Origin of the sequence: Microbacterium sp. SCN 69-37 (assembly GCF_001724435.1) — a bacterium.
GTDB classification, from domain to species: domain Bacteria; phylum Actinomycetota; class Actinomycetes; order Actinomycetales; family Microbacteriaceae; genus Microbacterium; species Microbacterium laevaniformans.
The window spans coordinates 1-56,691 of record NZ_MEEL01000031.1 but is presented as its reverse complement, the minus strand read 5'-3'; the positions used below and the strand labels follow the sequence as shown (position 1 = coordinate 56,691).

Here is a 56,691-nt window from a genome sequence, read left to right as displayed (position 1 = left end):
CGGCGGCCGACCTGGTCGGGCGCGCGGCGGCATCCGCGAAGCATGCGTGGGACAGTGCCTTCAAGCGCTTCCCCGGTCGTTGAACACACGAGTCACACCGATCACACGGGTTTACACGCGGCGCACAGAGACCCTAATGTTGGTTCACAGCAATGCGGAGGCACCGCATCGGGTATCGGTGGGGGAATGGGATGCCGGACCTTTCTGACGTGCGTTTTCTGACGGTCGCGGAAGTGGCCGAGATCATGCGCGTGTCGAAGATGACCGTGTACCGCCTGGTGCACGCCGGCGAGCTCCCGGCCGTGCGATTCGGTCGCAGTTACCGCGTGCCCGAGACGGCCGTCACCGAGGCCGTGCAACGTCCTATCGCCGACGTCGGCTAGACTGATCCGAGGGCATTTTTGTGGGTTCTGTCATCAAGAAGCGCCGCAAGCGCATGGCGAAGAAGAAGCACCGCAAGCTGCTTCGCAAGACTCGCCACCAGCGCCGCAACAAGAAGTAATTCGTCGCGGCACGCTGCAAACGACACCGAGCGCCTGTCTCCGAGATCATCGATCCGGGACGGGCGCTTCGTGTTCTCCGGCAGAATGGATGCCGTGACCACCCTCACGATCATCTCCAAACCGGACTGTCACCTGTGCGATGTCGCACGGGAGATCGTGGAGGGCGTGGTCGCTGACCTGCCCGAAGACGCCGTCGACGTTCAGGAGCTGTCGATCACGGATGACCCCGCGCTGTACGCGCAGTGGTGGGAGAAGATCCCCGTCGTCCTGATCGACGATCGCCTGCACGCCCATTGGCGTCTCTCGCCCGAGCGCCTTCGTGCCGCGCTCGCCGCCCCCGACCGAGAGGACACCCCTCGATGACCCTTCGCCACGTCGTCGCCTTCCGCATGGCCGCCGCCGATGCGGACGACCGTGCCGCGCACGCCGCGGAAGCGGCCCGCAGGCTCAACGCCCTCGCGGGCGTGGTGCCGACGCTGCGGGCGATGAGCGCGGGCGCCAACATCCTCTTCCCCGGCCAGAACTGGGATCTCGTGCTCGTCGCCGACTTCGACGACGTCGCGGGTCTGGACGCGTATCAGGTGCACCCCGCCCACGAGCACGTCGCGGCGTTCATCGGCACGATCCGCGCCGAGCGGGTCGCCGTCGACGTGGAGATCTGAGCCGGCGCCTCAGCGGAAGTCGCGGTCGCTGAACTCGCCGGCGGGCCGTTCGACCGATGCGGCTTCGGCCGCGCGCAACTCGACGCGGCGGATCTTGCCCGAGATCGTCTTCGGGAGCTCCTCCACGAACTCCAGCCGACGCACGCGCTGGTAGGCCGACAGGCGGGCGCGCGCATGCGCGAAGATCTCGCCGGCAGCGGCGCGCGGGTCGCCGGTGGCCGCTGCGCTCAAGCGCACGAAGGCCTTCGGCACCGCGAGGCGAAGCGGATCGGGGCTCGGGACGACGGCGGCCTCGACGACCGCCGGATGCTCCAGCAGCACCGACTCGAGCTCGAACGGCGAGATCTTGTAGTCGGAGGCCTTGAATACGTCATCGCTGCGCCCGACATACGAGAGGTAGCCGTCCTCGTCGCGGGACGCGATGTCGCCGGTGTGGTACAGCCCGTCGTGCAGGGCACGAGCGGTGCGCTCCGGGGCATCGTGATACCCGTCCATGAGCCCCAGGATGGGCGTGGACACGTCGAGGCAGATCTCGCCCTCGTCCACGCCGCGTTGGCCGGTCTCGGGATCGACGAGCACAACGGGGTAGCCGGGCAGAGGCCGTCCCATCGACCCGTCCTTGACCACCTGGCCCGGTGAGTTTCCGATCGCGCACGTCATCTCGGTCTGACCGTATCCGTCGCGGATCGTCGGGCCCCAGGCGGCGCGCACCCGCGAGATCACCTCGGGGTTCAGCGGCTCCCCGGCCCCCAGCAGCTCGCGGGGCGGCTTCGTGAGCAGGCCGAGGTCGGCCTGGATCAGCATCCGCCACACCGTCGGCGGGGCGCAGAAGGTCGTCACCTGGTGGGTGTCCATCACCTGCATGAGGGTGGCGGCGTCGAAGCGTTCGTACGTGTAGACGAACACCGTCGCCTCGGCGAGGAAAGGCGCGAAGAAGTTGCTCCAGGCGTGCTTTCCCCAGCCGGGCGAGGAGATGTTCATGTGGACGTCGCCGGGGCGCAGCCCCAGCCACCAGAGTGTCGAGAGGTGGCCTACCGGGTAGGAGACGTGCGTGTGGCGCACGAGCTTCGGGGTGGCGGAGGTGGTGCCGGAGGTGAAGTACAGCAGATTGAGGTCGTCGGCCGGCGTCGGCCCCGACGGGACGAACACCGCCGTGACCGTGTGCGAGCCGTCGAACGAGACCCAGTCCGCCGGCGCACCGGCGCCGACGGCGATGCGCAGGATGCCGGCGGTCGCGGCATCCACCGCGCTCGCCGTTTCGCTCGGGGCGATGACCGCGCGGGCGCCGCTGTGCGCGATGCGGTAGGCGAGATCGTCGGACGAGAGGAGAGTCGTGGTGGGGATGGCGACGGCGCCGAGCTTGGTGAGGCCGAGCATGACCTCCCACAGTTCGATCGTGTTGCCGAGCATCACGATGACGTGATCGCCGCGCTGGAGTCCCTGCTGTGCGAGCCAGACGGCGACGGCGTCGGAGCGGCGGGAGAGCTCGCCGTAGCTCCACGAGCGCGCCGTGAGGTCGGCGTCGACGATCGTGACGGCGGCGCGGTCGGGGTGCTCGCCGGCTACCACGTCGAACCACTCCAGTGCGAAGTTGAAGGCGGACAGCTCCGGCCAGGCGAAGCCGGACACGGCGCCGTCGTAGTCGTCGCGGTGCGCGAGCAGGTGATCGCGTGCGGCGCGCACCTTCTCGGTGGCGTCGGTGGCGGGTCGGATGGGGGAAGTCGTCATGTCATCCGCGTGAGGCACTCGGTCAGGCTACGCCCTGAGCGATCCGTACGGCGGTATGCGACGCCGGCGACGCGCTGTCGGAACTCGTCAGGCGGGGCGCTCGGCGCCGTCGTCGGCGGCGCCGGGGACGATCGGGATCGCCTGCGTGAACGCGCGGGCGCGCTGTTCCGCCTCGGGGGATCCGGTGAACAGTCCGGTCGAGCCGGTGTCGGGGGCGGTCTCTCCCTGTGCCGATGCGGCCGGCGGGGTCTCGGCATCCTCGATCAGCACACGCTGCACAGGGAGAGCCCCGGGCGTCTCACGGTGCACCCAGTCGACCAGGTGCTCGCGCACGTAGCAGCGCAGGTCGAACAGCGTCGGCGCATCGATCGCCGTGACCAGCACCCGCACGCGGACGAATCCGTTCGTCGCATCGGTGACCTGCAGAACTGACGCGCGCCGGTCCCACAGCGGGGTCTGCTCGAGAACCCGCGCGAGCTCCTCGCGCATGCGCGCCGGCGACACGCGCCAGTCCAGGTCGAGCTCGACGGAGCCCAGCAGCTCGCTGCCGGTGCGCGTCCAGTTCTGGAACGGCTTGGTGGTGAAGTACGTGCAGGGAAGCACGAGCCGGCGGTCGTCCCAGATGTCGACGACGACGTAGCTGAGCGTGATCTCCCCGATCCGGCCCCACTCTCCCTCCACCACGACGACGTCGTCCACGCGCAGCGCGTCGCTGAAGACGAGCTGCACGCCGGCGAAGATGTTGGCCAGCACTGACTGCGCGGCCAGTCCCGCGACGACGGAGGCGATGCCGGCCGAGGCGAGCACGCTCGCGCCGACGGCGCGGACGGCGGGGAAGGTCAGGAGCATCGCACCGATCGCGATGATGACGATCAACGCGATGGCCAGCCGGCGCAGGATGAGGACCTGGGTCCTGATCCGCCGGGCGACCCGGTTGTTCGGCACGTCGATGCGGTAGCGTCCGAGCGCGAGGTCGCCGGCGAAGGCGACCAGCTCGGCGAGCAGCCAGGCGCTGGCGAGGATCGAGGCGATCGTGAAGAGCTGGCTGACCAGCGGCATCCACGTGGCGTCGCCGGGAGCGACCACCGCGACCGCGATCCACAGTGCGAACACCAGGATGAGTACGCGGAACGGCCGTCGGCCGTGGCGGATGAGGCGCGTCGGCCAGTCGGCGCGCCGTGCCATGAGGCGAACGATCAGCGTGATCGCGACGGTGAACAGCAGCGCCGCAACCACCGCGATGGCCACGCCGATGGCGAGTTCGAGCCAGTTGTCCCACATGGAGGTCTCCTTCGGTGGGGGAGCATCCAGGCTAGGCGCGGCGCCGGGGTGCGACGCAAATCCGGTGCGGACTGTCAGTCGGTCGGTGGATGTCGAGGTCCGCGGGCGTCCGGCACTCAGACCCGCCGCACGGTGACGGGCGCGGGAACCAGTCTCACCCGCACGCGCTGGCCGTACTCCAGCCGCTCCTCGGCGCTATGCTGGGCGTGCACCATGATGCCGTCGGTGGTACGCAGCACCGTCCGCCGGAAGCTGCCCAGGAAAGTGCTCTCCTCCACCTGTGCGCTGACGCCGGCATCGGATGCGGACGACGTGTCGGGTGCCACGCGGACGTTCTCCGGGCGTACGAGCGCCTCGACCGGACCCTCGGCCGGGTCGCCTTGTATGGGTAGGCGCGTGCCCCACACCGTGACGCTGCTACCGGTGGCGAGCCCTGGAAGGGCGCTGGAGAGCCCCACGAAGGCGGCGACGGCGGGCGTCTGCGGGCGCAGATACAGATCTTCCGGCGTTCCGATCTGCTCGATGCGTCCGCTGTCCATGACGGCGATGCGGTCGGATACGGCCAGCGCCTCCTCCTGGTCGTGCGTGACGAAGACCGTCGTGATGCCCAGGCGCAGCTGCAGACGGCGGATCTCATCGCGCAGCTGGACGCGCACCTTGGCATCGAGCGCCGACAGCGGCTCGTCCAGCAGCAGCACGCGCGGCTCGGTGACGAGAGCGCGGGCGAGCGCGACACGCTGTTGCTGGCCGCCGGACAGCTGATGCGGGAAGCGGTCGGCCAGGTTCGCGAGGCCGACGAGCTCGAGCGCTGCGGCGGCCCGCGCCGCCGCAGCGGCGCGGGCGACTCCTCGCCGGCGCAGCCCGAAAGCGGTGTTCTCGAGCACCCGCAGGTGCGGGAACAGCGAGTACGACTGGAACACCATGCCGATGTCACGCTTGTTCGTGGGCACACGCGAGACGTCGCCGCCGCCCAGCATCACCGATCCGCTGTCGGCGGTTTCGAGACCGGCGAGCACACGGAGGGCCGTCGTCTTACCGCATCCCGACGGTCCGAGCAGCGAGACGAACTCTCCGGGAGCGACGTCGAGGTCGACCCCGTGCAGTACGCGTGTCCCGCCGAAGCTCTTCACGATGCTCTGCAGCTGCACGCGCGTGCCGGTGCCGGCCCCGGTGAGCAGCAGGTTGTCGGCGGTGCGGGGGAGAGCTCGGTCGATGGTCATGGACGGGCCTTTCGCGTGCCGCGCGCGGCACGGCCGATGAGGAGCAGGAGGGTGAAGGCCAGCACGAGCGCCAGCAGAGTGAAGATCGCGGGCGTATAGGGATCTTGTTTCTGCACGACCACCATGGCGGTCTGGAAGACCTGACGGTTGAGCAGGGAGGCGATGGTGAACTCGCCGAGCACGACGGCGATCGAGATGAGCGACGCCGCCAGGAGCCCCTGTCGCAGGTTGGGCGCGAGCACCCGCACGATCACGGCTGTCCAGCCGGCGCCGAGCGACCGTGCCGCCTCGGCGAGCGTGCGGAGATCGACGGCGTCGATCGACGCCTGGATCGCGCGATAGGCGAAGGGAAGCACGGTGATGCCGTAGGCGAACGCCAGCGTCCACACGCCGGTACCGAACAGCCGGCCGATCTGCTGATAGATCGGCGCCAGACCCACGACCAGCACGATCGCCGGGATCGAGATGGGCAGCAGGACGGCGAATTCGAACGCCCGCCGCAACCGGGCAAAGCGCAGCGCGACCAGCACCATCGTCGGCGCCAGCAGCAGCAGCACGATGGCCACCGTCACCACGCAGAGCACGAGGGAGTTACCCAGGCCCGTCCACAGCGGCTTGAGGGCGGCGACGGTGTGCGGATCGAACAGGCCCGTCCATCGGCTCCACGAGAGGCTGCCATCCGGCATCCGCAACGTGTAGATCAGGGTCGAGACGAGTGGGATCGCGAAGAACGCTCCGACGACGATGCCGACGATCGCGCGGGTGAGCGGCGAAGGAGTGAGCCGATTCATGCCTGGTACCACCGAGCTGCGCGCCGCTGGACAGCGGAGTAGACGAACATGACGATGCCGACCACGACGATCATCCCGAGGGCCAGCGCGCCGGCGAGGTTCTCGCGCCCGAGCACCGTCTCGCTCGTCAGCGCGCTGCGGATGCGTAGCGGCACGATCTCGGCTCCTTGGCTGGCAAGGGCGGCCGCGGTGGCGTACGACGAGAACGCATTGGCGAACAGCAGCAGCAGGCTCGCGAAGAAGGAGGGCGCCAGCACGGGGATGCCGACATAGCTCCAGAACGCGCGGCGCGAGCCCCCGAGCGTGAGCGTCGCTTCGGCCCACTGCGGACGCAGCGCCGAGAGGGCCGGCATGAACGTGATGACCATGAGCGGGATCTGGAAGTAGATGTACGGCAGGACCAATCCCGGCAGGTCGTACAGCCAGGTGCCGTTGGCGAAGATGTCGATGCCGAACGCGTCGAGCAGAAACAACCTGACGACGCCTTGCAGGCCGATCGTCGCGATGAACGCGAAGGCCAGCATGACGCCGCCGAACTGCGCGAGCACACCGGCCGCGGCATCCACTGCCGAGCGCACGAGGCCTTCGGGATGAAGGCCGAGCATCGCGTAGCAGACCAGTGCGCCCGCGAGTGCGCCGATGACCGCGGTCAGCAGGGACAGGCCCGCAGAGTTGGCGAAGGTCTCGACGATCAATGGATCGCCGAGCGCCGTGATGTTGTCCCAGGTGAACGCGCCGCGGCGATCGAAGAACCCCGAAGCGACCGCGAGTACCGAGGGCAATGCGAGAAACAGCAGCACGTAGGCGGCGAACGGAACCAGGCCCAGCCACGACCACGAACCGCGACGGGCGGGGGTGGATGCGGATGCCGCGGCATCCACCCCCGCCGTGGTGACGACGGTCACTGGACCGCCGTCGCCCACTTCTGACCGAGCAGCGTGCCGGCGGCCTTGGACTGCGCCTCGGTGGGAACCACCGTGTCGGCCGGAGCCTTCGGCAGCGCCGCGGCGAGGGTCGCATCGATGGTGCCGGCCGTGGTCATCGCGGCCATGCGGGCCGGGCGGGCGCCACCCTTGAGCCAGAGGTTCTGCACCTCGTCGCTGTAGAGGAACTCCTGCCACAGGCGGGCTGCCGCTGGGTGGGGAGCCGTCTTGTTGATGGCTTGGTTGTAGTAGCCGGCGTAGCCGGTGCCGTCGAAGACGACGACCTTCCAGTTCGGGTTGTCCTTGCGGTGTGCCGCGTTGAGGTAGTCCCAGTCGAAGACTACGGGTGTTTCGCCGCTGGCCACCGTGGAGGTCGTCACGTCGACCTTCAGCAGGTTGCCGGCCTTCTGCAGCGAGCTGAAGAAGTCGATGCCGGGCTGGAAGTCGTCGAGCGTTCCGCCGGACTGCACGGTGGCCATTCCGACCGCCGCGAAGGCCGCTCCGGCCTGGGTGGGGTCGCCGTTGAGCGCGACCGCGCCCTTGTAGGTCGGGCTGAGCAGATCGGTGAGCTTGGTCGGGGCCGGGAACTTAGAGGAGTCGTAGCCGATCGACATGTACCCGCCGTAGTCGCCGACGAACAGGCCGGACGGATCCTTCAGGGTGTCGGGCACGTCGGCCCACGTCTGAACCTTGTAGGGAGCGAAGCGGTCGGTGTTCTGGAGGGTGACCGACAGGCCCAGATCGAACACGTCCGGCGCGGTGTCGAGGCCCTCATTCGTCTTGGCCGCCTGGATCTCTTCGGCGCTCGAGGCGTCGGGCGACTGTTCGTTGACGGTGATATCGGGATAGCGCTTCGAGAACAGCGAGATGATCTCGCCGTAGTTTGCCCAGTCGTGCGGCAGTGCGATCACGTTGAGCTGGCCCTCTGCCTTGGCGGCCTTCTCCAGGTCGGCGAAGGTGCCGAAATCGGCGACGCTCGTCGCGGCGGATGCCGAGGCGCCTCCGCTGGTGGCGGCCTCCGACGTGCCGGCGCACGCACTGAGGGCGAGGGCTGCGACGGCTGCGACGGCCGTGACCGCGATCGTGCGGCGCGCAAGGGTTCGGGACATGCTGTTCCTCTCGGGTCATCCCCGCGGGCACGACGATGCGTGCGGCGCGAGGGGGATGCGAGGAACGTACGGCTGCGCCGTGTCGAGCATTCGAAGCGGCGGTGAACCGCCGGTGACGGAGCGGTGACGTCTTGCGGGTCGCGGGGAGACATCACCGCGGGCTGTCGGTCAGGGGGCGAGGCGCGTCGGCCCGCGGAAGAGGAACGTCACCTCGCGGATCGAGTCCTGGCCGAGCATGAGCATCAGCACGCGCGCGAGGCCCATGCCGAAGCCGCCGTGGGGCGGGATGCCGTAGCGGAAGAAGTCGAGGTAGTGCTCGAGTCCCTCCAGTGACAGGCCCTTCTCGAGCGCCTGGGCCTCCAGCACCTCGATGCGGTGCTCACGCTGTGCGCCCGTGGTGATCTCGGTGCCCTGGAACAGCAGGTCGTAGCTGTTCGTGAGCCCGGTCTCGGGGTTGCGCATGTGGTAGAACGGGCGGATCTCGGGGTGGTAGTCGGTGATGAACACGAACTGGTGCCCGTAGGTCTCACGCACGTGGGCCGAGATCTGACGCTCGCCCTCGGGGTCGAGGTCGCCGTCGGTGCGGGGGATGTCGTAGCCGCGGGCCTTGACGATCTCGCGCGCCTCGGCGAGCGGAATCCGCGGGAAGGGGAGCGTCGGCACGACGACGTCGATGTCGAACAGCTCCGCGATCTCGTCGCCGTGCTTGTCCTTGACGGCCTGGAAGGCGGCGGCGAGCAGCTCCTCCTGCATCGCGGCCACGTCTTCGTAGGAGTCGATCCAGCTGATCTCGGCGTCGATCGAGGTGAACTCGGTGGCGTGGCGGCTCGTGAAGCTCGGGTCGGCGCGGAAGACGTCGCCGATCTCGAACACCTTGCCGAAGCCGGCGGCCTGGGCCATCTGCTTGAAGTGCTGCGGGCTCTGCGCGAGGTAGGCCGTCTGGTCGCCGAAATACTCCAGAGCGAACAGCTCGGCGTTGCCCTCGGCGGGAGTCGACATGAGCTTGGGGGAGTGGATCTCGACGTAGTCGCGCTCCACCCAGTAGGTGCGCATCGCGTGCTCGAGCGTCGTCTGGATGCGGAAGACGAGGTTGTTGCGGCGCTGACGCAGGTCGATGAAGCGCCAGTCCATGCGCTTGTCGAGGCCGCTGTCGGCGGCGATCGGCGTCTCGGGCAACGCCGCGGCGGCGATCTCCAGCGTCGCGATCTTGATCTCGACGCCGCCGAGCTTGACGCGCTCGTCGTGCTTGAGTTCGCCGGTGACCGTCAGGAAGGTGCCGGTGGACAGTTCCGAGATCAGCGCGGTGAGCGCGAGAGCCGCGGCATCCTGCTCCGCCCCGTCCGGGTCGGGACGGGTCGCGGGGTTCACGAGCTGGACGGCGCCGGTCTCGTCGCGGAGGATGACGAACTGCACCTTCTTCTGATCGCGGACGGTCTCCACCCATCCGGACACCGAGACGGTGCCGTCTTCGCGGGACTGCAGCTGGCTGACGAGGGTGCGTTCACTCACGAGGGACCAGTCTACGTGGGTGGGGTGTCCCGGCATCCGCCCAGGTTCTCATCGCCCGCCCTCGCTACCGTCGCTGTATGGCGATGGCATCGGACGGCTCCTGGCTCACCACCCTCGTCGACGCCGTCGTCGGCCTCATGAACCTCATCGGCGCTCCCGGCGCGGGGCTGGCGATCGCCCTCGAGAACCTGTTCCCACCGCTTCCCAGCGAGGTCATCCTCCCGATGGCGGGCCTGGCCGCCGCCCGCGGGTCGTTCACGCTGTTCGAGGCGCTGGCGTGCACCACCGCCGGCTCGGTCGTCGGCGCCTTCGCGCTCTACGCCCTGGGCGCGGGGCTCGGCATCGATCGCCTCCGCGCGCTCGTGCGACGGATGCCGCTGCTGAAGGTCGATGACGTCGACCGGACCGTCGCGTGGTTCCAGCGCCACGGCGGCAAGGCCGTCTTCTTCGGGCGCATGCTGCCGATCTTCCGGAGCCTCATCTCCATCCCCGCGGGCGTCACGCGCATGCCGCTGTGGCGCTTCGGCCTGCTGACCTTGGCGGGATCGTTCATCTGGAACGCCGTCTTCGTCCTCTCCGGCTATCTGCTGGGCGATCAGTGGCACATCGTCGAGGACTACGCGGGCGTGCTGCAGTACGCGGTGATCGCGGTCGCGGCGACGGCCCTCGTCTGGTTCGCCGTGAACCGCGCGCGCCGGCTGCGCGGTGCGTCGGCCGACAGCGACCCGGCCTGAACGTCCGCCGCCCGGGACCGTCGTCCGCTCTCAGCCCGGCCACAGATCTGCCCCGCGTAGACTGACGGGGTGCCCGCTGACCGCCTCCACCTCGTGCGCCATGGCGAGGTCCACAACCCGGGGCGGGTGCTGTACGGGCGACTTCCGAACTTCCGGTTGAGTGGCGCGGGGCGCGAGATGGCTCGCAGCGCCGCCGTCTACCTGCAGGGCTCGGCCAGGCCCGTCAGCGCCCTCTACGCCTCGCCGTTGCAGCGCACCCAGGAATCGGCGGAGCCCGTCGCCGAGGCCTTCGCGCTCGACCCGATCATCGATGAGCGCGTGATCGAGCCCACCAACGTCTTCGAGGGCAAGCGCATGACACGTGCCGTGCTCAATCCCCTCAACTGGCGACACCTCGCGCGCCCCGAGATCCCCAGCTGGGGCGAGCCGTACGCCGAGGTCGTCGCCCGCATGGATGCCGCGATGAACGAAGCCTGGAACGATGCCGACGGGGGCGACGTCGTCATCGTCTCCCACCAGCTGCCGATCTGGGTCACGCATCTGTCGGTGGCCGGTCAGCCGCTGCGCCACGACCCGCGCAAGCGCCGCTGTGCCCTCTCGAGCATCACCAGTTTCGAGCGCGCCGGCAGCGGCTGGCGCGAAGTCGACTACGCCGAGCCGGCCTCGACGGCTCACGCGGTGGATGTGGGAGCGGTATGAAGCATCGGACGATCGCTCGCGTCGCGGCATCCCTTCTCGCCCTCGCGCTCGGCGCGGGCCTGGCGGGATGCAGCAGCGCGAATGACGACCTCGCCAACCAGTACAAGCAGGGCGACGGCAAGGGTTACATCTCCGGCGACGGCAGCGTGCAGGAGATCGCGCCCGCCGACCGCGGCGGTGCGGTCTCGTTCAGCGGCACCGCGGTCGACGGGGCCACCGTCACCAACGCCGACTACGTCGACAAGGTGCTGGTCCTCAACTTCTGGTACGCCAACTGCGGCCCCTGCCGCGCGGAGGCGCCGACGCTCGAGAGCACCTACCAGGCGGTGCAGCCGGCCGGTGCCGAGTTCCTCGGTGTGAACATCTACGACGGGCCCGAGGGCGCGAAGGCGTTCGACGAGAAGTACGGCATCACCTACCCGTCGCTGCTCGCCAAGGACGACGCCGACCTCAAGCTCGCGTTCGCCTCCTGGACGCCGCTGCAGTCGGTGCCGATCACCCTCGTGCTCGACCGGCAGGGCCGCGTCGCGGCGCGATTCATCGGCCGCGTCGAGAGCGAGTCGATCCTCAAGACGATCATCAACGACGTCGTCGCGGAGACCACGTGAGCGACGTCGTCTTCAGCGGCGCGCTCTGGCTCGCGATCCCCATCGCGATGCTCGCGGGTCTCGTGTCGTTCCTGTCGCCGTGCGTGCTGCCGCTCGTGCCCGGCTACCTCGGGTTCCTCGGCGGTGCCTCCGGGGGAGCCGGCAGCCGCAGCGGTCGTCCGACGCGCACCGGCCGCGGCCGGTTGCTGCTGGGGGTGGTGCTGTTCATCGCCGGGTTCACGGTCGTCTTCGTCGCGATGGGGGTGCTCGCCGGAACCCTCGGCCGCTTCTTCCTCCAGTACGGCGAGGTGCTCACCCGCGTGCTAGGCGTCGTCGTGATCATCATGGGCCTCGTCTTCCTCGGGCTGTTCGGCTTCGCGCAGCGCACGATGAAGCCGCAGGTGCGCAGCGGTCTGGGACTGGTCGGCGCGCCGCTGCTGGGCGTGGCGATGGGCATCGGCTGGGCGCCGTGCATCGGCCCGACCTACGCGGCGATCCTCTCGATCTCCCTCACCCAGGCCGACCCGACCCGCGCGGTGCTGCTCGCCGTCGCGTACTCGCTGGGTCTCGGCATCCCGTTCCTGCTGCTCGCGGTGGGCTTCGGGTGGGCGACCCGCTCGGTGGCGTTCCTGCGTCGCCACATCCGCGTCGTCAACATCATCGGCGGCGTGCTTCTGATCGTGCTCGGGCTGCTCATGGTCACCGGGCTCTGGACCGCGGCGATGTCGCAGCTCACGGGGGTGATCGGCGGTGTCGAACTCCCGCTCTGACGGCACGGGCACCAGCGATCCGCTGCGTCCGGCCGACCACGCGGATGCCGCGACGCCCGCCGCCGCCATCGCCCAGCCGCAGCTGGGCGTGATCGGCTGGCTACGGTGGGGCTGGCGGCAGCTGACGAGCATGCGCACGGCGCTCGTGCTGCTGCTGCTGCTCGCGATCGCGGCGATTCCGGGTTCGATCGTGCCCCAGCGCACCGCCGACCCCAACGGCGTGCTGCAGTACAAGACCGACAACCCGGGCCTGTTCCCGATCCTCGACGGTCTGCAGCTGTTCGACGTGTACTCGTCGGTGTGGTTCTCGGCGATCTACATCCTGCTGTTCATCTCGCTGATCGGCTGCGTGATCCCGCGCACCAAGCACCACTTCAATGCCCTGCGTGCCCGTCCGCCGCGCACGCCCGCGCGCATGTCGCGCTTGGACGACCACGCCGAGGCGGAGCGCATCGTCGCCCCGGGGCAGGATGCCGAGGCGGCCGCCGTCGCCGCGGTCGAGCTCGCTCAGGCCCAGCTGCGCAAGGCCGGCTACCGCGTCGAGCGCTATGACACCGCCGCGACGGCGAAGCGGCCCGCGACGGCATCCGTGTCGGCCGAACGCGGCTACGCCCGTGAGACCGGCAACCTCGTCTTCCACGCTGCGCTCGTCGGCGTGCTCATCTCGGTCGGCGTCGGGGGCGGCCTCACCTATACGGGCCAGACCGTCATCGTCGAGGGCGACAGCTTCGTCAACTCCCTCGGCCTCGGCTACACCTCGTTCAACCCCGGGCGCTTCGTCGACACGAACGCGCTGCCGCCGTATTCGCTGACCCTCGACAGCTTCGACGTGAACTATGTGCCGGTCGGGGAGGCGGGCCAGGGACAGGCCGGCGACTTCGCCGCGAACCTCACCACCCGCGAGCCGGGCCACGACCCGCAGCAGCGGACCGTGCGGGTCAACCACCCCATCGACATGGCCGGCGACCGCGTCTACCTCATGGGCAACGGCTACGCGCCGACCATCACGGTGCGAAACCCCGCGGGCGACGTCGTGCTGCACGAGGACGTCGAGTTCCTGCCGCAGGGCGCGACGATGACCTCGCTCGGCGTCATCAAAATTCCCGACGGGCTGTCGCAGCAGGTCGGTCTCGTCGGGTTCTTCTATCCGACGGCGGCAAAACTGCACTCGGGCGCGTTGACGTCGGCGTACCCGTCGCTGGCGAACCCGCTGCTCACCCTCGACGTGTACACGGGCGACCTCGGCATCGACGACGGCACGCCCCGCAACGTCTACGCGCTGGATGTCAGCGGCATGACGCAGCTGACGGGCCGCAAGATCGACGTCCCCTCGCTCGAGCTGGCGCCGGGGCAGACCGTCGATCTGCCGAACGGTCTCGGCACGATCACGTTCGACGACGCGACCGCCAGCGGGGCCCGCGAGCAGGTCAAGCGCTACGTGTCCCTGTCGATCCACCGCGACGTCGGCGCGCCGTGGGTGCTCGGCTTCGCGATCGTCGCCCTGACGGGGCTGCTCGCGGCGCTGTTCATCCCGCGCCGGCGCATGTGGGTCAAGGCGACGCCCGGCGACGGCGTCGTGCACCTGGAGTACGCGGGCCTCGCGCGCGGGGAGGACCCCGCGATCGCGGTGGCCGTCGCCGACCTCGTCCGCGACCACGGCGCCGCGATGGATGCCGCGGGCACGGCCGGGTCGGCGGGCGAAGCGGTCGCGGCATCCGAGGGTCGGGCTGGCGGCCCCGGCCGGCCGTGACCGGTCCAGCGTGCAGCACGCCGACGTAGACTGATCGTCATGCCCGACGGCCTCCCTCTCGACGAAATCTCCCGGCTCCTCGTGTGGACCGCAGTGGCAATCTACGCGCTCGCGTTCATCGCCTACGCGATCGACCTCGGGCGCCGCTCCGACATCGCGATCCAGCAGAAGGATGCCGCGAAGCAGCGCGAGCTCGTCGGCGCGGGCGTCTCGGCATCCGCATCCACTGCTCTCGGCGGGTCTCTCGACGAGATGCGGGCCGAGCAGCAGGCGGCCAAGGCGGAGCTGGAAGCGCCGCTCGCCCGCCGCGCGCGCTACCTGTGGGCGCGCATCGGAACCTCGTTGACGGTGCTCGGCTTCCTCTTCCACGTCGCCGGCGACGTGCTGCGCGGCGTCGCCTCGGGGCGTGTGCCGTGGTCGAACATGTACGAGTTCGCCCTCACGGGAACGATGCTGATCGTCGCCGTCTACCTGGTGGTGCTGTTCAAGTACGACCTGCGCTTCCTCGGCACCTTCATCACCGGGCTCGTCGTCGTGCTGCTGGGCGGCACCGTGATCTGGTTCTACACCGCCGTCGTCCCGCTGTCCGACCCGCTGAAGAGCGTGTGGCTGGTGATCCACGTGTTCGTCGCGTCGCTGGCCACCGCGCTGTTCGCCCTCGCCTTCGCGCTGTCGGTGCTGCAGCTGATGCAGACCCGCCGCGAGCGGCTGGCGATCGCCGCCCTGTCGGCGCCGGAGGAGGGCGGAGCCGCTGCGGCCACCTCCACGCCGCGCCGCCGTGGCCTGCGCTTCCTGCGGACGCTGCCGGCCGGCGATGTCCTGGAGGCTCTCGCCTACCGGTTCACGATCATCGGCTTCATCTTCTGGACCTTCACCCTCATCGCCGGCTCGATCTGGGCCAACGACGCGTGGGGACGCTACTGGGGCTTCGACACGAAGGAAGTGTGGACCTTCGTCATCTGGGTGCTCTACGCCGGTTACATCCACGCGCGGGCGACGCGCGGCTGGCGAGGCACGCGTTCGGCGTGGCTGTCCATCGTCGGCTTCGCCGCGGTGATGTTCAACTTCACGATCGTGAACCTCTTCTTCAAAGGCCTGCACGTCTACAGCGGCCTGAACTGAGCCCGCGCCGCCGGCGGCGCGCGCGTTCAGTTGGCGCGCGCGCCGGCATCCGGGGAGTTCTTTCCGGCGCCCGCGCCAACTCAGCCCTTCGCGGGTCCGCTGGGCGGGCTGTCAGGCCAGGGCGGGGGGTGCGGCGAGCAATGCCCGCGTGTTCGCCGTCCGGCGGCGGGTCACCGCGATCGTCGTCGCGACGAACGCCAGTGCCGCCCACGCGATCATGCCGGCGAGCCCCGCACCGAGCCCACCGGCGGAGGTGATCGCCGCCAGCAGCGCGGTGTAGGCGGGGGCGGTGGGCATGACTGCGGCGACCGAGGCGAGGATGCCGGGGATGGTCGAGACGATGCCGGTCGCCACCGCGAGCACCCCCACGAGCGTCGAGATCCAGCGACCCGCGCCCCCGAAGATCGCGACGAGCGCCTGGTTGACCGCCGCGAAGGAGACGCCCGCGACGACGGCGAGACCGGCGAAGGCGAACCAGGTGCCGGCGTCGTAGTTCGCCGCGATCTGGGCGACCCCCGCGACCAGCAGGCCCTGGGCGGCCCCGATGCCGGCGGCCGGTGCGAGACTGCGCAGGGCCAGGAGCACCGACGGACGCCGCGAGCTCAGCGCGTGCCGCGGCACGGCCTGAAGTGCGATGAACGAGCCGAGACCCCCGAACCACAGCGCGAGCATCGCCAGGAGCGGGATCGCCGACGCGCCGAAGAGGTTGGTGCCGATGCCGTCCGCGCTCACCGGGTTCGCGACGACCTTGGCGGTCGCGTCGGCCTGCTGCTGCGAGTAGGTGGGGATCTGCGAGACCGCCGAGTCCAGGCCCTGCGCCAGCGAGCTGGACCCGGTGGCGAGCTGATTCACACCGGTGCTGAGCTGGGTCGCGCCGTCGGCGAGCTGCGAAGCTCCGTCGGCGAGCTGCGAGGCGCCCGTCGACAGTCCTGTGGCGCCGGTGGCGGCCTGGCCGATGCCGCCGGCGAGCTGGCCGAGGCCGGACTGCAGCGACTGCGCCCCTCCGGCGAGCTGGTTCACGCCCTTCACCGCCTCGGGGACGGCCTCGTTCTTCAGGCCGTTCGCGTACCCCGCCGCGTAGCCGGCGTTGGTCGCGGAGCTCTGGACGTCCGTCGCCAACGTCAGCAGCGCGGCGCAGGTGGGCGTCTGGACCGGCGACGCCGGGTTGCAGGCGTTCTCCACGAGCTGCTTCTGGTACTTCGCCGCGAGCTCTTGCGTCGCCGCCGCTGCCGCCGACGCGTACTGCGCCGTGGTCGACACCGTGCCGCCGAGAGTGTTCGGAGTCGTGGCGGTGAACTGCGCCGACAGCTGGTTCAGCCCGTCGGCGAGCTGACCTGCTCCCGCCGCGGAGCCGGTGGCCCCGGTCGCCAGCTTGTCGAGACCCGACGACAGGTCGCTCGCCCCCGTGCCGAGCTGACCTGCGCCCGAGGCGAGAGCGGTCGCGCCGCTGGGCAGCTGAGCGGCTCCGTTGGCCGCCTGCTGCGCGCCGCTGGCGAGCTGGTCGGCACCGCCGGCGGCCTGACCGAGCTGGTCGTGCAGGTTCGTGAAGCCCATGAGCACGTTGGTGAGGTACTGCTGTGACACGGCGCTGCCGAACACGGATGCCGCGGTCTGCGTGATCGTCGCGGTGATCGCGCCGTCGACGACGCGGCCGTCCGGAGCGGTCTGGACCTGGATCGTGGCCTTCTCGGGCGTCTTCCCCGGTGCGGTCGAGGTCGCGGCGGCGGAGAAGTTCTCCGGAATCGTGATCACCGCGTCGTAGCTGCCGTCGGCGAGGCCGGCGGCCGCGTCGTCGGTGTTGGAGATCACCCAGTCGAGGTTGCTGGGCACATCGGGAGAGCCCTCCACCAGACCCGCGGTGAGCTGGCGGCCCAGCGGAGCCGTCTGCCCGTTGATCGTGACCGGCTTGTCGTTGTTGACGATCGCGGCGCGCACGTTGTCGAGGCGCTCGGTGGGGTTGTAGAGCGCCGCGAGCAGGATGCCGCCGATCAGCACGGGCAGCAGGAGCACGCCGAGCAGCGTGAGCCAGGTGACGGGGCGACGGGAGCGGGCGCGTTCGAGGGAGAGAGTCATGCGGAGATCACCTGCGTGGGAGAGTCGGCGGTGCCGGTGGTGAGGGCCAGCGCGGTCACGCTCTGGCGGTGGGCGTCGGCGAGCACGTCGAGGGCGGGGCCCTCGCGACGGGCGGAGGCGACGATGGTGAGCGGATGGGCGGGAGCACCGCTGCGGGTGGTGCGGGCGGCGGCGCGCTCCTGCGCGTCGCGCAGCAGCGCGGCAGCCTGATCGCGATCGGCGCCGGTCAAGGTGTCGAGACCGTCGATGACGACCATCGTGGTTCCGCCGGCGAGCGCCCGGCGCAGCTCGGTGAGGGGCGCGGCGGCGCCCTCGAGCAGGGCGACACCGACGTGCGCGCGCACCCAGGCGCCGCGTCCGGGCAGCAGGTGACCCGCGACGCGCAGGCGTCCCTCGCTCGGGTCGACCCGGCCCGCGACGGTGAGGACGAAGGCGCGACCGGCGCGCGGATCGGCCGCGGTCGCCAGGAGCGTGCCGCCCTGCTCGAGGCGGATGGAGGAGGAGCGGAAGAGCGTGATGTCGCCGACCCCCTTGCCGCCCTCGACGCGGACCGACAGGTCGTCTGCGGCCAGCGCGCCGGTGTAGTCGGGCTCCGGCCAGGCGGTCAGCGCGAGCTCGCGTTCGACGGCCTCGCCCTCGATATCGAAGTGCGGCAGTGCGCGGTCGAGCCACCTCGGCATCCACCAGGCCTTCTCGCCCAGCAGTGCCATGATCGCCGGTCCGAGCGTCATTCGCACGAGGAACGCATCGACGGCGATGCCGACGGCGAGTCCGAGCGCGATCGGTTTGATCGACGTATCGCCTTCGGGGATGAAGGCCGCGAAGACGGCGAACATGATGACCGCGGCGGCGGTCACCACGCGCGCCGACGCCGTGAAGCCGCTGCGCACCGCCCCGACGGCCGTCTGCCGATCGGCCCGTCCGCCGCGAGCGCGCCGGGTGTGCACGTAGTCCTCGCGCATGCGGGAGACGAGGAAGACCTCGTAGTCCATCGCGAGCCCGAACAGCACGCCCATGAGGATGATCGGCATGAAGCTGATCACCGGTCCGGTGCGCGTCACGTGCAGCGCGTCGGCCAGCCAGCCCCACTCGAACACCGCCGCGACGGCGCCGAACGCGGCGAGGATCGACAGCAGGTAGCCCAGGGTCGCCTTCAGCGGCACCCAGATCGAGCGGAACACGATCATCAGCAGGATGAACGACAGGCCGACGACGAAAAGGCCGAACGGCAGCAGGGCGGCCCCCAGGCGGTCGGAGATGTCGATCGCGATCGCCGTGAAGCCGGTGACCTTGAGGTCGATGCCGTACTTCTGCAGCCATTCGTCGTGGTGGGCGCGCAGCTCCCGCACGAGGTCGGCCGTCTGCGGGGCATCCGGTGCCGTGGTCGGCACGATCTGGACGAGACCCGTGTCGGCGGTCTGGTTCGGGGTGGACAGGGCGACCGTCTTCACGCCGGGGATCTTCTCGACGTCGGCCTTCAGGTCCGCCATGAGCGTCAGTGGGTCGGTCGAGGTGACGATCGTACCGGTGAGAATGAGCGGCCCGTTCGCGCCCGGCCCGAAGTGCTCGGCGGTCAGGTCGTAGGCCTGCCGCGCTTCGCTGGAGGCGGGCTGCATTCCCGCGTTCGGCAGGGCGAGCTGCAGGCTCGACGCGGGAATCGCCGCGATGCCGAGCACCAGGATCACCGACAGGGCGCTGACGACCGGATGCCGGGTCACGAGCGCCACCCACGGGTTCGTCTTCTTCGAAGCTGCCGACGCCGCCGGTGCGGCGCTGTCCTCGGCATCCCCCCGCGTGCGCGCCGCGCGGCGGCGGCGCCCGAACGGGATGCCGCGCCCCAGACCCCGCGGCCAGCCGGCGACGCGGCCCTTGGCGAAGCCGAGGAGCGCCGGGGTGAGGGTGACGGCGACGGCGACCGCGACGGCGACGGCGCCCGCGGCGGCCAGACCCATCGTGGTGAGGAAGGGGATGCCGGCAAAACCCAGACCGACGAGCGCGATCAGCACCGTGACGCCGGCGAACATGACGGCGGAGCCGGCCGTGCCGGTCGCGCGCGCGGCGGACTCCTCGGGATCGATACCGGCGCGCACCTGGTCTTGATGTCGCGCGACGATGAACAGCGCGTAGTCGATGCCGACGGCCAACCCGAGCATGATCGCGAGCATCGGCGTCGTGGAGGACACCGTCGCGAAGGCCGTCGAGGCGAAGATCAGTACGACCGAGAGCACCACCCCGATGATCGCGCTGACGAGGGGGAACCACGCGACGGCGAGGGAGCGGAACGTGATGATGAGCACGAACAGCGCCACGAGCACGCCGATGACCTCCGTCACCGACAGGCTGGGCAGCGAGATCGAGAACAGATCACCACCGACCACGACCGTGGATCCGGCCGGCAGGGCTGCGCCGAGACTCGTCGCCATGTCTTGAAGGGCGGTCTTCGTGGCGGCGGGGACGTTGGTGACACTGCCCTCGAACTGCAGGCGGATGAGCGCGGCCTGGCCGTCGTCGCTGACCATGCCGGTCACGTTCTTGTTGAACGGATCGGTGACCGCCAGCACGCCGTCGAGCTTTCCGAGATCGGTGACGGTCGTCGCGATCTGGTCGTTGTAGGGCGCGTCGTCGACGTGTTGACCGGGCGCCGCCACGATCACGTACTGCGCACTGGTGCCGGCGGCCTGAGGGAAGGTGCGGTTGAGAAGCTCCAGGCCCTCCTGCCCTTCGGTCCCTGGGATGGAGAAGGAGTTGTCGAACCCCTTCACGGCGCCGGTGGCGACACCCACCCCGACGGCGCCGCCGATCACGCCCAGCAGCAGCAGCCACGACATGAGGACCCGCCAGGAGTGGCGGTACGACCAGCGGCCGAGCGAAAACAGAAGTGTGGACACGGGGTGCTCCGGTTCAGACGTTCGGGACAGTGACGGACAGGGAATGTTCGATACACCGCTGTATCCGATACACAGATGTATCCTAAGAGCAGGGATTCGCGCAATCCTGAGCACTCGATGTGAACTGAGACGCGACAGCGACGGCGGCGCCGCCGTCGTCAACGGAGGGAGGGACAGTGACCGACGTCGCCGACCGCACGGATGCCGGCCGCCCGCCCAGCCAACGCCGGGAGCAGACCCGCGCTCGCCTGCTGGATGCCGCCCACGAGGTCTTCTCGGAGGTCGGCATGGACGCCGCCTCCGTGGAGGCGATCTGCGAACGGGCCGGCTTCACGCGCGGTGCGTTCTACTCCAACTTCGAGACGAAGGACGAGCTGTTCCTGGCGCTCGTCACGCGACTGTCGGACGCCAAGCTGGACGCGGTGGAGAGTCGAGTGCAGCGCCTCTCACCCGACGGCCAGATCGACATCTCCGATCTCGTCGGACATCTCGGAGCCCCGTTCGGCGAGGAGATGGACCCGCACCTGCTGACCGAGATCCGCGCGCAGGCTCTGCGTGACCAGCGTCTGGCCGAGGCCTTCCTCACCCTGCAGCGCCGCGTGCTCGAACGGATCGAGGGCTTTCTGCAGCACATCGTCGCGACCTACGACCTCACCCTGCGGATGCCGGTGCGCGACGCGGCGCGCGTGCTCCTGGACGTCTCGAACGAGACCTGCACGACGGCCACCCTGGAGGGCAAGTCCTCCGATCGCGTCACGGACGACCTTCGTCGCCGTATCGAAGCCCTGGTGCCGGCGATCGTCGCCGACGGCGGCGCCGCGGTGTTCCGCTCCTAGACGCTCCTAGATCAGCGCGGAGCAGCGCTCGAGGCGTTCGAGCCACCAGGTGCGACGATCGGGGGATGCCGCGTGGCGGGCCAGGAGCGCGGCATCCGGTGTCACACGCCCGACCGGCAGGCTGCCGTCGACGGGCCGCAGCGGTGCGCGCGTGACGTCGGCGGCGAGCAGCGATGCCGTACCGAGGCCGCAGTCGTAGGGCAGTTCAGGGAGCGCGGCCGCCAAGGTCACACCCATCGCTAGGCCGATGCTCGTGTCGAGGGCGCTGGAGACGACCGCGGGAAGGCCCGCGTCGGCGACGATCGACAGGGCCCGCGCGACCCCGCCGAGCGGCTGCGCCTTGACGACGAGCAGGTCGGCGGCGCCCCGGCGCGCGACGTCGAGGGGGTCCGCCGCCTTGCGCACCGATTCATCGGCGGCGATGGGCAGGTCCCAGTCGGCGAGGCGTTGGCGCAGCTCGGCGAGCTCGTCGACCGACGCGCAGGGCTGCTCGAGATACTCCAGGTCGAACCCGGCCAGGGCGTGGGCGGCATGTTCGGCCTCATCGACGTTCCAGCCGCCGTTCGCGTCGAGTCGCACGCGACCTTCGGGACCCATCGCCGCCCGCACCGCGCGCACCCGCGCGACATCGTCGGCGAGCGTCTGCCCACGCTCGGCGACCTTGACCTTCGCGGTGCGGCAGCCGTCGAAGCGGGCGAGCACCGTCGCCACCTGGTCTGCGGCCACGGCGGGAACGGTCGCGTTCACCGGAACGCGATCGCGCACCGGCGACGGCTGGTGCCGCCAGCCGTAGTCGATCGCGGCCGCCAGCCAGACGGCGGCCTCCGCGTCGTCATACTCGAGGAACGGTGAGAACTCCGTCCAGCCTTCGGGACCTTCGAACAGCACCGCCTCGCGGTGCTCGACGCCGCGGAAGCGCGTGACGAGGGGCAGCGAGACGACGTGCGCCGTGGCGAGGAGATCGGCGACGCGGGGCAGACTCATGCCCCTATCCTGCCGCGCTGCGCCGGTGCCGGACAGCCGTGGGACAATCGGGCGGTGACCGCCTCCCTCGCGCCCACCGGCCGCTTCGCGCTCGACATCGACGGAGTGCCACGCACCGCCCGCGCGCAGGCGCTGCTGGACGCCCTGTCGGAGCGGGTCGTCATCGCCGACGGTGCGATGGGAACCATGCTGCAGCGCCACGATCTGCAGATCGACACGGACTTTCAGGGCCTCGAGGGCTGCAATGAGATCCTCAACGTCACACGTCCCGATGTGGTCGGTGCGATCCACGACGCCTACTTCGCCGTCGGCGTGGATGCCGTGGAGACCAACACGTTCGGCGCGAACTGGTCGAACCTGTCCGACTACGGCATCGACGACCGCATCACGGAGCTCGCTGCCGCCGGGGCACGGATCGCCCGCGAGCGTGCGGAGGCGGCGGAAGCGGCCGACGGGAGGATGCGCTGGGTGCTCGGGTCGATCGGGCCCGGGACGAAGCTGCCGAGCCTCGGCCACACCACCTACGCCCATCTGAAGGAGACGTTCGCGCTGCAGGCCGAGGGCCTCATCGACGGCGGCGCCGACGCGTTCCTGGTCGAGACGAGCCAGGACCTGCTGCAGACCAAAGCCGCGATCAACGGCTGCAAGCAGGCGATCGTGGCCCGCGGCATCCGGCTGCCGATCTTCGTCGAGGTGACCGTCGAGACCACGGGCACCATGCTCATGGGCTCGGAGATCGGGGCGGCGCTCACGGCGCTGGAGCCACTGGGCGTCGACGCGATCGGCCTGAACTGTGCGACGGGACCGGCCGAGATGAGCGAGCACCTGCGCCACCTCTCGAAGCACTCGTCCGTGACGATCGCGTGCATGCCCAACGCGGGGCTCCCGGTGCTGACCGCCGACGGCGCCCACTATCCCTTGACACCGGCGGAGCTCGCGACCGCGCACGAGCAGTTCGTCCGCGAGTTCGGCATCGGCCTCATCGGCGGATGCTGCGGCACGACGCCCGAGCACCTGGCCGCCGTCGTGGAGCGGGTCGGCCATCTCCCCGTGGCGACCCGCACCCCTGACCGCGAGACACCGCCGGGGCACCGAGACACCGAGAGTGCACCGGTGTCTCGGCGCGAGAACGGTGTCTCGCTGACACCGGCGATCGAGACGGAGCCCGGCGTCGCGTCGCTGTATCAGCACGTGCCGTTCCGGCAGGATGCCAGCTACCTCGCGATCGGGGAGCGGACCAACGCGAACGGGTCGAAGGCTTTCCGCGAAGCGATGCTCGAGGCTCGGTGGGACGACTGCGTCGAGATCGCACGCCGGCAGATCCGCGTCGGTGCGCACCTGCTCGACGTGTGCGTCGACTACGTCGGCCGCGACGGCGTTGCGGACATCCGCGAGGTCGTGTCGCGGTTCGCCTCGGCATCCACTCTTCCTCTTGTGATCGACTCGACCGAGCCGGCCGTCATCCAGGCGGGCCTCGAGCTGATCGGCGGCCGGCCCGTTGTCAACTCGGTGAACTACGAGGACGGCGACGGCGCGGCATCCCGCTTCGGGCGCATCATGCCGCTCGTCAAGGAGCACGGCACCGCGGTCATCGCCCTGACGATCGACGAACAGGGGCAGGCGCGAACGGCCGAAGACAAGCTGCGCATCGCGTCGCGCCTCGTCGACGAGCTGGTCGGCGCGTGGGGGATGCGCGTCGAGGACATCATCGTCGACTGCCTCACCTTCCCGATCGCGACCGGCCAGGAGGAGACCCGTCGCGACGCGATCGAGACGATCGAGGCGATCCGCGGGCTGGTCGCGAAATACCCGGGCATCAACACGACGCTCGGCGTCTCGAACGTCTCGTTCGGGCTCAACCCCGCCGCCCGCTCGGTGCTCAACTCGGTGTTCCTGCACGAGGCGACGCAGGCGGGGCTGACCAGCGGCATCATCGACGCCGCGAAGATCGTGCCGCTGGCCTCCCTTCCCGACGAGCAGCGGAAGGTCGCGCTCGACCTCGTCTGGGATCGGCGCGAATGGGATGCCGACGGCACCCTCACCTACGACCCGCTCGCGACGATGCTCGACCTGTTCGCCGGGGTCGACACGGCGGCCCTCCGCGACCAGCGCGCCGCAGAGCTCGCGGCGCTCCCGGTCGGCGAGCGACTCGAGCGCCGGATCATCGACGGGGAGCTCAAGGGTCTCGAGGCCGATCTCGACCTGGCGCGCGCCGGCGATGCGGATGCCGCGCCGCTCAGCCCGCTGCAGATCATCAACGACCACCTGCTGGAGGGCATGAAGGTCGTCGGCGAACGGTTCGGATCGGGCCAGATGCAGCTGCCGTTCGTGCTGCAGTCCGCCGAAGTGATGAAGACCGCGGTCGCCCTGCTCGAGCCGCACATGGAGAAGACCGACGAGGCCGGCAAGGGCACGATCGTGCTGGCGACCGTCCGCGGCGACGTGCACGACATCGGCAAGAACCTCGTCGACATCATCCTCACCAACAACGGCTACACGGTGATCAACCTGGGCATCAAGCAGCCGATCGCCGACATCATCGCCGCCGCCGAGGAACACGACGCCGATGTGATCGGGCTCTCGGGGCTGCTCGTCAAGTCGACCGTCGTGATGAAGGAGAACCTCGAGGAGCTCATGGCCCGAGGCCTCGGCACGAGGTGGCCGGTCATCCTCGGCGGCGCGGCTCTCACCCGCGCATACGTCGAACAGGATCTCGCGGAGCTCTTCGAGGGCGAGGTCCGCTACGCGAAGGACGCGTTCGAGGGGCTCGCCCTCATGGAGCCGCTCGTGCGGATCGCGCGCGGCGAAGCACCGGATGCCGTCGGCCTGCCGCCGCTGAAGAAGCGCATCCATGCGGCGGGGTCGCGTCTGACCCTCACCGAGCCCGAGGCGATGCCGGCGCGGTCGGACGTGGCATCCGACAATCCCGTGCCCGCCCCGCCGTTCTGGGGGACGCGCATCGTCCGCGGCATCGCGCTCGCCGACTACGCCGCGTTCCTCGACGAGCGGGCGACCTTCATGGGGCAGTGGGGGCTGAAGCCCGGCCGCGGCGAGGGCGGACGGTCGTATGAGCAGCTCGTCGAGACCGAGGGCCGGCCGCGCCTGCGGTACTGGCTCGACCGCATCCTCGCCGAGCGCATGCTCGACGCCTCGGTCGCCTACGGGTACTTCCCGGTCGTGTCGGAGGGCGATGACATCGTCGTGCTGCACCACGGCGACGACCCGACCGGCCTGCTCGGGCGGGCGGGACTGCTGGCGCCGGACGGCGGGTCGGGCGGCGCGCTCGGAGCCGACCGGCTGCGCTTCCACTTCCCGCGCCAGCGCCGCGACCGGCACCTGAACCTCGCCGACTTCGTACGCTCACGCGCGTCGGGACAGATCGACGTCCTGCCGGTGCAGCTCGTGACCGCCGGAGCGGCGATCGACGCCGTGACCGCGAAGATGTTCGCGGAGGACCGCTACCGCGACTACTACGAGCTGAACGGGCTGGTCATGCAGCTGACCGAGGCGCTCGCCGAGTTCTGGCACGCCCGCATCCGCGCCGAGCTCGGTTTCGCCGCGGAAGACCCGGCCGACACCGCGGGATTGTTCACGCTCGACTACCGCGGCGCGCGGTTCTCGCTCGGCTACCCGGCCTGTCCCGACATGGAGGACCGCCGCAAGGTCGTCGAGCTGCTGCGTCCGGAGCGGATGGGCGTCGAGCTCAGCGAAGAGCTGCAGCTGCACCCCGAGCAGTCCACCGACGCGTTCGTCTTCCACCACCCCGAAGCGAAGTACTTCTCGGTCTGAGGCAGCCGCGGCATCCGTCGGTGCTCAGATCGGCGGTAGGGCGGCGACGTGGGCCGAGATGCGGCGGAAAACCGCCTGATGAGCGGCGTACGAGGCGCGCCAATCGCCCGGGATCAGCAGGCCGTGGTCGGCGTCGGCGATCTCGGTGACGGCAGCTCGTGTGCCGGCGATGAGGTCTCGGCGCCACGCGGCATCCGCGGTTCCCGCCACGACGAGATGATCCTCGGATGCCGCACCCAGCGCATCCGCGACGACGTCGTGACGCACCGACGGGGTGAGCCAGACACCCGGGATGCCGGCGGCGATCGCGAGCGGTGCGGCGAAGGTGCCCAGCGACTTGGCGACGACGAGATCGGGGACGCCGTCGAGCACTGCCGTCACCTCTGCCCAGGCTCCGTGGAGGAACACCGCCGGATCTTCGGCCGCGGCATCCGTCCACTCGACGGCGTAGACGTCCCACCCCTCCTCGGCGAGCAGCAATCCGCTCCAGGAGAGCAGGGGCGCCTGCGCCGTGTATCCGCGCCCGGGCAGCAGGGCGGCTCTGCGCGCGCCATCCATGGCCGGGGTGAGGCGGTGCAGGACGACCATGCCGCGATGCTAGCGGCTGGCGCCGGCGACGCGTTGCCGGCGCCGACGGCGAAGCCGGGGATGAGGGCCAGGCGTCAGCCGACGCGAGCGCCGCACATGCCGCACACGCCCGTGGCGGGAACCTGTACGAAGCAGTCGGGGCAGAGCACGGTCTCGCGCTCGGGGATGATCGGGGCGGGTGCCTTGCGCGGCGCATCAGAACCGGCGGCAGCCCGCGTGCGGCGAGCGCGTTCGGGCGCCGCCGCGGCGGCCGGAGCCATTTTCGCGGCCGGCTTGTGATCGGCGCAGTAGAAGCGCACGAAACCGGCGGGGTTGGTCGGATGCCGGTGCTTCACCACCCACAATGCCTCGCGCGGCCACGGCTCACTCGTGGGACCGCAGCCGGAGCATCGCGTGGCATCGCCGGGCACGGCCTCGGCTGCGGCGACGGGCAGCTCGAAGGGGAGGGCATCGCGCCAGTCCGAGGAGTTCCTGATCTGCACGATTCGTCCTTCCGGCGGCATCCTCGGGTGGATCACGCCGTGCCCCATTCTCCCACGCCGCGTGGACGCCCGTCCCCGCCTCACCGGCCGCGACGACGCAGAAGCGGTTGCCTTCGGGGTCCTCCATGATGACGTAGTCGGCATCCGGCGGTTGCGTGTCCCCGTGCACCCGACGGGCCCCGAGCGCTTCGAGTCGGCGCACCTCGGCATCCTGATCATCCGCGTAGAGATCGAGATGAATGCGCGGCGGCAGCACGCGCGGAGTCGCGACGGCGTCGAGCGACACGTTGACGCCGACGCCGTCGCGCGGATGCAGCAGTGCGAAGTCGTCGCCGACGGGCTCGCGCGCCGCATAGTCGAGTGCCGCCGTCCAGAAGGCGATCTCTCGCGCCAGATCATCGACGCGGATCACCACCGACCCGACGGTGAGCATCAGTCGCGGCCTCCGTTGCGCGCCGTGGTCGTCAAAGCCTCGGCCGGGTCGCCCAGGGGTTCCAGGAGGCAGTCGTAGCGCTGCCGCGTCGGCCAGCGCGGGTCGCCGGGCGCGTCGGAGACGACGAAGCCGAGGCGACGGTAGAAGTCCACGGCGTCGTCATCGGTGCTCGCATAGAGGGGTCGCGTCGGGTCGACGCGGCGCGCGGCATCCACGAGACGAGAGCCGAGCCCCGTTCCGCGTGCCTCGTGTGCGACGGCGATGTAGTGCAGATCGGTGCGGTCTTCGCCGTGCGTGTCGGCGCCGAACGCGGCGAAGCCGAGCACGCTGCCGTCGACCGTCCCGACGACGGTCATGGTGGGCAGCTCGACGTCGCGGATGCGGATGAGGGCGTCGGTGTCGAGACCCGCAGCCTCCCCGAACAGGGCGAGGAATCCGTCGGTGTCGATCTCCTCGGCCGTCAAACGCCGCACCGTTGCCGTCACGATTCGACTGTAGCGAGAGCACTCCGAGGGCGTGCGCCGGGGCCCTGTGGTGGCGCGGCTGCCACCGGCTTCGCCCGGCGCAGGCAGCGCAGCACGGCGCGACCGACGAGACAGATCCCGACGGTCGTGGTGAGCGCGCGCACCGTGTCCCAGCTGACGGTCGATGTCACGAACGAGTAGACGAGGAAGGTGCCCAGGTTCTGAGGCAGTGGCGCTCCGGGAACGTACGAGATCGACGTTCCGGCGCCCACGGCGAACGGCCAGAACCACATGTTCATGATGAGTCCGAACGCGTACGCGGCGGCGACGCCGTATCCCACGAGCATCGCGATCTCCGCCCCGCCGCGCACCCGTCGCGGCAGGAGCCCCGCGCCGGCCGCGACCCACGCGCAGGCGAACATCTGGAACGGCAGCCACGGCCCGACGCCTCCCCACAGCAACGCCGACAGCCCCACGGATGCCGCGCCCAGCAGCAGCCCGAAACGAGCGCCGTAGGCGCGGCCGGCGAGGATGAGGAGCACGAACAGCGCCTCCACGCCGCCGACGCCGGTGCTCGCGATGCGGACGGCTGCGCCGATGGCGGCGAGCACCGCCAGCAGCGCCAGCGTCTGCGCCGAGCGGACTGTCGTGTCGAGCGCCGCGAGGGTGGCGAGTGCTGCCAGGGGAGCGAGGGCCAGCGCGATCGGACCGATGGCGGCCTGCGCCTGTGCGGGGAGGGCGGTCGCGGCGAGCGGCCAGACAAACGCGGCAGCGGCGACGACGTTCGCGGCGACCAGCGCGACGGTCAGCGCGGGGCGTGGCCGCGGTGCCCGGGCGGTGGTCCGCGCTCGTGTGTTCCGAACTCCTCCGATCTCGTCCGGTTCGGAGGTTCTCGCCGCCTCCGAGGGATGCGCGCGCGCGGAGTGGAGGAGTTCGGCACGCGGTCGATGCCTGGCGCCGCGGTCTTCGCCCGGCGCGGCGGCAGGCGCGGTCGCGGGGGCGGAGGCGGTGCCCATGGCGGACAGACGACCGGCGTCCATGCCGAGCACCACGTCGGCGCGGGAGATGACCGCGGCGTCGTGGGTCGCGACGAGCACGGCGGTCCCGGCATCCGCGATACAGGTGAGGGCGGTGTCGACCATCCGCCGCGCGTCGGGGTCGAGTCCGCGCGTCGGTTCGTCGACCAGCAGCACCGCGGGGCGCGTCGCCGTCTGGATCGCCAGCGCCAGACACCGTCGTTGTCCGGCGGACAGGTCGCGCGGATGCCGTCGCCTCAGCTCTCCATCCTCGTCGCCGCGTCCGAGCAGTGCGGCGAAGCGTGCGACGGTCGTTCCGGTCGCCGCGTGCGCCCGCCGGTCAGCGCGGCGACATTCCGCGGCGACCGTGTCGCGCACGAAGAGCGCGTCGGCATCGTCGGGCACCAGCCGCACGTCACGGGCGTGCTCGCCGGTCGCGAGGGTGAGCAGAAGGCTCGACTTGCCGGCTCCGTTGGGCCCGACCAGCGCCACCACCTCGCCCGGGTGCAGCGTCACGGCGACATCGTCGACGGCCAGGCGCTGCCCGTAGCGGACGGTCACCCGCGTCGAGAGCGCCGGTTCACAACTCCGGAGATCCGCTGCGGTCGCTGCCCGCGACGGCCCTTCAGTGGGCAGGGGCGGCGGAAACTCCGGAGTTGCGAACGGCGAGGGTCGGGTGGTGACGGTCGCGGGCGTCGCTGCGGATGCCGCGGTGAGATGCAGCCACACGTCGGCAACGCCGGCGAGCTCGGCGCCGCGGTGTTCGGCGACGACGACGCACATGCCGGCCTCGTGTGCCAGCGCGCCCAGCAGCGTCACGATCCGGGAGCGCGCGGTGCGGTCGAGGTCGGCGAGGGGTTCATCCACGAGCAGCAGCACCGGCTGCTCGATGATGGCGGCGGCGATGGCGACGAGCGTCGCCTGGCCGGCCGAGAGCTCCCGCAGCGGCCGGTCGAGCAGTCCGGCGACACCCGCCCGCCCGGCGACGTCGCGAACACGCTCGTCGACGAGCACGCGGGCGAGCCCGCGCAGCTCCAGCGCCAGCCCGATCTCATCGCGTACGTTCGTCGTCACGAACCCGACGCGGGGGTTCTGCAGCACCACGCCGACGAGCCGCGACAGGTCGCGCGGCGGCGTGTCGGCGCGATCGTGCCCCGCGATCGACAGGCCGCCGTCGAGCCACCCGCCGTCGAGATGGGTGTGCAGCCCGCTCAGAGCACGCAGCAGGGTGGTCTTGCCCGAGCCGGTGGCGCCGGTGAGCACCGTCAGCGAGCCGCTGCGGATGCCGTCGCTCACCGCACCCGCCCCGACGCTCGACCCGTCGATCGTCACGACGGTGTCGTCACCGAACCCGAGCGCGAGAGGTCCGTGCGCGATCGGAGAGCGGCAGTCGCCCTCGATCCTGCGACCTGCGTAGCCGCGCAGCTCCAGAGACGCGCCGACGGCGGTGGCACGCTCGATGGTCGCCTCCAGCACCGGCGCGAGGATGCGCACCCCCGCGCCGAACCCGCGCTCGCCGCGCAGGCGTTGCGCGCGCCGGGCCGTGCGTGCCGCATCGGCGAGCGCCGGAAGCGTGGCCCACGCGATCGACAGCGCCCGCGCGAGCCCCTGGAAGGGACCGCGCCGCGCCCCGCGCGCGAGCAGTCGCGGCAGATCGAGCAGTGCGCTGAGCACCCCGAAGACGATGATCGTCAGCGCGATCGGCAGTGCGCCGACCACGGCCGTCGCCAGCCCGTCGGCCGTGACCGGGCCGAACATCCGAACGTGGGCGAGCGGCGGAGCGAGTCGCCACACCGGCAGCGGCAGCAGCACCGCGCCGGTGCCGTCCACGCCGTGGAAGAGCACCCGGTACACGACCCGGACCGCCACGAAGCCGACCGCCAGAGCGAGGGCGGCGCGCAGGGGACCGGGGCGGAAGCTCACGCGCCGAGATTACGCGCGTCGGCAGCGATCAGCGGCAGTGGTGCTCACGCCGCCGGTGCAGCGGGGGCGCCGTCGAGGGTGAACAGCAACTCCACGCTCTCGCCGGGCTGTGCCGTCAGCGTCGACAGGCCCTCCTGCGCATAGTCCCAGGCTCCGTCGGCCGGCTTGGTCCACAGGGCCCAGTAGGCGAACGCCGCGGGCATGGCGTCGCACTTCTCGATGTACGCGGGGTCCTGCGCCGAGCCGACCGGAGCGGATGCCGAGGGCAGCCCGTTGACGCGGCAGACGACCTGGTCGCCGTACTGCTTCGTGCCCTCGATGCTCAGACCCGCGGCGGCGACGACGTCGGCCACCGCGACCTTGTCCATCGTGGGGAAGCACCAGGACTGAGACGAGCCGCCCGTCAGCGCCGACGAGTCGACGGCCAGAGTGACGCCCTTCCCCGTCGGGCAGGCGTCGGCCACGATGGTCTGCGCCGGCGTCGGCGATTCGGTCTCGGCGCGCTGCGCACTGCCGGTCGACGCACAGGCGGACAGGCCGAGCGCGAGGGTGCCGGCGGCGAGCAGGGTCAGGATGCGGGGAGTCGACGTCACCGCTCCAGCGTAGGGGAGCGGCAGGTGCGTCCCGGCCGGATCACGGCCCCCGCGCGTAGGCTGGGCGGGTGACCGACTCCTTCGTCTCCGAGCTGTTCGATCCCGCGGAGTGGATGCTCGCTGCGGGTGCGGACGCGTACACCGACATCACGGCGCACGTCTCGCGCGACGGTCGCATCGCGCGCATCGCGTTCGACCGTCCCGAGGTGCGAAACGCCTTCCGCCCGAACACCGTCGACGAGCTCTACCGCGCCCTCGACATCGCCCGCCAGGACCCGCGCATCGGGGTCGTGCTGCTGACGGGCAACGGTCCGAGCCCGAAGGACGGCGGCTGGGCGTTCTGCTCGGGTGGCGACCAGCGCATCCGCGGTCGCGATGGCTACACGTACGCCGCCGACGACGCGACCGCTCCCGACCCGGCACGCGCCGGTCGCCTCCACATCCTCGAGGTGCAGCGCCTCATCCGTTTCATGCCGAAGGTCGTCATCGCGGTGATCCCGGGGTGGGCCGCGGGCGGAGGGCACTCGCTGCACATCGTGTGCGACCTGTCGATCGCGAGCGCCGAGCACGGCCGTTTCAAGCAGACGGATGCCGATGTCGGATCGTTCGACGCGGGTTACGGCTCGGCGTACATGGCCCGCCAGGTCGGCCAGAAGATCGCCCGTGAGGTGTTCTTCCTCGCCGAGGAGTACTCGGCCGCCCGTGCCTACGAGATGGGTGCGGTCAATCGCGTCGTGCCGCATGCGGAACTCGAGCGCGAGGCGGTCGCGATGGCGCGGACGATCCTCGGCAAGTCGCCGACGGCGATCCGCATGCTGAAGTTCGCGTTCAACGCGATCGATGACGGGATGGTGGGTCAGCAGGTGTTCGCGGGGGAGGCGACCCGACTCGCGTACGGCACCGACGAAGCCGTCGAAGGCCGCGATGCCTTTCTACAGAAGCGCGATCCCGACTGGTCGCCGTACCCGTACCACTACTGACCTCCCCGGAGACGAACGTGCGCCTGGAGAGGGTCGACGCGACGGATGCCCGCGCGGTGCTGCGCGGTCTGCGCTCGGCGGTGCTCGGCGCCGGGCCCGCGATCGCGCTCGGCGGAGAGGACGACCTGCCTCGGGAGGTGCCGGCCGGGACGGCGGTGGTGGTCACCACGTCCGGTTCCAGCGGCTACCCGAAGGCCGTCGCGCTCAGCCGGTCGGCGCTGACGGCGTCGGCGATGGCGACGGCCGCGCGCATCGGCAGCGGATCGTGGCTGCTCGCGCTGGCTCCCGGCTACGTCGCCGGTGTGCAGGTGCTGGTGCGCGCGCTCGTCGCGGGCAACGAGCCCGCGGTCGTCGCGGGACCGTTTCGTACCGCGTCGTTCGTGGCGGCGGCATCCTCGATGGCGTCCAGTCGTGGGGGCGAGCGGGTGCCGACGTTCACCTCGCTCGTCCCCGCACAGCTGCAGACGCTTCTCGACGACCCGGCCGGATGCCGCGCGCTCGCCGGCTTCGCGGCGGTGCTCGTGGGTGGGCAGGCCCTGCCGCCGGCGCTCGCTGCCCGCGCGGACGAGGCCGGCATCCGTGTCGTGCGCACCTACGGATCGAGCGAGACGGCCGGCGGCTGCGTGTACGACGGCATCCCGCTCGACGGCGTGGGCGTGCGGATCGTCGACGGAGAGGTGCAGGTGTCGGGGCCGACTCTCGCGGACGGCTACCTCGGCGACCCGGCGCGCACCGCCGCCGCGTTCGTGCGCGACGAGGCGGGTGTGCGCTGGTATCGCACCGGCGACGCCGGTCGCTTCGACGGTCGGCTGACGGTCACCGGCCGCCGCGACAACGTCATCGTGTCGGGTGGAGTCAACGTCTCGCTCGACCGTGTCGAGCGGATCGTCCGCACCCTGCCCGGATTCGTCGATGCGGTCGTGGTGCCGGTCGCCGACGAGCGCTGGGGTGAGGCATCGATCGTCGTCGCGGTCGGCGCCTCGTCGTCGGATGCGCCGGCCGATCCCGACCTTCCGACCCTCCGCGACCTCGTCGGCGATGAGCTCGGCGCCCCGGCGCGGCCGCGTGCCATCCTTCGGGTGCCGCGACTGCCGACGCTCTCCAGCGGTAAGCCCGACCGGGCCGCCCTCACGGCGCTCGCGCGCACGTGGGCGGAGAGCCCCGGCGACAGCCGCTGATGCGGGCCGTCGGCGTCACAGCGGATCCATGCCCATCCGGGCATAGGATTCTGGCGTGGCAGGCAGCACCCGGAAGAAGAAGTCGCGCGCGGCGCATCACGCGAAGCAGAAGCCGCGCGGCAATCCGCAGCGCGCGCGTGTGTCGGGCGATCCCGCGCACGTGACACGGGCCACCGCGCGCGACTGGATCGGCGCCGCGCGCCTGCGGACGCTCCCGCTCGCCGTCGCGCCCGTGGTCATCGGCACGGGGGCGGCTCGTCTCGACGGGACGCCGCTGCGCTGGGTGCTGGCCCTGTGCTGCCTGGTCGTGGCGGTGGCGATCCAGATCGGCGTCAACTACGCGAACGACTACAGCGACGGCATCCGCGGTACCGACGACCACCGCGTCGGCCCCGCCCGCCTCACCGCCTCGCGTCGGGCGAAGCCGCGCACCGTTCTCACGGTCGCCTTGGTCTTCTTCGCCATCGCGGCCGTGGCGGGCATGGCCATCATCATCCGTACCGGTTACTGGTGGATGGCCCTCATCGGGGCGGCCTGCCTCGTCGCCGCGTGGTTCTACACCGGCGGAAAGCGACCCTACGGCTACGCGGGACTGGGCGAGCTGTTCGTCTTCGTGTTCTTCGGCCTCGTCGCCACGGTGGGCACCACGTTCGTGCAGATCGGGACGGTCCCGCAAGAGAGCTGGTTCGGCGGCGTGATCGCCGGCCTGCTGGCCTGCGCCGTGCTGCTGGCGAACAACCTCCGGGACATCGATCAGGACCGTCTCGCCGGCAAGCGCACCCTCACCGTGCGCATCGGTCGGCGCGCCACGCAGGTGCTGTTCACGGTGCTCGTCGTCATCGCCTTCGCCCTCGTCGCCATCCTCGCGGTGTTCTACCCGCTGGCATGGCTGGCGATGCTCGCGCTGATCCCCGCGGCGTGCGCCGTGCTGATCGTCTGGACGTACCGCGCACCGCGCGAGCTGGTCGTCGCGCTGGGGCTGACCTCGCTGACCTCGCTGGCCCTGTCGCTGCTGCTCTACTGGGCCTTCACCGGCTGAGCACACGCCCTCGCGGGGCGGCCGAGGAGCTCACTCCGAGGGCGTCGAGGTGACCTGGTCGGCCGCGGCATCCTCGGCGTCCTCGTCGCGGTCGCGGCGGGTGCGGCGCCGCGCGGCGAGACCTGCGGTCAGATCGTCGAGCGGGCGGCGCAGGAAGAGCACCGAGAGGCTGAGCCCGATGAGCGCGGCGAAGATCGCCGACAGCCAGTAATACTCGCGCATGATCGGGAAGAGCATCATGATCGCGAACGGCACGACGAACACCAGCAAACGAAGGACGGTGTAGACGAGGGCCGAACGGACACGCATGCGTCCAGCCTACGCGCGCGGCGTCGCGCCGCCGACCTCGGATCTCGCAGTGTTCGCGCCGCCTAAGATGGAAGGGTGGTGCGCATTCTGCTGCCTCTGGCGCTGTTGCTGATCGCCTTCTGGGTGTACAGCATCGTCGACTGCGCCCTGCAGCCGCCCACGCGTCACCGCGGCGTCAGCAAGCCGCTGTGGATCGTCATCGTCGTGCTGCTTCCGGTCATCGGCGGCCTGATGTGGTTCGTGGTCGGTCGCGGCCGAGCGCGGCCCCAGAACGCTTTCCGCGCACCCGACGACAACCCCGACTTCCTCGGGAGCCTGCGCAGCGTCTCGATCGCCGATCAGGACGAGCGCATCCGTCGCCTCGAAGAGGAGCTCGCCGCCCTCGACGCCGAGGGGCCCGATCCCGACCGCGGCCCGCAACCGCATCCGCCGGTGAGCGGCGACGACGACCCGGACGAGCACCGTCGCGGCAGCGTCGCCTGACATGGACGACAGCGCTCTCGCCGGTCGTGCACCGGCGACGGATGCCGCGGCCGCCCTGCTCGGACGCCTGGCGGAACTCGGGGTCGCCCACATCGTCGTCAGCCCCGGCTCGCGCTCTCAGGCGCTTGCCCTGGTCGCCGCCGAGCTGGAGAGTCGCGGCGACGTACGCGTGCACGTGCGCATCGACGAACGCGTCGCCGGTTTCACCGCGCTCGGCATCGGCCGCGAGTCCGGCATGCCCGCCGCCGTCGTGTGCACCTCCGGCACCGCGGTCGCGAATCTGCTGCCCGCGGCTCTCGAAGCGCATCACGCCGGCGTGCCCCTGCTGCTGCTCACGGCCGACCGTCCTCCCGAGCTACGCGGCGTCGGCGCCAACCAGACGACGCGCCAGCCCGGAATGTTCGCGCCGAACATGCGTCTGGAAGAAGACCTGCCCGTGCCCGACGCGCTCGATGCGGACGGCACCGGCGAGCAGTCGATGATGCTCCGCCGGGTCGCGGAGGACGCGGTCGCGGCCGCCCTCGGCGCGGGCACGAGGCAGGCCGGACCGGTGCACCTCAACCTGCCGCTGCGTGAGCCCCTCGCCGGTGTGCTGCCGTCGTGGCTGGGCACGACCGAGCTCGACCTTCCCGCGCCCGCGCTCGGCCCCGACGTCGCCGGCGACGAGCTGAGCGCGACCGAGCCGTCGGGAGCGCTCTACCAGGGCGGCGGCGGCATCGGCGAGGCGAACCATCCCGCCGACCCGGAGGTCGATCCGCACGTGCTGGTGCGTGGCCCCCGCACCGTGGTGATCGCCGGGGCCGATGCCGGCCCCGCTGCCGAGGCGCTCGCGCACGCGGGCGGCTGGCCGCTGATCGCCGAGATCGTCAGCGGCGCCCGCTTCGGCCGTAACGTCGTCCACGGCTACCGCGGGCTGCTGCGCGACCCGGAGCTCGGCGGCCGCATCGAGCGCGCCGTCGTCTTCGGTCATCCGACGCTCACGCGCGAGGTCACGGCGCTGCTGTCGCGTGCCGAGGTCGAGGTGCTCGCCGTGCGCGGGCCGGGAGAGCCCCTGAACCTCAACGGCGTCTCGGTCTCCGTCGACGCCGTCGTGGCCGCCGTCGGCGACATGGACCGCGACTGGTTCGGCGCCTGGATGCGGGCCTCGCGCGCGGCGGCCGTCGATCTCGCCCCGCCGGCTCCGGATGCCGCCGCGCTGTCGTCTGCGGTGCCGGCCGAACGCCTCGGCGCCATCGCGTCCGAGCTCGCCGTCGCGCGCGCCCGGATCGACCGCGCGGGACTCGTCGATGCCGTGTGGCGGGCGACCTGGCCGCACGACCGCCTGTTCTTCGCTTCGTCGCGCCTCGTGCGTGTGGCTGACGGCGTGCTCGCCGGCAAGAAGGTGCCGGTCCACGCCAACCGCGGTCTCGCCGGCATCGACGGCACCATCGCAACCTGCATGGGGATCGCGATCGCGAGCCAGGCCGGCGGCGACGTCGGCGTGACCCGCGTGCTGACCGGAGATCTCGCGTTCCTCTACGACGTGGGGGCGCTCTTGCTGCCGGTCGGCGAGACGGCGCCGCGGCTGCAGGTCGTCGTCGGCAACGACGGCGGGGGCACGATCTTCGACGGCCTCGAGGTCGCCGAGATCGCCGGGCCCGACGCCATGCAACGCGTGCTCTACACGCCGCAGGACGTGGATCTGGCCCCGCTGGCCGCCGCATACGGCTGGGAGTACGTGCGCGTCGCCACGCGCGCCGAGCTCGACCAGGCCCTCACCGCCCGCGTCGTCGGGCGACAGATCATCGAAGTCGCCCTCGCTCGCTGAACGTCCTGGCCCTATCCGCCTGCCCGCGCCATGATGTGGGGATGACCGCGAAAAGCCAGAAGAACTGGAACGCCGATCCCGCCGACCTCCTGCGCGCCGGCCCGGGTTTCCGTCTCGCCGACCTCGATCCGGCATCCACTCCGGGCTACGACGGCGACAAAGACCAGGGACAGAGCGACCTCGAGGCGGGTGCGGACGAGCTCGATGAGCTGCAGGAGCGCCTCTACGCGCAGAGCCGTGTCGAAGAGGGCGCTCCGGCAGTGCTGCTGGTGCTGCAGGCGATGGACTCCGCGGGCAAGGGCGGCATCGTCCGCCACGTGGTCGGATCGGTCGATCCGCAGGGCGTCGCGCTCGCCGCGTTCAAGAAGCCGACGCCCGAGGAACTCGCGCACGACTTCCTGTGGCGCATCGAGAAGCGTGTGCCCGCACCCGGCTTCATCGGGGTGTTCGACCGGTCGCACTACGAGGACGTCCTCATCGGCCGGGTGCGGGCGCTCGCGCCTGCCGACGAGATCGAGCGCCGCTACGACGCCATCGTCGCCTTCGAGAAGGGGCTCGTCGATCGCGGCATCCGCATCGTCAAAGTGATGCTGCACATCTCCGCCGACGAGCAGAAGAGCCGGCTGGGGGAGCGGCTGGAGCGGCCCGACAAGCACTGGAAGTACAACCCCGGTGACGTCGATGAGCGCCGCCTGTGGGACGAGTACATGGCGGCCTACCAGACGGTGTTCGAGCGCACCTCGACGCCCGAAGCCCCGTGGTTCGTCGTGCCCGCGAACCGCAAGTGGTACGCGCGTCTGGCCGTCCAGGCGCTCCTGCTGGATGCCCTCGAAGACATCGATCCGCACTGGCCCGCCGCCGACTTCGACGTCGCGGCCGAGAAGAAACGCCTCGCCGATAGCTGACCCCGGGCGCGCCCTACGCCAGGGCGTCGACGATCGGGCGGAACTTCACGCGGGTCTCGAGCATCTCGGCCTCGGGGTCGCTGCCGGCGACGATCCCGGCGCCGGCGTGCGCGCGGAACGGGATGCCGTCGGCATCCGCCGCCGCGAGATCGAACTGGGCCCCGCGCAGCGCGATCGCCCACTCGCCATCGCCGTTCACGTCGACCCACCCGACGGGTCCGGCGTAGCGGCCACGGTCGAACGGCTCGATGCGACGGATCGCGGCCAGGGCGGCGGCCGTCGGCGTTCCCGCGACGGCCGCCGTCGGGTGCAGCACCCCCAGCAGGTCGAGGGCGGAGGTCTCGGGGGCGGTCGTGGCCTCCACATCGGTCGCGAGGTGCCAGACGTTCGGCAGCGCGAGAGTGAACGGCTGCTCCGCGGCCGCCAGCGCGCTCGCGTGCGGCGAGAGGGCGTCGACGAGACTGCGCACGGCGTACTGGTGCTCGGCGAGGTCCTTGGCGCTCGTCGCCAGGCGCAGCGCCGCCTCGCGATCGGCATCCGGTCCCGACCCCCGCGCGACGGTGCCGGCCAGCACGCGCGCGGTCACCTGGCCGCCCGAGACGGTGACGAGCGTTTCGGGGCTCGCGCCGATGAGCCCGTGCACGGCGTAGACCCACGTGTCGGGGTACGCGGAGGCGAGCGAGCGTGCGAGTCGGCGCAGGTCGGCGCCGGCGGGAACCGTGCCGGCCAGCTCCCGAGCGAGCACGACCTTGCTGACCTCTCCGGCGGCGATGGCGGCGAGCCCGGCACGGACCGCATCCTGATAGCCCTCCGGAGTCAGCGCGCCGGGTCCCACCGCGGCCGACCAGTGCGGGCCGTAGCCGATCGCGCGGGGCTCGTCGGGCTCGGGGGCGCCGTCGTCGGGCAGCACCCAGCTCACCCAGGTGCGGCCGTCGCGCGTGCCGATCGTCATCCGCGGCACCGTCAGCACCGCGGTCGCGGCCGACTGCACGTCGAACGGCAACGCGCCGAAGGCGATCAGGCCGCTGCCGGAAACGCCGACGTGGTCGTCCACCGTCGCCGCCGCCGCAACCGCGCGCCAGCGGTCGGCGAGGGTCGCGGCATCCGCCGCCGGCACCTCCATGCGCAGCGCCGAGCCGACGCCCACGAGCCACGATCCCCGTCGCGCCCACACCAGGGGGTTGGCCGGGTCGGCGTATTCGAGCAGGTCGTCGATCGCGGCGATCTCCCGGCTCACGATGCGCAGGCGGGGTGGCAAGAGCGGCGCGGAACTCACCCGATCAGCCTAATCCGCCGGGCGCACGCCGCAGCCGGGCGCCGAAGGTGAGGGCGGGTTAGGCTCCCGCCATGACCGATCGACCCGCGCCCGGCACCCCGCTCGTCTTCCGCTGGCGCAAGTGGGACGGCGCGCCGCACTGGGAGCACGAGTGCGTGTATCTCGGCAGCGACGTCCACGGCGACTGGGTCGGTCAGCGCGACGGCTGGCGCAGTGCCCGACCGGGCGTCGACACGGTCAGCGACGGCGACAACGTCACCCTGATCCCGCCGAGCGGCGAATACGCCGCCACCCTCAACGCGACCCACCCGCGCATCGCGATCTACATCGATGTGGCGTGGGATCTGCGATGGGATGCCGCGGCGGACCCCGCCGGCATCCCGAGCCCCACGGGCATCGACATGGATCTCGACGTCGTGCGTGCCCGCGACGGCCGCGGCACCTGGATCGACGACCGCGACGAGTGGGACGAGCATCGCGTGCAGTACGGGTATCCCTTGGACATCGTCGAGCGCCTCGAACGCGTCGCCCTCGAGCTCGAGGTCGAGGTCCGTGCCGAGCGGGCGCCGTACGACCAGGCGACGGCGGCGCGCTGGCTCGCCGTTCTCGCGGCGCTGCCTCATCGCTGAGAGCCGCCGCGCTGCCGCGCCGCCGCGCTGCCGCGCTGCCGCGAGCGCGCCTAGGATCGAAGGGTGAGTGAACACCGCGCCGACCTGGGCAAGGATCCGTCCCGCGTGAGCGGCATGTTCGACGAGGTCGCCGCCGGTTACGACCGCACGAACACCGTGCTGAGCCTCGGCAACGACCGGCTGTGGCGCATCGCCACGACGCGTGCCATTGCCCCGCGGCCCGGCCAGCGCATCCTCGACCTCGCCGCCGGAACCGGCGCGAGCTCGGTCGCCCTGGCGCGCAGCGGCGCAGAGGTGGTGGCCGGCGACTTCTCGCCGGGCATGATCGCCGAGGGCCGCCGTCGTCACGGACACGTGCCCAACGTCACCTTCGTCGAAGCCGATGCGATGGCGCTGCCGTTCGCCGACGGCGAGTTCGACGTCGTCACCATCTCGTTCGGCCTGCGCAACGTCAACGACCCGAAGAAGGCGCTCGCCGAGATGCTGCGGGTGACCGCCCCCGGCGGCATGCTGCTGGTGTGCGAGTTCTCGCACCCGCAGAACCCCGCGTTCGCGAGCCTCTACCGGTTCTACAACGACCGGATCCTGCCGACGGTGGCGCGCAGCGTGAGCTCGAACGCCGACGCGTACGACTACCTCAACGAGTCGATCAAGGACTGGCCCGACCAGGTGACGCTCTCGTCGTGGATCCGCGACGCCGGCTGGACCCGCGTCGCCCACCGCGACCTCACCTTCGGCATCGTCGCGCTGCACCGCGCGGTCAAGCCGCTCGTCTGAGCCCCGTTTCGACTCGCTGCCCTCGCTCACCGAGCGGGCGAGACAGCGACTCCCGGTCGTTGAGCGAGGGCGCGCAGCACCCGAGTCGAAACGGCCTCCGCGACCGCGGGTGCGACGGCCGCGGGTAGGCTGGGAGGGTGACTGCGAGCTCCTCCGCTGCCGGTGCGCGATTGACGGCCAACCTCGGTCTGGCCGAGCGTGTGCTCGCCGGTCCCCGGATGCGCAAACTGCTCGCCGTCGTCGAGGACGGCCTCGACCGCGTCGAGGACACCCTCGCCCGTGAGCTGCGCGTCAGCGACGCCCTCGCCGATGCCACGACCCGCTATCTCTACGAGGCAGGCGGCAAGCGGGTGCGGCCCATGCTCACCCTGCTCACCGCGCAGCTGGGCGAAGGCACCACAGAGAACGTCATCACGGGTGCCACGGCCCTGGAGATGACCCACCTGGGCTCGCTCTATCACGACGACGTCATGGACGGCGCGGACGTGCGTCGCGGGGTGCCCAGCGCCCACGCCGTCTGGGGCAACAACGTCGCCATCCTCACCGGCGACCTCATGTTCTCGCGCGCCAGCCAGCTCATGGCGCAGATCGGCGAACGCGCGATCCGTCTGCAGGCCGACACGTTCGAGCGTCTCGTCCTCGGACAGATGCACGAGACGGTCGGCGCTCAGGCCGGTGAGGACCCCGTCGAGTTCTACCTCCAGGTGCTGGCCGACAAGACCGGATCGCTGATCGCGGCATCCGCTCAGGCCGGCATCCTGTTCTCGGACGCGCCGTCGGAGTACCGCCGTCCCGCGCTGGAGTACGGCGAGAAGGTCGGCGTGGCCTTCCAGTTGCTCGACGACGTCATCGACCTCTCCGACGATCCCACCGAGACCGGCAAGGTCCCCGGTACCGACCTGCGCGCCGGCGTGCCGACCATGCCCTACCTGCTTCTCGCCCGGGCCGCCGACCCGGCCTCGCGCGCGCTGAAGGCCACGATCGACGACGGCGTGGCGCGCATCGCCGACGGGGCAGACCCCGCGATCCTCGATGAGGCGATGCAGCAGCTGCGTACGCACGCCGTGACGGCCGAGACCCGTGCGAAGGCGTACGAGTGGGCGGATGCCGCGATCGCGGCGATCGATCCGCTTCCGGCCGGTCCCGTGCGCGATGCGCTGGTCAAACTCGCCCACGTCATCGTCGACCGCTCCAGCTGATCGCGTCTCGACCCGGGCCTGCCGGCCCTCGCCCCACGACCGGATGAACACGAAGGACACACCCATGACCAAGCTGAGGCTGGCCATCGTCGGCGCGGGCCCCGCCGGCATCTACGCGGCGGACATCCTGTTGAAGGCCGAGCGCAAGTTCGACGTCTCGATCGATCTGTTCGACCACCTTCCCGCTCCCTACGGACTCGTGCGCTACGGCGTCGCCCCCGACCACCCCCGCATCAAGGGGATCATCACCGCCCTTCGCGACGTGCTCGATCGCGGTGACATCCGCATCTTCGGCAACGTCCGCTTCGGTCAGGACCTCACCCTCGACGACCTGAAGCAGCACTACAACGCCGTCATCTTCGCCACCGGTGCGATCAAGGATGCCGACCTCGACATCCCCGGCATCGATGCGGCCGGCTCGTTCGGCGCGGCCGACTTCGTCAGCTGGTACGACGGCCACCCGGACTTCCCGCGCGAGTGGCCGCTGGATGCGGCATCCGTCGCCGTGATCGGAAACGGCAACGTCGCGCTCGACGTCGCGCGTGTGCTCGCCAAGCACGCCGAAGACCTCCTCGTCACCGAGATCCCCGCGAATGTGCAGGCCGGGCTGGAGGCTTCGCAGGTGACCGACGTGCACGTGTTCGGTCGACGCGGCCCCGCCCAGGTGAAGTTCACGCCGCTGGAGCTGCGCGAGCTCGGCGAGCTGCGCGACGTCGACATGGTCGTCTACGACGAGGACTTCGACTACGACGAGGCGTCGCGCACCGCGGTCGCCAGCAACAAGCAGGTCATGGTCATCGACCGGGTGCTGCAGTCGTGGCGTCAGCGGCCGGGCGTCAACAACGCCGGAGGCGCGGCGTCGCGCCGGCTGCACCTGCACTTCTGGGCCAAGCCCGTCGAGGTGAAGACCGACGACAGCGGCCGCGTCGCCGCTCTCGTGTACGAGCGCACCCGTCCGGACGGTCAGGGCGGCGTCATCGGCACCGGCGAGCTGCGCGAGGTGCCGATCCAGCAGCTGTACCGCGCCGTCGGCTACTTCGGATCGCCCCTGCCGGGCGTGCCGTTCGACAAGAAGCACGGCGTGATCCCCAATCACGAGGGTCAGGTGCTGCACAAGGACTCCAACGAGCGCGTGCCCGGCGTCTATGCGACCGGCTGGATCAAGCGCGGCCCGGTCGGACTCATCGGGCACACGAAGTCGGACGCGATGGAGACGATCAGCCACCTCATCAATGACCAGGCGTCGTGGTGGCAGCCCGCCGACCCGTCGCCGGAGGCGATCCCCGCCCTGCTGGCCGAGCGCGGCGTCGCCTGGACGGATCTGGACGGGTGGCACCGCCTCGACGAGCACGAGGTCGCTCTCGGCGCCCCGCACGAGCGTGCGCGCATCAAGGTCGTCGACCGGGACGAGATGGTCCGGGTCTCGCGCGGCGAGTAAGCCGTCGGTTCGGGCGGAGATGTCGCGTCGGGAGGTCGTTTTCGCGGCATCCGTCCTCCCGAACGGAAATCTCCTCCGCTGGCGCGCACGGGTGGGCCTGCTTCGACTCCTCCCCAGCGGGGCGAGGCGACAGGTTGTGCACGGATGCCGCGGCGCGCGGGGTCGCCGGCTGTGGCTCGGGTCACGATGTCGCACATGGATGCCGCGACGTGGGCCCGTGCACGCGGAGGCGTGGTCCGCAGCGATCGGATCGCTCGAGCCGGATACGGGCGCGGTGCGCTCGACCGCGCGGTGGCGCGGCGGGAGCTGGTGCGCGTGGCTCGCGGCTGGCTGGCCGTACCGGATGCCGACCCGCACCTGACCGCGGCGGCACGGTCGGGCGTGGTGATCTCGTGCGTGACGCAGGCGCGCCGGCGCGGCTGGTGGGTGCACGACGACGACGCGCGCGTTCACGTCGCCGCTCACGCTCACGCCGGGAGGGCGCCGACGGCCACCGCGGTCGTGCACTGGGCGCGGCCGGTGGTGCCGCGGCATCCGGATGCACTGGTCGATGCTCCCGAGAACGTGCTCGCTGCGGTCGCCGCGTGCCAACCGTTCGAGGTCGCGTTGGCGGTGTGGGAGTCGGCTCTGCGGAAGGAAGAGGTCAGCGCCCCGGCGCTGGCACGGCTTCGCCTTCCGGCCTGTGCGCGCCGTGTGCTCGCGGCGGCGGAGGTCTGGTCCGACTCGGGATTGGAGACGATCGTCGTGCCCCGGTTGCGGTGGATGCGTCTGTCGCTGCGGCGCCAGATCTGGATCGCCGGCCACCGCGTCGACCTGCTCATCGGCGAGCGGCTCGTCCTGCAGATCGACGGCGGCCACCATGTCGGAGCGCAGCGCGATGCCGACAACGCGCACGATGCCGCCCTCATGCTGCTCGGGTATCACGTGATCCGCGTCGGCTATCGACAGGTGATCCATCAGTGGGAGCAGGTGCAGGACGTGCTCATGCGTGCGGTCGCCCAGGGACTCCACCTCGCGCGCTGAACCGCCCGGGAGGAGATGCCGCGTCGGGAGGTCGCTGCCGCGGCATCCGTCCTCCCGAACGGAAATCTCCTCCGCTATCCCCGTCGCCCCGCACAGAGGGGCCGCGGATAGGCTGGCGACATGGTGGGCGAGTGGGTCGCAGACATCCTCGGGCCGGGCTTCGAGCAGCTCACGCTCGAGCTCGGCGTGGACGCCGCTCCCGCCACCCTCGTGCGATCCCTCCCGCGGATGCCGTGGCTGCGACCGTTGAACGGTGTGGACGTGCTGTACGTGCACGGGTGGTCGGACTACTTCTTCCAGACGGAGCTGGCGCACTTCTGGACGGGCCTCGGTGCCCGGTTCTACGCCCTGGACCTGCACGGATACGGCCGGAGCCTGCGCCCGGGGCAGATCCCCGGATACGTCACGACGCTCGACGACTACGATCCCGACATCGCCGCCGCCCTCGCCGCGATGGGCACGCACGATCGCGGCCGGCGGCTCGTGCTGCTGGGGCACTCGACGGGAGGACTCACCCTGAGCCTCTGGGCGGCACGGCATCGCGGCGCGGCCTCCGCCGTCGTGCTCAACAGTCCGTGGCTGGAGCTGCAGACGGGTGCGATCGGGCGTCAGGCCATCGCCCCGATCATCGCGATGCGGGCACGCTTCGACCCTCTCGGCGCGCACCCAGTCGTCGATCTCGGCTTCTACACGCGCGCGCAGCGCGAACTGGGGACCCTGCCCGACAGTCCCGAAGGCTGGCGTCCCGAGCGGGGCTTTCCCACCCATCCGGGGTGGCTCGCCGCCGTGATGCGGGGTCACGCCACGGTCGCCGGCGGCCTGACGATCGACGCCCCGGTGCTCACCCTGCTCTCGGCCGCGTCGACCACGCCGCTGCAGTGGACGCCGGAGATGACCTCCACCGACAGCGTGCTGGTGGTCGCCGACATCGCCCGGGCGGCGACGCGGGTCGGCTCTCTCGTGACGGTCGCGCACATCGACGGCGCGATCCACGACGTGTTCCTGTCGGCGCCGAAGCCGAGGGATGCCGCGTACGGCGTGCTGCGCCGGTGGCTCGTCTCGGGCGCGCTGGGCTGATCCGCGCCGCTCAGCCGCCGGCGGTGGGAGTCGGGGACGGGCTCACGCTCGGCGACGGCGACGGCGCCGGGCCGCCGAGCAGCGAGGGGTGGGTCAGCTTCCACCAGTCGTCGGGAGGGGCGATCGTTCCGCGCACGGCCACCGCGACGCTGGCACTGCGGCCGCCGGAGGTCCACGTGGCGATGCCGATCTGCTGGCCGTCCTGGCCGGTCGGCGCAATCGTCAGCGTGATCGATGCGGTGATCGGCGTATCGGACCACGTGAGCAGGCTCTCGTCGCGTGACAGCACCAACTGCGCCTCCCCGCCCCAGGGGCTCGTCACCGTGCCGACCGGTGTTCCCGCTTTCGCGACCGGCACCAGGTGCACGCCGGCGGCGACGCTGCGCAGCGCGGTGGTGACATCGGCATCCACCTGCTCCCGCGACTGCCCATCGAGCGAGACGCCGACGATCTTCAGCGGTTCGCCCAGTCCGGGGTTGCTCGTCGCGGTGTAGAGCAGTGCGAACGTCCCGGCGCCGAGGTTGCCCGTCTTCAGGCCGGTCACACCGTCGCTGCCGAGCAGATCGTTGGTGTTGTCCACCTCTCCGACCGTCGGGACGGTGGCTGACGGCATCGACGTGATCCGGGCGAGCGCGGGATTGGCCGCGGCGAGCTGTCCGATGGCGAGCAGATCACTCGGTGTGCTCGTGTTGCGCTCATCGATGCCGGTGGGCTCGACGATCGTCGTTCCGTTCAGCTGGTGAGCCTGGAGCCACGTGCGCGTCGCGGAGACGTAGCCCGAACGGGAGCCGAAGGCCCACATCGCCACCGCGTCGGCATAGTTGCTCGCCGACGGCAGCAGCATGGTGGTCAGGGCGTCGCGCAGCGACATGGAGCTGCCGGTCGGCATGGCGGCCACCGTCGCGCCGAGCACGTAGTACTGGTCGTACAGGTCGTGGTCGGCCTTGTCGAACGTGATCGTCGGACCGGGGTCGTCGGCGCTCTGCAGCGGATGAGCGTCGAGCACGACGAGCGCGGTGATCAGCTTGCTGATGCTCGCGATCGGTCGGGGCTGGTCGTCACCGCTCACCGCGTGCAGTCCCGCCGCCCCCAGATCGCCTGCGGCGCCGACCACCGAGATCGCGGCGGCCCGTCCGGAGGGCATCGCCAGCGCTGCCGGGGCGCCCGGCGCCACGGTCGGAACGCGTGTCGTCGTCTCGAGCGCGGGCAACGGCGCCGAGAGGGCCCACGCCGTGTAGCCGCCGGCGCCGGCGACGATCGCGAGCACGACACCTGCGGCGATCAGCCAGCCACGGCGGCGGCGGCGCCGACGCCGGCGCAGGCGCTCGGCATCCTCGGCGGACAGCGACACGTGCGACGCACCGCTGGGGGCCGAGGCCATCAGGTCGGCGAAGTCCTCGAGCCCGTCGTCGTGCGGCATGGTCATCGGCCTCCCCGTGCGGTGACGGCGCACGCCGGGAGCCGCGGCATGACAGCGGAGGAGCTCACTCTGCGAGCGTATCCGGTCGCGCACGCGGCGAGAGCCTCCATACCGTGTCGGCGGGCGCTTCGGCAACCCATCCGGGCGTCGGGCGCGAGCATGGCAGGATTTCGGAGCGGACACCCGATCCGATCGGGCCACGGCTCCGAACAAGAGGCAGCTACGCCCATCCCGAAGGAGAGCTCCGTCCGTGAGAGAAGTCTCGACTGCGCCGCTTGCCGACCTGTCGGCGTACCGCAATGTCACCGACCTGCTGACGCGTCGGGTCGACGAGGCTCCCGACCACGTCGCCTTCGACGTGCGCGACGGAGAACGGTGGCGGCCGGTGACGACAGCCGCCTTTGCCGCCGAAGTGCGCGCGGTCGCCAAGGGGCTGCTGGCCGACGGCCTGCAAACCGGCGACGCCGTGGCGATCATGGCCCCGACGCGCTACGAGTGGGCCGTCGCCGACCTGGCCGTCTGGTTCGCGGGAGGCGTCGTCGTGCCCGTGTACGACTCCTCCGCGCCGAGCCAGGTCGCGGCGATCGTCGCCGACGCCGGCGTGCGCGTCGCCTTCTTCGGTGACGAGCGCTCCCGGTCCGCGTTGACGGCGGCCGGAGTGCCGACCGTCCTGTCCCTGACGCGTGGCCTGGCCGACCTCGCCGCTCGCGGCGGCCTCGTCGACGACGCCGTGCTCGAGCGTGCCCGCACGGATGCCGGCCCCACCTCGCCCGCGACGATCGTCTACACCTCGGGCACGAGCGGCACGCCCAAGGGCGTCGTCCTCAGCCACGAGAACTTCCTCGGGCAGGTGCTCAACATCGCCGCCGCGTACTCCGACATCGTGCGCGCGGACGGCAGCACGATGATCTTCCTTCCCCTGGCGCACGTGCTGGCCCGGGGGCTGCAGCTGATCTGTCTCGCCAGCGGCATGCGCATCGCTCACCTCTCAGAACCGTCGGAAGTCGTCGCCTCGCTCGCGGAGCTGCGCCCGACGTTCCTCGTGGTCGTGCCCCGCATTCTCGAGAAGATCGCCGCGGCGGCCCGGGCCAAGGCCGCCGACAAGCACCTCGGGCGGGTCTGGGATGCCGCGGTTCGCACCGCCACAGAGCTTGCACGACGTGAGGAGCAGATCGACGACGGCCAGACGCCGGCGTCGTCGTGGAGCCTACGGGTGCGTCGCCGCGTGTTCGACGCCCTCTTCTACCGTCGCATTCGCGCCCTCATGGGCGGGCGCATCGGCTACGTGCTCTCGGGCGGCGCGACGTTGCCGTCGCGGCTGTCTTTGCTTTTTCGCGGCATGGGTGTTCCGGTGATCGAGGGGTACGGGCTGACCGAGACGACCGCGCCTCTCACCGGCAACCTTCCCGGTCGCATCCGCTCGGGCACCGTCGGGGTGCCGCTTCCCGGCTCGACCGTGCGCATCGCCGACGACGGCGAGGTGCTCGCGAAGGGCGTCGGTGTGTTCGCCGGCTATCGCAACGCGGACGATGACCGTGACGCCTTCGTCGACGGCTTCTTCCGCACCGGTGACCTCGGCAGGCTCGACGAGCGCGGCCGTCTCGTGCTGGAGGGACGCGTCAAGGACGTCGTCACGACGTCGGGTGGCAAGACCGTCGCCCCCGCGCGGTGGGAAGCGGCGATCGAAGAGCACCCTGTCATCTCGTCCGCGGTGACCGTGGGGGAGGGGCGGCCGTATCTGACCGCGCTCATCGTGCTCGATCAGGACACGGTGACCGCCGCACGCGGCAGCGCCGTGGCGCTGGATGACCCCGACCTCCGCGCAGAGGTGCAGCGGGCCGTCGACGAAGCCAACGCGCTGGTCTCGCGCAGCGAGCAGGTGCGACGGTTCGCGCTCGTCTTCGCGGATGCCGAGGATCGCGAGATCGTGACACCGACGCTGAAGATCCGGCGTCGTCAGCTGCTCGATCGCGAGTCGGGCACCATCGACGCCCTCTACCTCTGACCCGCCCTCCTACGCCCCACAACCGGAGAACTCCCATGTCACAGCGCCCGGGCGCCATCCTCGTCACCATCCTCGTCGCGCTCGGCATCGGCGCAGCGCTCGCCGTCGCCGGCGGAAGCGCCGGCGCATCGTGGGGCGGCATCCCGCTGTTCGCGCTCGCGGTCGTCGTGGCATTCGCGATCCAGGTCGTCGCCTACATTCCGGCGGCGCTACTGTGTACCGAGAAGTTCTTCGATCTCACGGGAGGCCTGACGTTCGCACTGGTCGCGATCGTCTTGCTGGCGGCCGTCGCCCCGGCCTCGGTGCGGGCGTGGGTGCTGGCCGCCATGATCGTCGTGTGGGGGGTGCGGCTGTCCGTGTTCCTGTACGTGCGGGTGCACGCGCAGGGCGCGGACGGCCGCTTCGATGACATCAAGATCAACCCATTGGCGTTCCTGCGGGTCTGGATCATCCAGGGTCTGTGGGTCGCCGTCACGTCGTCGGCCGCGTGGGTCGGCATCACCGCTACCGCCGCGGGTGGGCTCGACGTCTGGATCGTCATCGGTGCCGTGGTGTGGCTCGTGGGCCTGCTCATCGAGGTCGTCGCCGACGGGCAGAAGGCGGCGTTCCGCAAGGATGCCGCCAACAAGGGGCGCTTCATCGATTCGGGCGTCTGGGCGTGGTCGCGGCATCCGAACTACTTCGGCGAGATCCTCGTCTGGGTCGGCGTCGCGATCGTCGCGCTGCCGGCGGCCGTGGGCTGGCAGTGGGTCACCGTGATCTCGCCGCTGTTCGTGATCCTTCTGCTGACGCGGGTGAGCGGCATCCCGATGCTGGAGAAGCGCGCCGACGCGCGCTGGGGTGACGAGCCCGCATACCAGGAATACAAGAAGCGCACGCCGGTGCTGGTGCCCGGTTTCGGCCGCGGGTAGGGCCTCGGGCGGCCGGGGCCTGAGACCCGCAACCTGCGAGAAGCAGCATTCCCGCGGCGGTCACCGCGGTCACCGCGGGCGCCGCTACCAGGCGGCGTGAGCGTCGTCGGATGTCATGCACGCCGAAACCTTACGGTTCCCGGTGATGAATCCGGTGAGTGCCCTCGCCCTCATCGCCCCGGTGCCTCGTCGCCCCGGCGCAGGCAATCTGCCCGGCGCAGGCAAAGACGGCCCAGATCGGCCTGTTCTCGGCAGATCGCCTGCGCCGAGCAAGCCGCTTCGCCCCGGTGCCCGGCTTACCGGTAGTTGACGAACTGCAGGTCGACGTCGAGGTCGGCCGCCTTCAGCATCCGCTGCACTTCCTGCAGGTCGTCGCGCGACTTGGACTGCACGCGCAGCTCGTCGCCCTGGATCTGCGCCTTGACCGACTTGGGTCCCTCGTCGCGGATGAGCTTGGTGATCTTCTTCGCATTCTCGGAGGAGATCCCCTCCTTGAGCGTGGAGGTGATGCGGTACTCCTTGCCGGAGGCCTGCGGCTCACCCGACTCGAGCGACTTCAGGGAGATGCCCCGCTTGATCAGCTTCGACTGGAACACGTCCAGCACGGCCTTCGCGCGCTCTTCACTGTTGGCCTTGATGAGGATCGCCTCGCCGCTCCAGTCGATCGACGCGTCGGTGCCCTTGAAGTCGTAGCGCTGCTCGACCTCTTTGCGGGCCTGGTTGAGCGCGTTGTCCGCCTCCTGGCGGTCGATCTTGGAGACGATGTCGAAAGAGGAGTCAGCCATGCGTGGCAGTCTAGCCGCGGCCGTGCGAGCAGTCCCAGGACGCCGAGCGGATGCCGAGCCCGCGCCCGCGGCCGGGCTCTTTCGTAGACTGGACGGATGCAGCCGCTCACGGAGAACCAGGTGCGCGCCGCCCTCGTCAACGCGACACCCGATGAGCTCGACCGCGTGGGCGTTCCGCTCTCTCTCGTGCTCGCGGACTGGGATCACCTCGATTTCCTCGCGTGGTCCGATCCGGACTTCCGAGGTCGGGGCTACATGATCGTCGAGCGTGACGGCGTGCCCACGGGGATCGTGCTGCGCGCGGCATCCGGATCCCGTCCGCGCGCGGCGATGTGCAACCTCTGCCACACGATGCAGCCCGGCAATCAGGTCGCCCTGTTCACGGCGCGACGGGCGGGGGATGCCGGGGATCGCGGCGACAGCGTCGGCACCTACATCTGCGCCGATCTGGGCTGCCACGAGAACGTCCGCCTTGCGGCGCCGCTCGCGCCGAGCGAGGTGCGTGCCAGCGTCGACCGCCGCATCGACGGGACGCGCCATCGCGTGGAGGCCTTCGTGGAGCGGGTCGTGGCCCCGCTCTGACGCGCGCGATGCGGCCCGTGGTTTTTCGGAACGCGTGCGGCCGGGTAAGATGGTTGATCGCGCCTCCGGTCGACTGCAAAAGCCGGGCGGGTGCGCACTTGGCGAGTTACCCAAGCGGCCAAAGGGATCTGACTGTAAATCAGCCGTCTTCGACTTCGGGGGTTCGAATCCCTCACTCGCCACCCACCGAAAGGCCCCGCAGATGCGGGGCCTTTCGCTTTCCCGCGTGCGCAGCGACACTCTCGCGCCGTCGCACCCGCGTGACAGGATGGGTGCACGGCTGGATGCCCGACGAAGGGGAGAGACATGACCGAACCGACGAGTTCACCGCAGTCGAACAAGATCCTGCGAGCGACGATCTGGGTCGCGATCGGCGCTCTGATCGCCGCCGCCCTCGTGTGCGTGGTGTGGGTACTGATCGGCGACTCGAACGGCATCGTGGGTAAGGCGTTCCTGACGATCCTGCTGCTGGCCGGCTTCGCCGGCGTCTCGATCGCCGAGTCGAACATGGCCCAGAACCGGCCCACCTGGCTCGCGCTGACGAGCATGATCTCGTGGGTGCTCATCCTGCTGGTGGGAGCGTTCCTCATCTGGATGCCGACCAGCGGCTACTTCGGCGCCGGCGCCGAGCGCGTGTTCAAGTTCATCGTCATCGCGCTCATCATCCAGGGGGCTCTCCTGCACGCACGCCTCTTCCTCAAAGCGTTCCAGCGGCACCAGACGACCTTCACCTCGATCGTCACCTACGTGACCATCGGGCTCGTCGTCATCCTCATGGTCATGCTCGTGCTGCCGCTGATGACCGACGAGTTCGTCACCTACCGTCCGCTCTACTGGCGCGTGGTCGTCGCGCTCGCGATCCTGTCGGCGGTGGGCACGGCGCTCCTGCCGCTGGTCAACGCCCTCTTCGCCCCGAAGCGTCCGCGCCCGCACCTCGCCGCCCCCTACGGTGCGGCTCCTTACGGTTCGGCCCCACTCCCCGTGGCGGCGCCCGCTGCCCCGGCTCAGCCGCCCGCGCCGGCACCGGCACCCGCTCCGGCGGCATCCGCACCGTGGCCCACCTTCGCCGACGGCGTCACGCCGCTGCCGGTGTTCCCCGACGGCTCGCCGGACTGGAACGCCTACTACACGGGTCAGCCCTCGCCCGGCGCACGCTTCTGGTTCACGGAGGGCGCAAGCGCCCCGACGGCTCCGGCCGCGCAGGGGCACGACGGGTACCCGCCGGCCCCGCCGCTGCCGCCCCAGCAGCACAGCTGAGGGTCAGTCGAGCATCTCCAGCGCCGCCATCGCGGCGTTATGGCCGCCGATGCCGCTGACGGCGCCGCCGCGGCGCGCGCCCGAGCCGCACATCAGCACCCGCTCGTGCGCCGTCGCCACGCCCCAGCGCTCGGCCGCCGTCTCGAGCGGCTCGTCGTCGCCCGCCCACGGCCACGACAACGGCCCGTGGAAGATGTCGCCGGCGGTCATGCCGAGCGATCCCTCCAGGTCCGTGGTCGTCCGCGCTTCGATGCACGGCGAGCCGTCGGGCGCGACGTACAGGCAGTCGGCGAGCGGTTCGGCGAGCACCGCGTCGAGCGAGCGGGTCGCGGCATCCACGAGCGTCGACCGGTAGTCGGCGCTCGTGACACCGGCAGCCAATCGGTGCGGAACCTGCAGTCCGAACAGGGTGAGCGTCTGCGCGCCCGACTGCTGCAGAGCCGGTCCGAGAATCGACGGATCGGTGAGGGAGTGGCAGTAGATCTCGGCGGGAAGGGGACGCGGGATGCCGCCGTCCACCGCGGCCGCGTAGGCGTCGTCGAGCTGGGTCATCGTCTCGTTGACGTGGAACGTGCCGGCGAAGGCCGCTTCGGGCGAGACCGTCGTGTGACGCAGCTGCGGCAGACGTGACAGCAGCATGTTGACCTTCAGCTGCGCGCCCTCCGGTGCCGCGTCGTCCGCGGGGTCCGCCGCGTCGCCGAGGAGCCGATCGAGCACCGCGGGGCCCACGCCGCTGAGAACCAGGCGTCCGGTGAGGATCTCGCCCGAGGCGAGCGTCACGGTGCCGCCGGGCGCGACCGCGCTTACGGTCGCATCGACGCGGATCTCGGCGCCCGCGCGGCGCGCCGCGTTCTCGAGCGCGGCGCTCACGCGGCCCATGCCGCCGACGGGAACGTCCCAGTCGCCGGTGCCGCCGCCGACCACGTGGTAGAGGAAGCAGCGGTTCTGGCGCAGGGAGGGATCGTCGGCCCAGGAGAAGGTGCCGATGAGGCCGTCGGTGAGGGCGATGCCGCGCGCGATGTCGGTGCCCAGCCCGTCGCGCAGCAGACCGCCCAGCGGTCGCGTCGTGAGCGCGTCCCAGAGCGCGGTGTCGGCGACTTCCGCTCGCATCTCGCCCGCGCGGCGCAGGGGCTCTGTCACCGAGGGGAAGACGGTCGCAGCGAGCGGGAGGAGGCGGTCGGTGAACGCCTCGAAGCGCTCCGCCTCGCGGAGGTCACCGGTCGTGCGGATGACGCTCGCGGTGGTGGCCGCGGCATCCGCGTTGTCGATGAGGATGCCGCGGGACGGGTCGGCGGGGTCGGGGGTGTACGACGAGTAGCGGCGCCGTCGCAGGTCGAGGCGCAGATCGAGGTCGTCGATGATCGTGCGAGGCAGCAGGCTCACGAGGTACGAGTAGCGCGACAGGCGCGCATCCACGCCCGCCCAGGGCTGCTCCGACACCGCGGCGCCGCCGACGTGGTCCTGCCGTTCCAGCACGACGACGCGCTTGCGCGCCCGGGCGAGATAGGCGGCGGCGGTGAGGGCGTTGTGTCCACCGCCCACGATCACGACGTCGTAGTGCGCGCTCATGAGGCCACGGTAGTGCGCGTAGCGTGGAGGCATGGTGGATGCCGCGCAGTGGGAAAAGATCGCCGTCGACATCGCACGGGAGGCCGGCGCGCTCGCGCGGCGTCGCCGGGCCGAGGGCGTCGCGGTGGCGGCGACCAAGTCCACCCTCGCCGACATCGTGACCGAGGCCGACCGCGAGGTGGAGCAGCTCATCCGCGACCGGCTGGCCGCAGTCCGGCCCGACGACGGCTTTCTCGGGGAGGAGTCCGACCCGCAGCCCGGCACGAGCGGTGTGACCTGGGTCGTCGACCCCATCGACGGCACGGTCAACTACGCCTACGGCATTCCGCAGTACGCGGTCAGCATCGCCGCCGTGACCGGGGAGGCGACGCCCGAGACGTGGGTGGCACAGGCCGCGGCGGTCTACAGCCCCGCCGTCGACGAGCTCTTCCACGCGCACCGCGGTGGAGGGGCCTGGCTCGGCGATCAGCCTCTGCACGTGTCGACGGTCACGGATGCCGGGGCCCTCCTCGCGACCGGTTTCGGATACGACCCCGCCACCCACGACGGCGACCTGGCGCGGGTGCGCCGGATGATGGTGCTCGCCCGCGACCTGCGTCGCGCCGGCGCGGCCTCGCTCGACCTGGCCTACGTCGCCGCCGGGCGGCTCGACGGGTACTTCGAGCGCGGGCTCAAGCCGTGGGACCACGCGGCGGGAGCGCTGCTGGTGACGGAGGCGGGCGGCATCGTCGGCGGTCGCCCGGGCGGCGCGCCCGGTGCGGAGATGACGATCGCGGCCGGTCCGGAGCTGTTTCCGCGGATGCGCGAGTTGCTGGAGGTGTGAGGCGTCCGCGGGTTGATAGGAACGTGGACCGTGTGTCCATGGCATTCCCAGCGACCACGATGTAGTGTTTACCCGATCGTTATCTTTGCCGGCCCGAACGGCGAAGCGATCCGAAGCCCGTAGTACGTCGTCGTGCGGAGCACCCTTCCGCGCGGCCTGACGAGAGCCTGTGTGATTTGACCCCCGACACCCCCGCGGCCGATGCGACGCCCTCGCGGCGTGCCAGCCGACGAACCGAGTCGGCCGCAACGCCGACCGGGCCGGGTGCACTGACCCGCGCTGAATACCGTCGCCTGGCTGCCCAGGCCGCCGCCGAGGCCGCTCCCGCGGACGACGTTCTCCCTGTCGCTTCTGCCGCCGTCGCCGAGGTGACGCAGCCCGAGGCGCCTGTCGAGTCCGCGCCCGCCGAGCCCTCCCTCGCCGAGTCGGTCGTCGCCGACGTCGCTGCGGCGATCGTCGCCGAAACCGTCGCCGGGGCACAACCCGACGAAGCCTCCCGTCGGCGTCTGCGCCGCGCCGCGCGAGCCGTGTTCGAATCGGTCGCCACCGAGGACGCATCCGCGGTCGCCGTGACGGTGGACGCCGCCGCGGCCGTCGACCACGAAGCGGATGCCGTGCCCGCTCCGGTCGCCGACCAGCTCCCGAGCGATTCCGCGTTCGTCGCGGCATCCGAGAGCTGCGACCTCGACGAGTTCGAGTTCGCTGCCCGCCTGTTCTCCTTCACGGGGGAGATGCCGGTGCAGCGTCCCTCGACCGCCGCTGCCGAGCCGGCGGAACCGGTTTCCGCTGCCGAGGCCGTCGTCCATGTCGCCGCACGCCGCCGCCCGCGTGGCGCGGCGATCGCCAAGCGGATGGCTGCGGCGTCGTTCTCGGTGGGCGTCATGGCGGTCGTCGGCCTGCTCGCGGTGGGCACGACCACGCCGGCGGCTGCGATCGCCTCGGCATCCGACTCGTCGAACACCGCCGCGCAGCCCACCGTCGTCGCCGCCAGTCAGAAGCTGACGAAGAGCTCGGATGCCGGTCAGATCCAGGCGTTCGTGGCTTCGGGAACCGATGCTCCGACCGCGCTGGATCGACCCGAAAGCTACAACGTCACGTCGATGTCGGAGCTTGCGGCCGAGTCGGGCGTGCGCCTGTTCGCGAACACGTGGGTGAACGACCCGTCGTCGCCCATCCAGTACCCGTTCCCCGTCGGGGTGCCGATCTCGGCCGCCTTCGGGTCCATCGCGTACCTCTCGGAGTTCGCTACCCCCCACAACGGCGTCGACCTGACCCCGGGTGAGGGCGCGGAGATCCACGCTGTCGCCGCGGGCACCGTGCGCATCGCGACCGAGTCCGGTGGCGATTACGGTGTGACGGTGCTGATCGACCACATCATCGACGGCCAGCTCGTCTCCACTCGCTACGGCCACATGCAGTACGGCTCGCTGCAGGTGAAGGTGGGCGACAAGGTCACCGCCGGACAGGTCATCGGCCGCGTCGGACAGACCGGTAAGGCGACCGGACCCCACCTGCACCTCGAGGTGCTGCTGGGGGGCACCACCCGCATCGACCCGATGCCGTGGCTGGCCGAGCACACCAAGCCCGGCCACACCGTCGGCTGAGCCGATTCTGTCGGACGCCCCGGCTCTGATATTCTTTTCTGGTTGCCCCGCGAGGGGTGGCACGCCCCGATAGCTCAGTGGCAGAGCACTTCCATGGTAAGGAAGGGGTCGTCAGTTCAATCCTGACTCGGGGCTCGCAGCATCCACATCTCGCCGTG

General features: G+C 71.0%; 52 protein-coding genes and 2 tRNA genes (1 of these 54 only partly in view). 33 read left to right on the top strand and 21 right to left on the bottom strand.

Going from position 1 to position 56,691, the window contains the following annotated elements; all coding sequences use genetic code 11:
* The 5 genes from ABS64_RS09765 to ABS64_RS09745 form a co-directional block, all read left to right on the top strand.
* Positions 1 to 83: the final stretch of a metalloregulator ArsR/SmtB family transcription factor gene (locus ABS64_RS09765; RefSeq protein WP_005049783.1), read on the top strand. The gene continues 325 nt to the left of window position 1, outside the view; only the last 83 of its 408 coding nucleotides appear in the window; the start codon falls outside the window, past its left edge; the stop codon is at positions 81 to 83.
* A 108-nt stretch (positions 84 to 191) separates the two neighbouring features.
* Positions 192 to 383, top strand: coding sequence for a helix-turn-helix domain-containing protein (locus ABS64_RS09760; protein ID WP_005049784.1), 192 nt, complete (start codon positions 192 to 194; stop codon positions 381 to 383).
* Positions 384 to 403: 20 nt separating this feature from the next.
* On the top strand, positions 404 to 502 hold the full coding sequence (locus ABS64_RS09755; protein WP_003792170.1) for an AURKAIP1/COX24 domain-containing protein: 99 nt from the start codon (positions 404 to 406) through the stop codon (positions 500 to 502).
* A gap of 94 nt (positions 503 to 596) precedes the next feature.
* Entirely contained in the window at positions 597 to 866 is a 270-nt protein-coding gene (locus tag ABS64_RS09750; protein ID WP_198013028.1) for a glutaredoxin family protein, read from the top strand.
* The gene (locus ABS64_RS09745; protein WP_016464300.1) at positions 863 to 1,165 is read left to right on the top strand and encodes a Dabb family protein; all 303 of its coding nucleotides are present in this window, start codon (positions 863 to 865) and stop codon (positions 1,163 to 1,165) included. The genes ABS64_RS09750 and ABS64_RS09745 overlap by 4 nt, the downstream gene beginning before the upstream one ends.
* Positions 1,166 to 1,174: 9 nt before the next feature.
* Here the strand turns inward: ABS64_RS09745 and ABS64_RS09740 are convergent, their stop codons facing one another.
* The 7 genes from ABS64_RS09740 to aspS all read right to left on the bottom strand — a co-directional run bounded on the left by ABS64_RS09740 (position 1,175) and on the right by aspS (position 9,726).
* Entirely contained in the window at positions 1,175 to 2,893 is a 1,719-nt protein-coding gene (locus tag ABS64_RS09740) for an AMP-binding protein (protein ID WP_292683264.1), read from the bottom strand.
* A gap of 87 nt (positions 2,894 to 2,980) precedes the next feature.
* Positions 2,981 to 4,174, bottom strand: coding sequence for a mechanosensitive ion channel domain-containing protein (locus tag ABS64_RS09735; RefSeq protein WP_292683262.1), 1,194 nt, complete (start codon positions 4,172 to 4,174; stop codon positions 2,981 to 2,983).
* A 116-nt stretch (positions 4,175 to 4,290) separates the two neighbouring features.
* Positions 4,291 to 5,394: an ABC transporter ATP-binding protein gene (locus ABS64_RS09730; RefSeq protein WP_292683260.1), complete on the bottom strand. Its 1,104-nt coding sequence runs from the start codon at positions 5,392 to 5,394 to the stop codon at positions 4,291 to 4,293.
* A complete protein-coding gene (locus tag ABS64_RS09725) occupies positions 5,391 to 6,185 on the bottom strand; it encodes an ABC transporter permease subunit (protein ID WP_292683258.1) in 795 nt (264 codons plus the stop codon). Before ABS64_RS09725 ends, ABS64_RS09730 begins: the two co-directional genes overlap by 4 nt.
* Positions 6,182 to 7,090, bottom strand: coding sequence for a hypothetical protein (locus ABS64_RS09720; RefSeq protein ID WP_016464305.1), 909 nt, complete (start codon positions 7,088 to 7,090; stop codon positions 6,182 to 6,184). The genes ABS64_RS09725 and ABS64_RS09720 overlap by 4 nt, the downstream gene beginning before the upstream one ends.
* Positions 7,087 to 8,217: an extracellular solute-binding protein gene (locus ABS64_RS09715; RefSeq protein ID WP_005049795.1), complete on the bottom strand. Its 1,131-nt coding sequence runs from the start codon at positions 8,215 to 8,217 to the stop codon at positions 7,087 to 7,089. The genes ABS64_RS09720 and ABS64_RS09715 overlap by 4 nt, the downstream gene beginning before the upstream one ends.
* Before the next feature lie 168 nt (positions 8,218 to 8,385).
* Complete coding sequence (gene aspS / locus ABS64_RS09710) at positions 8,386 to 9,726, bottom strand: aspartate--tRNA(Asn) ligase (RefSeq protein WP_043340328.1); 1,341 nt, start codon at positions 9,724 to 9,726, stop codon at positions 8,386 to 8,388.
* Between the two features lie 77 nt (positions 9,727 to 9,803).
* Between aspS and ABS64_RS09705 the strand changes: the two genes are divergently transcribed.
* The 6 genes from ABS64_RS09705 (at position 9,804) to ccsB (ending at position 15,388) form a co-directional block, all read left to right on the top strand.
* Positions 9,804 to 10,460 carry a DedA family protein gene (locus tag ABS64_RS09705; RefSeq protein ID WP_292683250.1) on the top strand — a complete coding sequence of 219 codons (657 nt, stop codon included), beginning with the start codon at positions 9,804 to 9,806 and terminating at the stop codon, positions 10,458 to 10,460.
* Positions 10,461 to 10,529: 69 nt separating this feature from the next.
* The gene (locus ABS64_RS09700) at positions 10,530 to 11,159 is read left to right on the top strand and encodes a histidine phosphatase family protein (RefSeq protein WP_292683247.1); all 630 of its coding nucleotides are present in this window, start codon (positions 10,530 to 10,532) and stop codon (positions 11,157 to 11,159) included.
* Positions 11,156 to 11,767: a TlpA disulfide reductase family protein gene (locus ABS64_RS09695; protein ID WP_288121509.1), complete on the top strand. Its 612-nt coding sequence runs from the start codon at positions 11,156 to 11,158 to the stop codon at positions 11,765 to 11,767. Before ABS64_RS09700 ends, ABS64_RS09695 begins: the two co-directional genes overlap by 4 nt.
* A complete protein-coding gene (locus ABS64_RS09690) occupies positions 11,764 to 12,516 on the top strand; it encodes a cytochrome c biogenesis protein CcdA (protein WP_005049801.1) in 753 nt (250 codons plus the stop codon). Before ABS64_RS09695 ends, ABS64_RS09690 begins: the two co-directional genes overlap by 4 nt.
* The gene (locus ABS64_RS09685; protein ID WP_292683242.1) at positions 12,497 to 14,266 is read left to right on the top strand and encodes a cytochrome c biogenesis protein ResB; all 1,770 of its coding nucleotides are present in this window, start codon (positions 12,497 to 12,499) and stop codon (positions 14,264 to 14,266) included. The genes ABS64_RS09690 and ABS64_RS09685 overlap by 20 nt, the downstream gene beginning before the upstream one ends.
* Positions 14,267 to 14,305: 39 nt before the next feature.
* Entirely contained in the window at positions 14,306 to 15,388 is a 1,083-nt protein-coding gene (ccsB, locus tag ABS64_RS09680; protein ID WP_292683238.1) for a c-type cytochrome biogenesis protein CcsB, read from the top strand.
* 111 nt (positions 15,389 to 15,499) lie between these two features.
* On the opposite strand, the gene ABS64_RS09675 is transcribed toward ccsB, so the two are convergent.
* Both ABS64_RS09675 and ABS64_RS09670 read right to left on the bottom strand, forming a co-directional pair.
* Complete coding sequence (locus tag ABS64_RS09675) at positions 15,500 to 17,461, bottom strand: YhgE/Pip family protein (RefSeq protein ID WP_292683236.1); 1,962 nt, start codon at positions 17,459 to 17,461, stop codon at positions 15,500 to 15,502.
* A complete protein-coding gene (locus ABS64_RS09670; protein WP_292683234.1) occupies positions 17,458 to 20,349 on the bottom strand; it encodes an MMPL family transporter in 2,892 nt (963 codons plus the stop codon). The genes ABS64_RS09675 and ABS64_RS09670 overlap by 4 nt, the downstream gene beginning before the upstream one ends.
* 176 nt (positions 20,350 to 20,525) lie before the next feature.
* Here ABS64_RS09670 and ABS64_RS09665 point away from each other — a divergent pair, with 176 nt between their 5' ends.
* Positions 20,526 to 21,185, top strand: a complete 660-nt coding sequence (locus tag ABS64_RS09665; protein ID WP_292683231.1) for a TetR/AcrR family transcriptional regulator — start codon at positions 20,526 to 20,528, stop codon at positions 21,183 to 21,185.
* A gap of 6 nt (positions 21,186 to 21,191) precedes the next feature.
* Here the strand turns inward: ABS64_RS09665 and ABS64_RS09660 are convergent, their stop codons facing one another.
* Positions 21,192 to 22,169, bottom strand: a complete 978-nt coding sequence (locus tag ABS64_RS09660; RefSeq protein WP_061682482.1) for an o-succinylbenzoate synthase — start codon at positions 22,167 to 22,169, stop codon at positions 21,192 to 21,194.
* 54 nt (positions 22,170 to 22,223) lie between these two features.
* On the opposite strand from ABS64_RS09660, the gene ABS64_RS09655 reads away from it, so the two are divergent.
* Positions 22,224 to 25,958: a homocysteine S-methyltransferase family protein gene (locus ABS64_RS09655; protein WP_292683226.1), complete on the top strand. Its 3,735-nt coding sequence runs from the start codon at positions 22,224 to 22,226 to the stop codon at positions 25,956 to 25,958.
* Positions 25,959 to 25,982: 24 nt separating this feature from the next.
* On the opposite strand, the gene ABS64_RS09650 is transcribed toward ABS64_RS09655, so the two are convergent.
* The 6 genes from ABS64_RS09650 to ABS64_RS09625 all read right to left on the bottom strand — a co-directional run bounded on the left by ABS64_RS09650 (position 25,983) and on the right by ABS64_RS09625 (position 31,457).
* Entirely contained in the window at positions 25,983 to 26,546 is a 564-nt protein-coding gene (locus ABS64_RS09650) for a hypothetical protein (protein WP_036287436.1), read from the bottom strand.
* A gap of 74 nt (positions 26,547 to 26,620) precedes the next feature.
* Entirely contained in the window at positions 26,621 to 26,884 is a 264-nt protein-coding gene (locus tag ABS64_RS09645) for a hypothetical protein (protein ID WP_231477149.1), read from the bottom strand.
* Positions 26,885 to 26,909: 25 nt separating this feature from the next.
* On the bottom strand, positions 26,910 to 27,461 hold the full coding sequence (locus ABS64_RS14685; protein WP_363331279.1) for a VOC family protein: 552 nt from the start codon (positions 27,459 to 27,461) through the stop codon (positions 26,910 to 26,912).
* The gene (locus ABS64_RS09635) at positions 27,461 to 27,946 is read right to left on the bottom strand and encodes a GNAT family N-acetyltransferase (RefSeq protein ID WP_292683223.1); all 486 of its coding nucleotides are present in this window, start codon (positions 27,944 to 27,946) and stop codon (positions 27,461 to 27,463) included. The genes ABS64_RS14685 and ABS64_RS09635 overlap by 1 nt, the downstream gene beginning before the upstream one ends.
* Complete coding sequence (locus tag ABS64_RS09630; protein ID WP_292683219.1) at positions 27,943 to 30,864, bottom strand: ABC transporter ATP-binding protein; 2,922 nt, start codon at positions 30,862 to 30,864, stop codon at positions 27,943 to 27,945. Before ABS64_RS09630 ends, ABS64_RS09635 begins: the two co-directional genes overlap by 4 nt.
* A gap of 44 nt (positions 30,865 to 30,908) precedes the next feature.
* The gene (locus tag ABS64_RS09625; protein ID WP_288121516.1) at positions 30,909 to 31,457 is read right to left on the bottom strand and encodes a hypothetical protein; all 549 of its coding nucleotides are present in this window, start codon (positions 31,455 to 31,457) and stop codon (positions 30,909 to 30,911) included.
* Positions 31,458 to 31,525: 68 nt separating this feature from the next.
* On the opposite strand from ABS64_RS09625, the gene ABS64_RS09620 reads away from it, so the two are divergent.
* From ABS64_RS09620 to ABS64_RS09610, 3 genes are read left to right on the top strand one after another with little or no spacing between them, the layout of a single operon-like run.
* A complete protein-coding gene (locus ABS64_RS09620; RefSeq protein WP_292683216.1) occupies positions 31,526 to 32,437 on the top strand; it encodes a 1,4-dihydroxy-2-naphthoyl-CoA synthase in 912 nt (303 codons plus the stop codon).
* Positions 32,438 to 32,454: 17 nt separating this feature from the next.
* Positions 32,455 to 33,615, top strand: a complete 1,161-nt coding sequence (locus ABS64_RS09615; RefSeq protein ID WP_292683213.1) for an AMP-binding protein — start codon at positions 32,455 to 32,457, stop codon at positions 33,613 to 33,615.
* Positions 33,616 to 33,670: 55 nt separating this feature from the next.
* Positions 33,671 to 34,654: a 1,4-dihydroxy-2-naphthoate polyprenyltransferase gene (locus ABS64_RS09610; RefSeq protein WP_288121517.1), complete on the top strand. Its 984-nt coding sequence runs from the start codon at positions 33,671 to 33,673 to the stop codon at positions 34,652 to 34,654.
* Between the two features lie 30 nt (positions 34,655 to 34,684).
* On the opposite strand, the gene ABS64_RS09605 is transcribed toward ABS64_RS09610, so the two are convergent.
* Positions 34,685 to 34,963, bottom strand: coding sequence for a DUF4229 domain-containing protein (locus tag ABS64_RS09605; RefSeq protein WP_036287421.1), 279 nt, complete (start codon positions 34,961 to 34,963; stop codon positions 34,685 to 34,687).
* Between the two features lie 75 nt (positions 34,964 to 35,038).
* Between ABS64_RS09605 and ABS64_RS09600 the strand changes: the two genes are divergently transcribed.
* From ABS64_RS09600 to ABS64_RS09590, 3 genes are read left to right on the top strand one after another with little or no spacing between them, the layout of a single operon-like run.
* The gene (locus ABS64_RS09600) at positions 35,039 to 35,446 is read left to right on the top strand and encodes a PLD nuclease N-terminal domain-containing protein (protein WP_288121518.1); all 408 of its coding nucleotides are present in this window, start codon (positions 35,039 to 35,041) and stop codon (positions 35,444 to 35,446) included.
* A 1-nt stretch (position 35,447) separates the two neighbouring features.
* A complete protein-coding gene (menD, locus tag ABS64_RS09595) occupies positions 35,448 to 37,253 on the top strand; it encodes a 2-succinyl-5-enolpyruvyl-6-hydroxy-3-cyclohexene-1-carboxylic-acid synthase (protein ID WP_288121519.1) in 1,806 nt (601 codons plus the stop codon).
* Between the two features lie 41 nt (positions 37,254 to 37,294).
* Entirely contained in the window at positions 37,295 to 38,158 is an 864-nt protein-coding gene (locus ABS64_RS09590) for a polyphosphate kinase 2 family protein (protein WP_288121520.1), read from the top strand.
* Between the two features lie 13 nt (positions 38,159 to 38,171).
* Here ABS64_RS09590 and ABS64_RS09585 read toward each other — a convergent pair whose 3' ends face one another.
* On the bottom strand, positions 38,172 to 39,434 hold the full coding sequence (locus ABS64_RS09585) for a chorismate-binding protein (RefSeq protein WP_292683207.1): 1,263 nt from the start codon (positions 39,432 to 39,434) through the stop codon (positions 38,172 to 38,174).
* A gap of 71 nt (positions 39,435 to 39,505) precedes the next feature.
* Between ABS64_RS09585 and ABS64_RS09580 the strand changes: the two genes are divergently transcribed.
* From ABS64_RS09580 to ABS64_RS09555, 6 genes are all read left to right on the top strand, one after another.
* Complete coding sequence (locus ABS64_RS09580) at positions 39,506 to 40,063, top strand: hypothetical protein (RefSeq protein WP_288121521.1); 558 nt, start codon at positions 39,506 to 39,508, stop codon at positions 40,061 to 40,063.
* Between the two features lie 63 nt (positions 40,064 to 40,126).
* Complete coding sequence (locus ABS64_RS09575; RefSeq protein ID WP_036287402.1) at positions 40,127 to 40,840, top strand: class I SAM-dependent methyltransferase; 714 nt, start codon at positions 40,127 to 40,129, stop codon at positions 40,838 to 40,840.
* A 137-nt stretch (positions 40,841 to 40,977) separates the two neighbouring features.
* Positions 40,978 to 42,039 (top strand): polyprenyl synthetase family protein, encoded by a 1,062-nt coding sequence (locus ABS64_RS09570; protein ID WP_204947710.1) that lies wholly within the window; start codon positions 40,978 to 40,980, stop codon positions 42,037 to 42,039.
* A 64-nt stretch (positions 42,040 to 42,103) separates the two neighbouring features.
* Positions 42,104 to 43,477, top strand: coding sequence for an FAD-dependent oxidoreductase (locus ABS64_RS09565; protein ID WP_288121522.1), 1,374 nt, complete (start codon positions 42,104 to 42,106; stop codon positions 43,475 to 43,477).
* A gap of 195 nt (positions 43,478 to 43,672) precedes the next feature.
* On the top strand, positions 43,673 to 44,500 hold the full coding sequence (locus ABS64_RS09560) for a type IV toxin-antitoxin system AbiEi family antitoxin domain-containing protein (RefSeq protein WP_288121523.1): 828 nt from the start codon (positions 43,673 to 43,675) through the stop codon (positions 44,498 to 44,500).
* Between the two features lie 120 nt (positions 44,501 to 44,620).
* Complete coding sequence (locus ABS64_RS09555) at positions 44,621 to 45,577, top strand: alpha/beta hydrolase (RefSeq protein ID WP_288121524.1); 957 nt, start codon at positions 44,621 to 44,623, stop codon at positions 45,575 to 45,577.
* 10 nt (positions 45,578 to 45,587) lie between these two features.
* On the opposite strand, the gene ABS64_RS09550 is transcribed toward ABS64_RS09555, so the two are convergent.
* Positions 45,588 to 47,003, bottom strand: coding sequence for a D-alanyl-D-alanine carboxypeptidase (locus ABS64_RS09550; RefSeq protein ID WP_292683199.1), 1,416 nt, complete (start codon positions 47,001 to 47,003; stop codon positions 45,588 to 45,590).
* 244 nt (positions 47,004 to 47,247) lie between these two features.
* On the opposite strand from ABS64_RS09550, the gene ABS64_RS09545 reads away from it, so the two are divergent.
* On the top strand, positions 47,248 to 49,002 hold the full coding sequence (locus ABS64_RS09545) for an AMP-dependent synthetase/ligase (protein WP_292683197.1): 1,755 nt from the start codon (positions 47,248 to 47,250) through the stop codon (positions 49,000 to 49,002).
* Positions 49,003 to 49,037: 35 nt separating this feature from the next.
* Positions 49,038 to 49,913 carry a DUF1295 domain-containing protein gene (locus ABS64_RS09540; protein ID WP_292683194.1) on the top strand — a complete coding sequence of 292 codons (876 nt, stop codon included), beginning with the start codon at positions 49,038 to 49,040 and terminating at the stop codon, positions 49,911 to 49,913.
* Between the two features lie 296 nt (positions 49,914 to 50,209).
* Here ABS64_RS09540 and ABS64_RS09535 read toward each other — a convergent pair whose 3' ends face one another.
* Positions 50,210 to 50,698, bottom strand: coding sequence for a YajQ family cyclic di-GMP-binding protein (locus ABS64_RS09535; protein ID WP_005049876.1), 489 nt, complete (start codon positions 50,696 to 50,698; stop codon positions 50,210 to 50,212).
* Between the two features lie 96 nt (positions 50,699 to 50,794).
* On the opposite strand from ABS64_RS09535, the gene ABS64_RS09530 reads away from it, so the two are divergent.
* The 3 genes from ABS64_RS09530 (at position 50,795) to ABS64_RS09520 (ending at position 52,537) form a co-directional block, all read left to right on the top strand.
* On the top strand, positions 50,795 to 51,280 hold the full coding sequence (locus tag ABS64_RS09530) for an FBP domain-containing protein (protein ID WP_036287381.1): 486 nt from the start codon (positions 50,795 to 50,797) through the stop codon (positions 51,278 to 51,280).
* A 100-nt stretch (positions 51,281 to 51,380) separates the two neighbouring features.
* Positions 51,381 to 51,462, top strand: a tRNA-Tyr gene (locus tag ABS64_RS09525).
* A 124-nt stretch (positions 51,463 to 51,586) separates the two neighbouring features.
* Positions 51,587 to 52,537, top strand: a complete 951-nt coding sequence (locus ABS64_RS09520; protein ID WP_036287377.1) for a hypothetical protein — start codon at positions 51,587 to 51,589, stop codon at positions 52,535 to 52,537.
* Positions 52,538 to 52,540: 3 nt separating this feature from the next.
* Here ABS64_RS09520 and ABS64_RS09515 read toward each other — a convergent pair whose 3' ends face one another.
* On the bottom strand, positions 52,541 to 54,106 hold the full coding sequence (locus ABS64_RS09515; RefSeq protein WP_292683186.1) for an NAD(P)/FAD-dependent oxidoreductase: 1,566 nt from the start codon (positions 54,104 to 54,106) through the stop codon (positions 52,541 to 52,543).
* A 31-nt stretch (positions 54,107 to 54,137) separates the two neighbouring features.
* Here ABS64_RS09515 and ABS64_RS09510 point away from each other — a divergent pair, with 31 nt between their 5' ends.
* From ABS64_RS09510 to ABS64_RS09500, 3 genes are all read left to right on the top strand, one after another.
* On the top strand, positions 54,138 to 54,929 hold the full coding sequence (locus ABS64_RS09510) for an inositol monophosphatase family protein (RefSeq protein ID WP_036282812.1): 792 nt from the start codon (positions 54,138 to 54,140) through the stop codon (positions 54,927 to 54,929).
* A gap of 176 nt (positions 54,930 to 55,105) precedes the next feature.
* Positions 55,106 to 56,533, top strand: a complete 1,428-nt coding sequence (locus ABS64_RS09505; protein ID WP_292683182.1) for a M23 family metallopeptidase — start codon at positions 55,106 to 55,108, stop codon at positions 56,531 to 56,533.
* Positions 56,534 to 56,596: 63 nt separating this feature from the next.
* Positions 56,597 to 56,668: transfer RNA gene (locus ABS64_RS09500), tRNA-Thr, on the top strand.
* The last annotated feature ends 23 nt before the right edge of the window (positions 56,669 to 56,691 follow it).

What these genes read in the sequence shown, in the direction of transcription:
- ABS64_RS14685 (WP_363331279.1), bottom strand. Translation starts at nt 27,461, where the DNA reads ATGCTCACCGTCGGGTCGGTGGTGATCCGCGTCGATGATCTGGCGCGA.
- ABS64_RS09760 (WP_005049784.1), top strand. Translation starts at nt 192, where the DNA reads ATGCCGGACCTTTCTGACGTGCGTTTTCTGACGGTCGCGGAAGTGGCC.
- ABS64_RS09715 (WP_005049795.1), bottom strand. Translation starts at nt 8,217, where the DNA reads ATGTCCCGAACCCTTGCGCGCCGCACGATCGCGGTCACGGCCGTCGCA.
- ABS64_RS09560 (WP_288121523.1), top strand. Translation starts at nt 43,673, where the DNA reads ATGGATGCCGCGACGTGGGCCCGTGCACGCGGAGGCGTGGTCCGCAGC.
- ABS64_RS09745 (WP_016464300.1), top strand. Translation starts at nt 863, where the DNA reads ATGACCCTTCGCCACGTCGTCGCCTTCCGCATGGCCGCCGCCGATGCG.
- ABS64_RS09510 (WP_036282812.1), top strand. Translation starts at nt 54,138, where the DNA reads ATGGTGGATGCCGCGCAGTGGGAAAAGATCGCCGTCGACATCGCACGG.
- ABS64_RS09555 (WP_288121524.1), top strand. Translation starts at nt 44,621, where the DNA reads ATGGTGGGCGAGTGGGTCGCAGACATCCTCGGGCCGGGCTTCGAGCAG.
- ABS64_RS09725 (WP_292683258.1), bottom strand. Translation starts at nt 6,185, where the DNA reads ATGAATCGGCTCACTCCTTCGCCGCTCACCCGCGCGATCGTCGGCATC.
- ABS64_RS09705 (WP_292683250.1), top strand. Translation starts at nt 9,804, where the DNA reads ATGGCGATGGCATCGGACGGCTCCTGGCTCACCACCCTCGTCGACGCC.
- ABS64_RS09605 (WP_036287421.1), bottom strand. Translation starts at nt 34,963, where the DNA reads ATGCGTGTCCGTTCGGCCCTCGTCTACACCGTCCTTCGTTTGCTGGTG.
- ABS64_RS09515 (WP_292683186.1), bottom strand. Translation starts at nt 54,106, where the DNA reads ATGAGCGCGCACTACGACGTCGTGATCGTGGGCGGTGGACACAACGCC.
- ABS64_RS09565 (WP_288121522.1), top strand. Translation starts at nt 42,104, where the DNA reads ATGACCAAGCTGAGGCTGGCCATCGTCGGCGCGGGCCCCGCCGGCATC.
- ABS64_RS09590 (WP_288121520.1), top strand. Translation starts at nt 37,295, where the DNA reads ATGACCGCGAAAAGCCAGAAGAACTGGAACGCCGATCCCGCCGACCTC.
- ABS64_RS09535 (WP_005049876.1), bottom strand. Translation starts at nt 50,698, where the DNA reads ATGGCTGACTCCTCTTTCGACATCGTCTCCAAGATCGACCGCCAGGAG.
- ABS64_RS09695 (WP_288121509.1), top strand. Translation starts at nt 11,156, where the DNA reads ATGAAGCATCGGACGATCGCTCGCGTCGCGGCATCCCTTCTCGCCCTC.
- ABS64_RS09660 (WP_061682482.1), bottom strand. Translation starts at nt 22,169, where the DNA reads ATGAGTCTGCCCCGCGTCGCCGATCTCCTCGCCACGGCGCACGTCGTC.
- ABS64_RS09520 (WP_036287377.1), top strand. Translation starts at nt 51,587, where the DNA reads ATGACCGAACCGACGAGTTCACCGCAGTCGAACAAGATCCTGCGAGCG.
- ABS64_RS09740 (WP_292683264.1), bottom strand. Translation starts at nt 2,893, where the DNA reads ATGACGACTTCCCCCATCCGACCCGCCACCGACGCCACCGAGAAGGTG.
- ccsB (WP_292683238.1), top strand. Translation starts at nt 14,306, where the DNA reads ATGCCCGACGGCCTCCCTCTCGACGAAATCTCCCGGCTCCTCGTGTGG.
- ABS64_RS09675 (WP_292683236.1), bottom strand. Translation starts at nt 17,461, where the DNA reads ATGACTCTCTCCCTCGAACGCGCCCGCTCCCGTCGCCCCGTCACCTGG.
- ABS64_RS09550 (WP_292683199.1), bottom strand. Translation starts at nt 47,003, where the DNA reads ATGACCATGCCGCACGACGACGGGCTCGAGGACTTCGCCGACCTGATG.
- ABS64_RS09730 (WP_292683260.1), bottom strand. Translation starts at nt 5,394, where the DNA reads ATGACCATCGACCGAGCTCTCCCCCGCACCGCCGACAACCTGCTGCTC.
- ABS64_RS09530 (WP_036287381.1), top strand. Translation starts at nt 50,795, where the DNA reads ATGCAGCCGCTCACGGAGAACCAGGTGCGCGCCGCCCTCGTCAACGCG.
- ABS64_RS09735 (WP_292683262.1), bottom strand. Translation starts at nt 4,174, where the DNA reads ATGTGGGACAACTGGCTCGAACTCGCCATCGGCGTGGCCATCGCGGTG.
- ABS64_RS09580 (WP_288121521.1), top strand. Translation starts at nt 39,506, where the DNA reads ATGACCGATCGACCCGCGCCCGGCACCCCGCTCGTCTTCCGCTGGCGC.
- ABS64_RS09540 (WP_292683194.1), top strand. Translation starts at nt 49,038, where the DNA reads ATGTCACAGCGCCCGGGCGCCATCCTCGTCACCATCCTCGTCGCGCTC.
- menD (WP_288121519.1), top strand. Translation starts at nt 35,448, where the DNA reads ATGGACGACAGCGCTCTCGCCGGTCGTGCACCGGCGACGGATGCCGCG.
- ABS64_RS09650 (WP_036287436.1), bottom strand. Translation starts at nt 26,546, where the DNA reads ATGGTCGTCCTGCACCGCCTCACCCCGGCCATGGATGGCGCGCGCAGA.